The sequence below is a fragment of the Bradyrhizobium ingae genome (assembly GCF_055791185.1).
The window spans coordinates 1-55262 of sequence record NZ_JBVUBB010000004.1; the positions used below are offsets into that span (position 1 = coordinate 1).

At 63.0% G+C, this 55262-nt stretch carries 57 protein-coding genes and 1 tRNA gene (1 of these 58 running past the window's edge); 24 read left to right on the forward strand and 34 right to left on the reverse strand.

The features are described from left to right. The 4 genes from ACV1FX_RS07145 to ACV1FX_RS07160 form a co-directional block, all read right to left on the reverse strand. A partial coding sequence (locus ACV1FX_RS07145; protein WP_473116844.1) for a hypothetical protein occupies nucleotides 1-181 on the reverse strand: 181 nt, incomplete at its 3' end. Nucleotides 182-212: 31 nt separating this feature from the next. Next, the gene (locus tag ACV1FX_RS07150) at nucleotides 213-1040 is read right to left on the reverse strand and encodes a hypothetical protein (protein WP_473116845.1); all 828 of its coding nucleotides are present in this window, start codon (nucleotides 1038-1040) and stop codon (nucleotides 213-215) included. Next, nucleotides 1037-1408, reverse strand: a complete 372-nt coding sequence (locus ACV1FX_RS07155) for a hypothetical protein (protein WP_473116846.1) — start codon at nucleotides 1406-1408, stop codon at nucleotides 1037-1039. The genes ACV1FX_RS07150 and ACV1FX_RS07155 overlap by 4 nt, the downstream gene beginning before the upstream one ends. Nucleotides 1409-1410: 2 nt before the next feature. Then, nucleotides 1411-1608 (reverse strand): helix-turn-helix domain-containing protein, encoded by a 198-nt coding sequence (locus tag ACV1FX_RS07160; RefSeq protein ID WP_473116847.1) that lies wholly within the window; start codon nucleotides 1606-1608, stop codon nucleotides 1411-1413. Between the two features lie 253 nt (nucleotides 1609-1861). Between ACV1FX_RS07160 and ACV1FX_RS07165 the strand changes: the two genes are divergently transcribed. The 3 genes from ACV1FX_RS07165 (at nucleotide 1862) to ACV1FX_RS07175 (ending at nucleotide 3413) form a co-directional block, all read left to right on the forward strand. Next, nucleotides 1862-2065, forward strand: coding sequence for a hypothetical protein (locus ACV1FX_RS07165; RefSeq protein ID WP_473116848.1), 204 nt, complete (start codon nucleotides 1862-1864; stop codon nucleotides 2063-2065). After that, complete coding sequence (locus ACV1FX_RS07170) at nucleotides 2062-3255, forward strand: tyrosine-type recombinase/integrase (protein ID WP_473116849.1); 1194 nt, start codon at nucleotides 2062-2064, stop codon at nucleotides 3253-3255. The genes ACV1FX_RS07165 and ACV1FX_RS07170 overlap by 4 nt, the downstream gene beginning before the upstream one ends. Nucleotides 3256-3323: 68 nt before the next feature. Next, nucleotides 3324-3413, forward strand: a tRNA-Ser gene (locus tag ACV1FX_RS07175). Between the two features lie 125 nt (nucleotides 3414-3538). Here the strand turns inward: ACV1FX_RS07175 and ACV1FX_RS07180 are convergent. Next, nucleotides 3539-4402: an FkbM family methyltransferase gene (locus ACV1FX_RS07180; RefSeq protein ID WP_473116850.1), complete on the reverse strand. Its 864-nt coding sequence runs from the start codon at nucleotides 4400-4402 to the stop codon at nucleotides 3539-3541. Between the two features lie 336 nt (nucleotides 4403-4738). Between ACV1FX_RS07180 and ACV1FX_RS07185 the strand changes: the two genes are divergently transcribed. From ACV1FX_RS07185 to ACV1FX_RS07195, 3 genes are read left to right on the forward strand one after another with little or no spacing between them, the layout of a single operon-like run. After that, entirely contained in the window at nucleotides 4739-5053 is a 315-nt protein-coding gene (locus ACV1FX_RS07185) for a toxin-activating lysine-acyltransferase (RefSeq protein WP_473117211.1), read from the forward strand. Between the two features lie 53 nt (nucleotides 5054-5106). Continuing rightward, entirely contained in the window at nucleotides 5107-5820 is a 714-nt protein-coding gene (locus ACV1FX_RS07190) for a hypothetical protein (RefSeq protein ID WP_473116851.1), read from the forward strand. Between the two features lie 11 nt (nucleotides 5821-5831). Next, nucleotides 5832-6614 (forward strand): Tle-like phospholipase domain-containing protein, encoded by a 783-nt coding sequence (locus ACV1FX_RS07195; protein ID WP_473116852.1) that lies wholly within the window; start codon nucleotides 5832-5834, stop codon nucleotides 6612-6614. Nucleotides 6615-6787: 173 nt separating this feature from the next. On the opposite strand, the gene ACV1FX_RS07200 is transcribed toward ACV1FX_RS07195, so the two are convergent. Further along, nucleotides 6788-7309 carry a hypothetical protein gene (locus tag ACV1FX_RS07200; protein ID WP_473116853.1) on the reverse strand — a complete coding sequence of 174 codons (522 nt, stop codon included), beginning with the start codon at nucleotides 7307-7309 and terminating at the stop codon, nucleotides 6788-6790. Between the two features lie 311 nt (nucleotides 7310-7620). Between ACV1FX_RS07200 and ACV1FX_RS07205 the strand changes: the two genes are divergently transcribed. Further along, entirely contained in the window at nucleotides 7621-7806 is a 186-nt protein-coding gene (locus ACV1FX_RS07205) for a hypothetical protein (protein ID WP_473116854.1), read from the forward strand. A 77-nt stretch (nucleotides 7807-7883) separates the two neighbouring features. On the opposite strand, the gene ACV1FX_RS07210 is transcribed toward ACV1FX_RS07205, so the two are convergent. The 3 genes from ACV1FX_RS07210 to ACV1FX_RS07220 form a co-directional block, all read right to left on the reverse strand. Further along, a complete protein-coding gene (locus ACV1FX_RS07210) occupies nucleotides 7884-8426 on the reverse strand; it encodes a hypothetical protein (protein ID WP_473116855.1) in 543 nt (180 codons plus the stop codon). A gap of 155 nt (nucleotides 8427-8581) precedes the next feature. Then, the gene (locus ACV1FX_RS07215) at nucleotides 8582-9319 is read right to left on the reverse strand and encodes a lytic transglycosylase domain-containing protein (RefSeq protein ID WP_473116856.1); all 738 of its coding nucleotides are present in this window, start codon (nucleotides 9317-9319) and stop codon (nucleotides 8582-8584) included. A 23-nt stretch (nucleotides 9320-9342) separates the two neighbouring features. Further along, a complete protein-coding gene (locus ACV1FX_RS07220) occupies nucleotides 9343-9702 on the reverse strand; it encodes a hypothetical protein (protein WP_473116857.1) in 360 nt (119 codons plus the stop codon). A gap of 469 nt (nucleotides 9703-10171) precedes the next feature. On the opposite strand from ACV1FX_RS07220, the gene ACV1FX_RS07225 reads away from it, so the two are divergent. Next, nucleotides 10172-10405 carry a hypothetical protein gene (locus ACV1FX_RS07225; protein WP_473116858.1) on the forward strand — a complete coding sequence of 78 codons (234 nt, stop codon included), beginning with the start codon at nucleotides 10172-10174 and terminating at the stop codon, nucleotides 10403-10405. A 329-nt stretch (nucleotides 10406-10734) separates the two neighbouring features. Beyond that, nucleotides 10735-11226 carry a hypothetical protein gene (locus ACV1FX_RS07230; protein ID WP_473116859.1) on the forward strand — a complete coding sequence of 164 codons (492 nt, stop codon included), beginning with the start codon at nucleotides 10735-10737 and terminating at the stop codon, nucleotides 11224-11226. Nucleotides 11227-12713: 1487 nt separating this feature from the next. Here ACV1FX_RS07230 and ACV1FX_RS07235 read toward each other — a convergent pair. Both ACV1FX_RS07235 and ACV1FX_RS07240 read right to left on the reverse strand, forming a co-directional pair. Further along, nucleotides 12714-13220, reverse strand: coding sequence for a hypothetical protein (locus tag ACV1FX_RS07235; RefSeq protein WP_473116860.1), 507 nt, complete (start codon nucleotides 13218-13220; stop codon nucleotides 12714-12716). An 804-nt stretch (nucleotides 13221-14024) separates the two neighbouring features. Continuing rightward, nucleotides 14025-14192: a hypothetical protein gene (locus tag ACV1FX_RS07240; protein ID WP_473116861.1), complete on the reverse strand. Its 168-nt coding sequence runs from the start codon at nucleotides 14190-14192 to the stop codon at nucleotides 14025-14027. 210 nt (nucleotides 14193-14402) lie between these two features. On the opposite strand from ACV1FX_RS07240, the gene ACV1FX_RS07245 reads away from it, so the two are divergent. Further along, nucleotides 14403-14756: a hypothetical protein gene (locus ACV1FX_RS07245; RefSeq protein ID WP_473116862.1), complete on the forward strand. Its 354-nt coding sequence runs from the start codon at nucleotides 14403-14405 to the stop codon at nucleotides 14754-14756. A gap of 165 nt (nucleotides 14757-14921) precedes the next feature. On the opposite strand, the gene ACV1FX_RS07250 is transcribed toward ACV1FX_RS07245, so the two are convergent. Both ACV1FX_RS07250 and ACV1FX_RS07255 read right to left on the reverse strand, forming a co-directional pair. Then, nucleotides 14922-15200, reverse strand: coding sequence for a DUF3551 domain-containing protein (locus ACV1FX_RS07250; protein WP_473116863.1), 279 nt, complete (start codon nucleotides 15198-15200; stop codon nucleotides 14922-14924). A gap of 287 nt (nucleotides 15201-15487) precedes the next feature. Beyond that, a complete protein-coding gene (locus ACV1FX_RS07255; RefSeq protein WP_473116864.1) occupies nucleotides 15488-15727 on the reverse strand; it encodes a hypothetical protein in 240 nt (79 codons plus the stop codon). 234 nt (nucleotides 15728-15961) lie between these two features. Between ACV1FX_RS07255 and ACV1FX_RS07260 the strand changes: the two genes are divergently transcribed. Further along, entirely contained in the window at nucleotides 15962-16279 is a 318-nt protein-coding gene (locus tag ACV1FX_RS07260; RefSeq protein WP_473116865.1) for a DUF1476 domain-containing protein, read from the forward strand. On the opposite strand, the gene ACV1FX_RS07265 is transcribed toward ACV1FX_RS07260, so the two are convergent. Beyond that, the gene (locus tag ACV1FX_RS07265; protein WP_473116866.1) at nucleotides 16276-16860 is read right to left on the reverse strand and encodes a TIGR00645 family protein; all 585 of its coding nucleotides are present in this window, start codon (nucleotides 16858-16860) and stop codon (nucleotides 16276-16278) included. The two genes, ACV1FX_RS07260 and ACV1FX_RS07265, sit on opposite strands and share 4 nt — an antisense overlap. A gap of 197 nt (nucleotides 16861-17057) precedes the next feature. On the opposite strand from ACV1FX_RS07265, the gene ACV1FX_RS07270 reads away from it, so the two are divergent. Further along, nucleotides 17058-17279 (forward strand): hypothetical protein, encoded by a 222-nt coding sequence (locus ACV1FX_RS07270; RefSeq protein ID WP_473117212.1) that lies wholly within the window; start codon nucleotides 17058-17060, stop codon nucleotides 17277-17279. Nucleotides 17280-17306: 27 nt separating this feature from the next. On the opposite strand, the gene ACV1FX_RS07275 is transcribed toward ACV1FX_RS07270, so the two are convergent. Next, on the reverse strand, nucleotides 17307-17438 hold the full coding sequence (locus tag ACV1FX_RS07275) for a hypothetical protein (RefSeq protein ID WP_473116867.1): 132 nt from the start codon (nucleotides 17436-17438) through the stop codon (nucleotides 17307-17309). Nucleotides 17439-18272: 834 nt separating this feature from the next. Between ACV1FX_RS07275 and ACV1FX_RS07280 the strand changes: the two genes are divergently transcribed. Beyond that, nucleotides 18273-19172 (forward strand): septal ring lytic transglycosylase RlpA family protein, encoded by a 900-nt coding sequence (locus tag ACV1FX_RS07280; RefSeq protein WP_473116868.1) that lies wholly within the window; start codon nucleotides 18273-18275, stop codon nucleotides 19170-19172. Here the strand turns inward: ACV1FX_RS07280 and ACV1FX_RS07285 are convergent. Further along, nucleotides 19166-20122 carry an alpha/beta fold hydrolase gene (locus tag ACV1FX_RS07285; protein WP_473116869.1) on the reverse strand — a complete coding sequence of 319 codons (957 nt, stop codon included), beginning with the start codon at nucleotides 20120-20122 and terminating at the stop codon, nucleotides 19166-19168. The two genes, ACV1FX_RS07280 and ACV1FX_RS07285, sit on opposite strands and share 7 nt — an antisense overlap. A gap of 154 nt (nucleotides 20123-20276) precedes the next feature. Here ACV1FX_RS07285 and ACV1FX_RS07290 point away from each other — a divergent pair, with 154 nt between their 5' ends. From ACV1FX_RS07290 to ACV1FX_RS07315, 6 genes are all read left to right on the forward strand, one after another. Beyond that, complete coding sequence (locus tag ACV1FX_RS07290) at nucleotides 20277-21536, forward strand: D-alanyl-D-alanine carboxypeptidase family protein (RefSeq protein WP_473116870.1); 1260 nt, start codon at nucleotides 20277-20279, stop codon at nucleotides 21534-21536. Between the two features lie 2 nt (nucleotides 21537-21538). Continuing rightward, nucleotides 21539-22225: a dTMP kinase gene (gene tmk, locus ACV1FX_RS07295; RefSeq protein ID WP_473116871.1), complete on the forward strand. Its 687-nt coding sequence runs from the start codon at nucleotides 21539-21541 to the stop codon at nucleotides 22223-22225. Further along, complete coding sequence (locus ACV1FX_RS07300; protein WP_473116872.1) at nucleotides 22222-23268, forward strand: DNA polymerase III subunit delta'; 1047 nt, start codon at nucleotides 22222-22224, stop codon at nucleotides 23266-23268. The genes tmk and ACV1FX_RS07300 overlap by 4 nt, the downstream gene beginning before the upstream one ends. A 144-nt stretch (nucleotides 23269-23412) precedes the next feature. Continuing rightward, on the forward strand, nucleotides 23413-25413 hold the full coding sequence (metG, locus tag ACV1FX_RS07305; RefSeq protein ID WP_473116873.1) for a methionine--tRNA ligase: 2001 nt from the start codon (nucleotides 23413-23415) through the stop codon (nucleotides 25411-25413). Nucleotides 25414-25425: 12 nt separating this feature from the next. Further along, entirely contained in the window at nucleotides 25426-26202 is a 777-nt protein-coding gene (locus ACV1FX_RS07310; protein WP_473116874.1) for a TatD family hydrolase, read from the forward strand. Nucleotides 26203-26216: 14 nt separating this feature from the next. Next, a complete protein-coding gene (locus ACV1FX_RS07315; protein ID WP_473116875.1) occupies nucleotides 26217-27014 on the forward strand; it encodes an MBL fold metallo-hydrolase in 798 nt (265 codons plus the stop codon). Nucleotides 27015-27023: 9 nt separating this feature from the next. Here the strand turns inward: ACV1FX_RS07315 and ACV1FX_RS07320 are convergent, their stop codons facing one another. The 4 genes from ACV1FX_RS07320 to ACV1FX_RS07335 form a co-directional block, all read right to left on the reverse strand. Then, nucleotides 27024-28037: an autotransporter outer membrane beta-barrel domain-containing protein gene (locus ACV1FX_RS07320; RefSeq protein ID WP_473116876.1), complete on the reverse strand. Its 1014-nt coding sequence runs from the start codon at nucleotides 28035-28037 to the stop codon at nucleotides 27024-27026. Between the two features lie 575 nt (nucleotides 28038-28612). Beyond that, complete coding sequence (locus ACV1FX_RS07325; RefSeq protein WP_473116877.1) at nucleotides 28613-30262, reverse strand: acyl-CoA synthetase; 1650 nt, start codon at nucleotides 30260-30262, stop codon at nucleotides 28613-28615. Nucleotides 30263-30282: 20 nt separating this feature from the next. After that, the gene (locus tag ACV1FX_RS07330; RefSeq protein WP_473116878.1) at nucleotides 30283-32172 is read right to left on the reverse strand and encodes a TRAP transporter large permease; all 1890 of its coding nucleotides are present in this window, start codon (nucleotides 32170-32172) and stop codon (nucleotides 30283-30285) included. Between the two features lie 15 nt (nucleotides 32173-32187). Continuing rightward, on the reverse strand, nucleotides 32188-33207 hold the full coding sequence (locus ACV1FX_RS07335) for a TRAP transporter substrate-binding protein (RefSeq protein WP_473116879.1): 1020 nt from the start codon (nucleotides 33205-33207) through the stop codon (nucleotides 32188-32190). Nucleotides 33208-33677: 470 nt separating this feature from the next. Here ACV1FX_RS07335 and ACV1FX_RS07340 point away from each other — a divergent pair, with 470 nt between their 5' ends. Further along, the gene (locus ACV1FX_RS07340; protein ID WP_473116880.1) at nucleotides 33678-34874 is read left to right on the forward strand and encodes a M24 family metallopeptidase; all 1197 of its coding nucleotides are present in this window, start codon (nucleotides 33678-33680) and stop codon (nucleotides 34872-34874) included. On the opposite strand, the gene fsrB is transcribed toward ACV1FX_RS07340, so the two are convergent. The 6 genes from fsrB to ACV1FX_RS07370 form a co-directional block, all read right to left on the reverse strand. Beyond that, the gene (gene fsrB / locus ACV1FX_RS07345) at nucleotides 34817-36157 is read right to left on the reverse strand and encodes a siderophore utilization protein FsrB (protein WP_473116881.1); all 1341 of its coding nucleotides are present in this window, start codon (nucleotides 36155-36157) and stop codon (nucleotides 34817-34819) included. The two genes, ACV1FX_RS07340 and fsrB, sit on opposite strands and share 58 nt — an antisense overlap. A 57-nt stretch (nucleotides 36158-36214) precedes the next feature. Then, a complete protein-coding gene (locus tag ACV1FX_RS07350; RefSeq protein ID WP_473117213.1) occupies nucleotides 36215-38200 on the reverse strand; it encodes a TonB-dependent siderophore receptor in 1986 nt (661 codons plus the stop codon). Between the two features lie 516 nt (nucleotides 38201-38716). Continuing rightward, on the reverse strand, nucleotides 38717-39544 hold the full coding sequence (locus ACV1FX_RS07355) for a hypothetical protein (RefSeq protein WP_473116882.1): 828 nt from the start codon (nucleotides 39542-39544) through the stop codon (nucleotides 38717-38719). 96 nt (nucleotides 39545-39640) lie between these two features. After that, entirely contained in the window at nucleotides 39641-40315 is a 675-nt protein-coding gene (locus ACV1FX_RS07360; protein ID WP_473116883.1) for an HAD family hydrolase, read from the reverse strand. A 189-nt stretch (nucleotides 40316-40504) separates the two neighbouring features. Further along, nucleotides 40505-41170: a methionine ABC transporter permease gene (locus ACV1FX_RS07365; RefSeq protein ID WP_473116884.1), complete on the reverse strand. Its 666-nt coding sequence runs from the start codon at nucleotides 41168-41170 to the stop codon at nucleotides 40505-40507. Next, complete coding sequence (locus ACV1FX_RS07370; protein ID WP_473116885.1) at nucleotides 41160-42281, reverse strand: methionine ABC transporter ATP-binding protein; 1122 nt, start codon at nucleotides 42279-42281, stop codon at nucleotides 41160-41162. Before ACV1FX_RS07370 ends, ACV1FX_RS07365 begins: the two co-directional genes overlap by 11 nt. A 350-nt stretch (nucleotides 42282-42631) precedes the next feature. Here ACV1FX_RS07370 and nthA point away from each other — a divergent pair, with 350 nt between their 5' ends. From nthA to ACV1FX_RS07385, 3 genes are read left to right on the forward strand one after another with little or no spacing between them, the layout of a single operon-like run. Beyond that, nucleotides 42632-43255, forward strand: coding sequence for a nitrile hydratase subunit alpha (nthA, locus tag ACV1FX_RS07375; protein WP_473116886.1), 624 nt, complete (start codon nucleotides 42632-42634; stop codon nucleotides 43253-43255). Then, on the forward strand, nucleotides 43255-43914 hold the full coding sequence (gene nthB / locus ACV1FX_RS07380) for a nitrile hydratase subunit beta (protein WP_473116887.1): 660 nt from the start codon (nucleotides 43255-43257) through the stop codon (nucleotides 43912-43914). Before nthA ends, nthB begins: the two co-directional genes overlap by 1 nt. Next, nucleotides 43914-44297: a nitrile hydratase accessory protein gene (locus ACV1FX_RS07385; RefSeq protein WP_473116888.1), complete on the forward strand. Its 384-nt coding sequence runs from the start codon at nucleotides 43914-43916 to the stop codon at nucleotides 44295-44297. The genes nthB and ACV1FX_RS07385 overlap by 1 nt, the downstream gene beginning before the upstream one ends. A gap of 104 nt (nucleotides 44298-44401) precedes the next feature. On the opposite strand, the gene queC is transcribed toward ACV1FX_RS07385, so the two are convergent. Beyond that, nucleotides 44402-45115, reverse strand: a complete 714-nt coding sequence (gene queC / locus ACV1FX_RS07390) for a 7-cyano-7-deazaguanine synthase QueC (protein ID WP_473116889.1) — start codon at nucleotides 45113-45115, stop codon at nucleotides 44402-44404. 125 nt (nucleotides 45116-45240) lie between these two features. Here queC and mazG point away from each other — a divergent pair, with 125 nt between their 5' ends. Beyond that, on the forward strand, nucleotides 45241-46092 hold the full coding sequence (mazG, locus tag ACV1FX_RS07395; protein WP_473116890.1) for a nucleoside triphosphate pyrophosphohydrolase: 852 nt from the start codon (nucleotides 45241-45243) through the stop codon (nucleotides 46090-46092). A 48-nt stretch (nucleotides 46093-46140) separates the two neighbouring features. Here the strand turns inward: mazG and hflX are convergent, their stop codons facing one another. From hflX to dusB, 7 genes are all read right to left on the reverse strand, one after another. After that, nucleotides 46141-47523, reverse strand: coding sequence for a GTPase HflX (gene hflX / locus ACV1FX_RS07400; protein WP_473116891.1), 1383 nt, complete (start codon nucleotides 47521-47523; stop codon nucleotides 46141-46143). Nucleotides 47524-47534: 11 nt separating this feature from the next. Then, nucleotides 47535-47783, reverse strand: coding sequence for an RNA chaperone Hfq (gene hfq, locus ACV1FX_RS07405; RefSeq protein ID WP_007591126.1), 249 nt, complete (start codon nucleotides 47781-47783; stop codon nucleotides 47535-47537). A 255-nt stretch (nucleotides 47784-48038) separates the two neighbouring features. After that, nucleotides 48039-49409, reverse strand: a complete 1371-nt coding sequence (gene ntrX / locus ACV1FX_RS07410; protein ID WP_473116892.1) for a nitrogen assimilation response regulator NtrX — start codon at nucleotides 49407-49409, stop codon at nucleotides 48039-48041. A 17-nt stretch (nucleotides 49410-49426) separates the two neighbouring features. Further along, nucleotides 49427-51802 carry a sensor histidine kinase NtrY-like gene (locus ACV1FX_RS07415; RefSeq protein ID WP_473116893.1) on the reverse strand — a complete coding sequence of 792 codons (2376 nt, stop codon included), beginning with the start codon at nucleotides 51800-51802 and terminating at the stop codon, nucleotides 49427-49429. A 248-nt stretch (nucleotides 51803-52050) separates the two neighbouring features. Then, nucleotides 52051-53493, reverse strand: coding sequence for a nitrogen regulation protein NR(I) (gene ntrC, locus ACV1FX_RS07420; RefSeq protein WP_473116894.1), 1443 nt, complete (start codon nucleotides 53491-53493; stop codon nucleotides 52051-52053). Nucleotides 53494-53502: 9 nt separating this feature from the next. Next, entirely contained in the window at nucleotides 53503-54678 is a 1176-nt protein-coding gene (locus ACV1FX_RS07425; RefSeq protein ID WP_473116895.1) for a two-component system sensor histidine kinase NtrB, read from the reverse strand. Continuing rightward, a protein-coding gene (gene dusB / locus ACV1FX_RS07430) for a tRNA dihydrouridine synthase DusB (protein WP_473116896.1) crosses the window boundary here: on the reverse strand, nucleotides 54675-55262 show its 3' portion. It continues 414 nt past the right edge of the window; the window shows 588 of its 1002 coding nt (coding positions 415-1002); its start codon lies beyond the right edge, outside the window; its stop codon occupies nucleotides 54675-54677. The genes ACV1FX_RS07425 and dusB overlap by 4 nt, the downstream gene beginning before the upstream one ends.

Sequence of the window (55262 nt, forward strand, 5' to 3'; positions counted from 1 at the left end):
CCATGTCTGACAACATCGTGGTCACGGCGCGCGCAGCTGCCTCTCGCTCGGCCATCGCGCGATCGAAGGGCAGCAACGCTCGGCGGATCTCTTCCAAGCGATGCGCGATTTCCCGGCGCAGCTCGGGTGACGGCAGCGATTCGGCGACGGGATGACCATCGAGGTACTCGACGGAGTTCATGATCACAGAGATCGCATCATTAAACCGGCGGTCAGCCGGCCGGATTGGCGGTGAGTTCAAGGTCGAAGTCGGAACGGCTGGCGTTGTCATCGTGAAATTCCTGGGTGTTCGCGAATAGATTTTCAAATCCGACGGTACGTGACGGGTTTACCGACTGAACAGGCGCGGGCTGATCGGCCCATCGCTCTTGGTTCAGGAAGGTCTCGGGATTGAGCCAAGCGCGATCGGGGGGCTTGTTGCGGATGTACCGCTCAAGGCCGCCCAGCAGCTCTAACCAGGCAACGCCGCGCTTTCTGGCACCCTCCAGCTTTGCAAGGGCCTTCGGCTTGCCAACCTTGTTCGGGTACAGCTTCCAAAACCGATCGCGAAAATCAGACGGCCAGCCATCGTCGAGCGCGACAGCGCGTGTTTTTTTCTGATCTGTCTCTGCTTCTGTATCTGTCTCTGTCTCTGGTCGTTTGTCGCAAACGGTGACGTCACGTCGCTCGTCACGAGCGTCACACCGTGACGCGTCACGGCCGTCACGCTTGCGGTCCCTGTAATCCTTGGCTCTTTTCGCCGCGGTTGGGTCTTTTGCATCAGTCCTAAATTGCCTGCCGTCCCAATTGTGGGGAGCAAACGATCCATCGTCGCGCTTGTCGAGGAGACGCGCGCCGTGCAGTTCGGCGAGCGTAGCGGCGAGCTGCTGCGGTTTTAAACGCAGCATCAATGCCAAGTCGGCGATCGGCGGAAGCTTGCCGTCGTCATTCATTGACGTGGCGCAAAGGATCGCCACCCAACGCCATCTCATCGATTCCGAGAGGCGAAGCACCTTCGGATCATTGATGACGTTCCCATACATGCGAAACCACAGGCTCACTCTGCGCTAGCATCCTTCGGTGCGAGTGAGGACACGGCGCCGAGAAGGCCGGCGCCAGGCGTGGGCTTCCAGTCTGAGGACGCCGATTGAGGCTCTGCGGTGATGGGCGCCGGGTCATCGATCGAGATGCCTTGCTCGGCGCCGATGGCCTCGAGCTCGACCCCGAGCGTCTCTGCATAGCTCAACGCCGCGGCCAACTGAGCGCGCAATTCGGCGACGGGCAGACGATATTCCAGCACGCGCTTTTCCATCGCCGCGAGCTGGCCAAGCTGCGCTTCGGTGGTCCGCAGCGCTTGTTTCCGAAAGGGGACTACTTTCGGAGCCCCGTTGCCCTGGCAGGCAGCGGGGTTTTCCATATCTGAGGACATGGTTACGCCACCTCCAAGCCGAGCCGGCGGCGAAGAGGCGCAGTCGGCACCTTGAGCAATCGCCCCATCTTGATCGTGGGGAAGTCGCCGCGCTTCGCGGCCTCATAGCTAGCCGGCCGGCTTAGACCAAAGCATACGCGCCCGACGTCGGGCACTGATGCCGTAGGCTTCGAGAGAAGGCTTTGCAGTTCTTCGTTCATTTTGCAGCTCCGCTGAGACGAGTTGATCGGTGTGGTACAGTTTTGTACCGACCTCATCTCTAGCGGTGTCGCCCTAATTAAACGAGGTGGCCGAAGTGAATTCTGTGGACGAACGAGGTAATTTTTTGTACCTCAGCGTTCCGGGGGGCTCCATTTAGTGCTCTCTTGTACCGGTAAGGTCAGTCGTGGAATGGTCAAACTGCCTGAGATCTCGACGCCGCACCTTCGGGTGCGGATTGAACCGAAACTATTGTTGAAGCTGGAGAAGTCGCGCCAAAAGAATGGGCGCACTCTCACGGGCGAGATCGTTGCCAGGCTCGAGCAGTCGTTCAAACGCGACGACACGGAGGAGCTTGTCACCGAGGTCGGTAAAGAGGTCGCGGAACGAGTGCTGGACGTTTTGAGGAAAGCGACGGACCGCCTCAAGCTGCCGGACGAAAAGGACGGTTCGGAATGAAACGCTCGAATCGCAGACGGTCACCGGGGGAGGGGTCGATTCGGGAGCGATCGCCCGGCCATTGGGCTATCATCCTGGAGCAGCGCGACCCCGCCACCGGCAAGCGCAAACGCAAATGGCATAGCTTCAAGGGGGATCGGAAGGGCGCCCAGGAGGAGTGCCGGCGCCTCCTCAGTGAGATGAACGCGGGCAGCTACGTTGAGCCGGCCAAGACCACGTTGTCGCAATTCTTCGATCGCTGGCTGAGGCATATCAAGCCGAACGTCTCGCCGCGCACCCATGAGCGTTACGAGCAGATTGCTACAAAGAACATCGAGCCGTTGCTAGGGGCGAAGATCCTCTCGAAGCTTCAGCCCATTGAGATCAGCGAGGCGTACGCCAAGGCGCTGGAGAGCGGCCGGAGAGACGGGAGGGGCGGTTTGGCGCCGCGGACAGTCCATCACATGCACCGCGTCCTATCCTCGGCTTTGGATCAGGCAGAGCGCTGGAAACTCATTGTGCGCAATCCGGCCGCCCTCCTCGAAAAGCGAGATCGGCCGAAAGTCGAGCGGAAAGCGGTCAGAACGCTGGACGCTGCCACCACCGCTCGGGTGTTTGACGCCGCCAGAGAGCGCCGGCTTTTCATTCCGCTCGTGTTAGCTGCTCTCTGTGGCCTGCGTCGCGGCGAGATAACCGCGCTCCGATGGAAGCATGTTGACCTGGACGCGGGTCAACTGGCCGTTATCGCCAGCACCGAGCAGACAGACGCCGGCTCCATCAGGGAGAAGGAAGCCAAGAACGGCAAGGGCCGCCCGGTCGCGCTCCCGTTGATGGCGGTTGAGGAACTGCGCCGCTGGCATGTGGTGCAGGCCGAAGAGCTTCTAAAGCTCGGGGTTCGGGCTGATGAAGGCTGGCACGTCGTCACCCAGGCGGACGGCTCACCGCTCCAGCCGCGGAGCCTCACACACGTCGTTTCTGCCTTCCTGAAGGAATGGGGCGTGACGCTGCACGGGCTTCGGCACAGCCACGCAAGTCACATGCTGGCGGCGAACATACACCCCAAGATCGTGCAGGAGCGGCTCGGCCACTCTTCGATCGCCATCACCATGGATATTTACTCACACATGATGCCAAATATGCAGGGCGAGGCGGCGGCGGCAGTTGACGGAGCCGTGCGGGCAGCAATAAAGAAGCCGTCAGACGCTGGGTAGCAATTAGGTAGCAGTGGTCGCGATACGTTCTCTGCGACGGGCGAAAAAGCTGAGATATATCAACGCTTGGAAGGGTGGCCGAGTGGTTTAAGGCACCGGTCTTGAAAACCGGCGTGCCCGCAAGGGTACCGTGGGTTCGAATCCCACCCCTTCCGCCAGTATCGCCCAGGATCTGGAGTGTCTGGCGGCGCATCCGACGCGTCGAAAGGCCAGCAACCGGGAGGTCCAGCTATGAACAACGTGGTGGAATTCCGGCTGCCCGATCGTCCGTCTCGGCGGCGTTCTATTCTTTAACTAGGTCAAGGGACGCCATGTAATCGTGGATCGACCGGTCAGGGATCGCCTTGCGCGCAACAAGGTGGTGAATGCAGTTGGCGGCAAGGTCGAAGGAGCGGTAGCAATGATGAGCAATCATGGCGAGATGTTTCAGTTGCTCGACCGTCATGTCGGCTGGCCGCATGAAGTTTCGCACATAGACGATGTCCGCCTCCACCAACTGGTTCATGGCCGCATGGGGATTGGACGGGTCGCTCAGGGGAGCGATCATGCGCTGGTTGATGGCCGTAAAGGCGTGGGGAACGAACCCCTGTTTGCGCAATTCGCCATCAATGTCGCCAAATGTCGGCTGCTCCTTGTAGAGGCAAAGAAACGAGACCTCCGTTTGGATGGCGACCGCCTGCTTCAGCTTTTGCCGCCCGCTTCCGAAGACGGCTAGTTCAGAGCCCTGAACGTCGATTTTCAGGAAATCCAGATCGCGGATTTCGGCGATATCGTCGAGCCGGCGAGTCTGGACCGGATGTTCACTGACCACGGTGCCCCATTCGGCGAACTTCGCAAAATGCGAGAGCACATTCTGATCCGGGAGCAGCAGGCTTGACATTCCCGGTATTCCGCAGAGACGTAGCTTTGCCTTGTGCCCGTTTCCGACGACATAGTGATAGTAGCTCTCCAGGTCGCTCTTGCGGGCATTGAGCACGGCGAGGGCTTCGTCCTGTGGTTCAAAACCAACGACGGTGCAAAGCCTTCGTTGCAGCATCGCCCTGTAGGGCGGCTCACCATCAATCGGATTGGCCCCGACATCGACCACCGAGGTCAGCCTCGCCGGCTGGATGAGATCGTTCAGAAGGTCAGGTTCGTTGTTGCTCATGTGACCGCCGAGGCCGCTACGCCCAGAAATTTCTGCGTCATCCCAGTCCCTGGCTTTATGGAGCGATGAAACAACCATGGGGAGATGGGCGTGTCTAGCGGCTGCCGGGCGAGACCGGCACCTTGATGAGAACCCACCGGCTCGTTCGTTTCCGACAGCGCTGCCCGGGCTCAGCGCACTGGACCTATCCCGTCTTGCACGCTGCGTGGGAGCTTGAAGGTATCGCGCCAAGATTGTTGTGAAATAAAATACAAGTTATATTTGCGTTTGCGGCAAAGTGACGCTAGCGTTCGCGAGCTACGATCGGCAATTGTTCTTGAGTGTTTTTGGGGTGGTATGTCTTGCGCCTTGCCTTGCAAGCTTCGCCAAGCGCCGGCTGCAATGATCTGGGCATTCGTTTCTCAAGTGGTTGACCAGCGCCTTCGCGGGACAGAAGGTCGACGTCTCAGACTTCGGCCTGACGAGTGGAAGAGCGGTGACATCGCTTGGCTTGTTGATGCTGTTGGCGAGGGGCGGGCACTGGATGCCGCGCTGGATCGCCTTCTGGCGGGGCCATTTAGAAATGTCCGGCTGAATCTATGGTCACGCGACGAAAGTGGCGCCGTCACGCTCTCGACGCTTACGCAGCTTGTAAGTGAGCGCCAGGAATAGCTCGACATGATGCTCGCGAAACCTGCCACCATCTTGGGCAGCCCGATCGCTGCATGGCCGCAGTTTCTGAGGACCTTCCGATGAAAGGGTGTCTCGTCGTTTTCGGGGGGATTGTGGGCTTGGTGGTAGTCGCGATCGTCGGCTTCCTGATCATCTATCGCCCCATCCATGTTCGCTATCGACTTACTGTAGAAGTGATGGACGGTGACGCGGTCAGGTCGGGCTCTAGTGTCATCGACGTCGCGTACCAGATGGCGCCGGATGATTTCATCAACCTTGGCGGCCCGGACACTCATCCGACACGCGTCGGATACGCACCAACGGTCGATCTCGGCGCGAAGGGTTTGCTTTTTCTTACATTTGCCGATCCGACGCGAACGCCCGAGCAACATATTCAGTACAACAAGGAAATCCGATGTCCGCTAGACGACGTGGGATGCCTCGCGTTCGCCGCCTACACTCCTGGTGCAAATATCGGCATTGCCCTTAGCAAGCAAAGGGCTGCGCTCAACGAGGTGCTTCGCCAAAAGGGGCCGCGCGACGTTCCATTTTCGGTGCTGCCGAAGCTTGTCCGATTCCTGGACATCAACGATCCGAACACAATCGTACCTGTCTCCCCTTATGATCTGGCGTCGAGCTTTGGTTCAAGAGTCCAGCTCAAGCGCGTAAGTCTCGAGTTGACCGACTCTCCAGTAACGCCGCTACCAGACGTGTGGCCTGAATGGCTCAAGGCCAAGGATCGCAGATATTACGGTACTCTCTATTAGTGGATGCAACAATGACTGACGTTACGGCTGATACGGTTTTGGATGCTGTTTTTGCCATGGACGCCTATGAGCACAACGCTGGAGATGGGTCGTGGTCGAAGGACCTGAAGGATTTCTTTCCGCAACTCACCAACGGGCAATTGGGAAACTACACGCGGTTGGATGCCAGCAGCGTCGCGGAACAGCAGGGCGACAATTTTCTAGCGCTAGCCTATAGGTCCTCGTCCTCCAGTGGACGAATCATTTCTTACCGCGGCACAACAACAAAAATCTGGAAAGATGCTCGGAACGGTTATGGCGTTGGGGCGGGTTTACCTAGTGGTCCCGATGCGCGAGACGCCATTCAGTTTTATCAACAAGTGGCGGGGCCGGACTCCGGCTGGCAGGGCAATACGAACATCCAGGTTGTTGGCCACTCCCTCGGTGGCGGTCTCGCGGGCTTCGTTGGTGCAATCTATGGTCTGAAGGGCGTCCTTTTTGACAACATGACGTTCAATACCGCCGCTCAGGCGGTCTACAGAGATACGCTCGCCTCCTACAACGTCGGCGATACGGCTGATGAAACGTACCTGCCGGCTGATTCTGCCTTGGCGGCCCAGTTCTATGGCACCCAGACGCCTTATGCCAACAATCTATCCGGTCTGAGCGCCTACGCGACAACGGGCGAATTTCTGTCCGTCTTTCTTCCATTGCGGTTTTTCCAGACGCAGCAAGTGCAATGTCTCGATTCGAATGGCGGGCGCCGTGGGCTTGTCGATCTTCACAACATGTCGTTGTTGACGCTACTGGTCTGAGGGGCCGCAAATAACAAGACGGACTGGGCGAGCGTTGGAGTTTCGTTCGTAGATCGCCTTGCACGATAATCGGCGGGGAGCGGCAGTGCTTCGCTTCAGGCGTAATCATGCCAGCACAGAGCTAGCGCCGCCAATCACGTGATCCTCCCGCGAGGCGTCCGCGTTGGCGTTCGTCAGTCGCAACGCGGCTGCAGGTTGAGCTGGCGCAGAAGGGGAGCCAAGCCGTCTGACCTGCAATTTTTCACGTCACTTTCTTGCTTGGGCTTTTCGATCGAACTTGCCTGCTGCCTCCTCGCATCAGCGGCACTGCTTCTTTTGAACTTGTATTTGGAGGCAGACGGGTCGTGCCAGTGACGAGAAATGAACTCGGGCTGCGTTCGATCCGTCTTGGGCTGGATCTTGGGCTCGATCTTGGGCTCCACTTTGGGCTCGACTTTGCGTTCGACCTTGGGCTCGACCATTGGCGCAGCAACGGCGAGTTGGGGAGGCTGCGTGGGCGGCCGATCCTCTTCGACGGTGACCTTTGGCCCTGTTGGTTCGGCATGGATCGGAAGCCGATCGCCTTTGTTGCCGCTGACCGCCGGAAAGTTCGATGCCATGCCAATTTCGACCGCGGGTGCGGGCGCGCGGCTGGGGCCAAGCGGGGAAACCGCGCCAACCACGCATATCGCGCAAGCGGCAATAATCCTGAACATGCCGGTTGTTCCCGAGCGTCGCACGACTCAAGCGTTGCGTCGGAATCAGCCCAGAATAAGACTAAAGGCTCCTCGCAATGAGGCGGGCCCGATATTGCGGACGCGTCATCGCGGTGCCGAATTTGCTGGTGCGGCTCTTCTGAAATCTATCGAGTGTTGCAGCCGCGCAATTCCCAAAATCACATTATTGCCCCAATATCGACATTGGCCGGTCAGGGTTCGACCAGCGACGACTGGCTAGGCCCGGCACACGTTTCGGCGGGGGCAGTGTGCTGGGCCGCCGATTTGGGCACATTGTGGCAGGCAATTCGATGAAATCCATCGGTCGGCTTCGTTGGGCGGTAGATAACGACCGCAAGGATCTCGCGAACTATGACGCAGGCCAACGTTCGCATCGCGAGCGCGACGCCGAACAGGAGTCATTGGCCGAGCGCGTTCTGAAAAATCTCGCGCTGATCCGAGCGCATGAGGCCAAGACAGACCACAGGACAGACTAGAAGCGGCGGCCGCCAACTTCGCTGTCGATGAACCGCCGGGTGGCTATTGTCCGTCCTGGCGTTGACGAGCTGCGGCTTCAGACCGCGCTGGGGACGTCTTGCTTTTCCTCTCCCTGCGCGACCGCAAACGCGTGACTCGGCAACGACCAGTTTCGCCGAACAGCCCCCAACGGGATTTGCGTCAAGCTCTCTGTCAGTCGCCGCCACCAGCGCGGCCCTACGGTCGCCAGGGTTCCCTCAAGACGGGCGGCTTTCTCTCGGGCGGCCGTTGTTTCACTGTTTGCTTTCAGGAGTTCCGCCAGGAGCTTGCTGGTGCGATCGCACTCTCTTTCGAAATCCGCGCGGTGACCGCCGGCGATTGCCTTCATCTCCACGAGATCCGCCTGCAAAGTCGCAATGTGCTCCTTCAAGGCGCTGAGGACCTGGTGACCGGCAGGGGACTGGGATGCGCGCGTGATGGAAGAATGACTGATCTCGCTGAGGTCGATCTGGACCAGCGTCTTGCCGTCATTCGAACGGGAGCGGGGCAATCGATGTCGCTTGACGAGCGCTCTTGCTGCTTCCGGAGAAATCTTCAGCCTTTCGCCCAGCTCGGCGTAAGTAAGCATCTCGACGGGCATGGGTGTTTGCTCCCGTTTCCTTGACGGTCGCCACCCAGACAAGCCGAAGGTATCAACGATAGGTTAAGGGCTGGTTTACCATTCATTGCCGGCCTCGACGCCGCTCAGTTGCGGTGGAGGAGCCTTCTCCGCGGTCGTGAGACCGCTTCAGGCTCTCACAAGCGTCCGGGCGAATTGCCTGCCGCCATCTTGCGGTCCGCCCACCTTTTGAGGTCGGCAACCGTCAGCGTTTTGAGGAAGGGATTGGCGTTGACGAGCTTGTCGCGAGTGGTCCGACCCGTCGCGTCAGCGGCCGCCATAAGGGAAGCAGCATCGGCACTATCCGCGGCGGATAACAGCGCTACGGCGCCCGCCGGTCCGGCGAAATGGGCGAGGTAGAGAGAACCGGGTGTGACCGGCAGACCGCGCTTGTTGAGGATCGCGGCATATTCCTCGACCAGTCGCGTGGTGATCTCTCGCGCGAGCTCGGGATCTCGTCGCAGGCCCAACACTTCCTTATCGCTGCGCGCCTGGATCAGATCGCGCCGGTGCTTTCGAACCGCTTCGAGCCACGTGTCATCGAGAAACTGGGCCGCACCGGTGGCACTCGACCGCTTGTTCGTGGCATTTGAATCGCCATTGGACTCGGCGATGATAATGCGCTCGACCAACGTCCTTGCAGCCGTCTTGTCGATTGATTTCTCGTTCAGATGCGCGTCGCGAAACAGGATGAAACTTGCGACGAAGGACAGTCCGATCGCCACACCAAGAGCGCCGGTGATGAATTCCGCAGACAGCCAGTGCCGCTTGGTGACGACGTATGCGCGCTCGTCGGGGCGAGGGGGGCGGATTTCGCGGGGGCAGCGTGTTTGCTCTAACTCATGCCCGAGGCGTGGCGCATTGCCTGCGGACACCTCATTGCAGAGCAATCGTGGGGCTAGGTCTGGCATCGCGTTGGCAGCTTCAATATTTGCAGCAGGCCATCGAAGGCACCTGACGGACAGGACTTGACCTCCGCGACCGGTTTGCGATTCAGTTTCACGCTTGCCTTGGAAATTCGCTGCTCGGGTCGAGCTCTGGGTAGCATGACCACAGGTTTTCTCCCGCGTGCGCTCCGTTGCTCGACGATCTTCGAAGGTTCTTGCGCGGCATTTGAGGTTTGATCCGGCGGAGCGAACACTTCGCTCGACGGGATCGGCTGCGGTGGCGCTTCAAGCATGTGCGGGATTTCGAGACGGTCCGCCGTCGTCAGCGTGTCTGATGAGCCAGCGGCCGCCTGAGCGGGCGGATCGTTCACAGGCTTCGTCGTGCGCGGCGGAGTCTTGAGCTCCGTTACCGCGAGTGCACTGAGGCCCAAAAGGATGAGAGTCACTCTCATCTGATTTCACGCTGTCCGAGGAGGAAGCCTCGCTCAAAGCCCGCCGGAAATGAGCTCTCGAAAATCGGAGACGATTGCAGGGTTTCAATGAGGCGGCTTGGCGGCAGAAGCGAACTCGCCGGCGCGGATACGGAATAAGATCAGAGACAGGGTTAACGGCGGTATTGAAGAAAACACGCGGGGCGTTTCGCGATCGCGATAATTGCGTTCGCGCTGGCATCAGATTGAGCGCATGGACCGGGAAAGTTAGGTCGCGTCGACTACAGGGCGATCGGCTTGCGCGCAACTTTGGTGCCGGTCACCGGATGGTCACCAGGCGGCGACCACCCGGTGAGGGCGCACATGCTCAAAATCCGCAGGCCGCATATTGCTTTCTGACGAGCCGAAAGTGGGAGCCAGCCTGGACGAAGTCCACGTCGAGACATTGATTGCCTCGTCGGAAGTCACCATCGAGACCGTCGCATCGAAGGTATTCGAGATTGATGCGCCACCGGTGCTCGCTCGGCAGGTAGGTGGCGAAGTCGTGCTGGGCCCGAGGCGACCCTTTGCAGATTTCTCCGATGTAGTGACGAACATCGGCAGGCAAGACGTCGATATGCTCGTGATTCCAGGGATGGTCTGAATTAGAGCCGCTTCCCTTGGAAAACGACGGGCACACGCTCACCGGCAGAATGCAAAGAGCTATCAACAGGGGTCTGACTGTCATCTGCCCCTCCAGCTAAAACGGTGATGTTACGGCGATCGACTGACGTGGACCTGACACGGGTTCGGGCATCGGTTACGCGCACCAGCCTACCGCCGTGATCGGCGGGCGGCGTCAGGCGGCTGTCAGCCTGCCGTGCGATCTTGCGTCTCCGTCGATTCCCCCGCGGGGTCGGCGGCTGCGAGGTCCGGTTCGGATTTGCCTCCAATGCCGGACCTCGCTTTCCCGGAACAAAGCTTGCGGCACCCGTGGCGTCGGCGCGTCCCCTGGATGGGGCCGACGTCTTCCTGAGCAACTCGCGAATCATCGATTCCACGAGGCGCGATGGCCGCGAGTTCCTGTGGATCATCATGGGCAAAGGCTCGCGGGGAACTGGCTCCGATCAGGATCGAATTCGCCCGAACCAGGTTAACGACACCCGGAGTGAGGCAGCGGTAGGTTATTCTATGCTCGGATTGGCAATTCTGTTCGTGGCAGTCGGATTGGGTTTTGCCGTGGGCTACGGCACCCGAGAGGTCGTCTCACGCAGACGACACACCGAATATTTGGCGTATGCGCCATATCTCGAGCCTTCGCGGCCTGATGTTTCCCATACCAAGGATGACGGTCGGCTGGGGCAGCAGCCAACCACGCCGATGAAAAGCATCTTCGCCATGTTGGCCGATCGCCTCGGCTTCGCACTCGCCTTGGATTTTACCTTGGCGCTGCTGCTGATCCTGTTGTTGCCAAGGCCGTTTTGACGCTGCGGACGGTCGCAACGGAAACGGTCGGCGGTATTTCTTGCGGGGAACCTGGCATTTCTCAGCCGTCTCCTACGCGCCAATCGCCCCGCAAGCGCAACCGACGAAGGCCCCGTAAGGTCTGCTACCCCAGAGGAGACAAGTAGTCCTGGTGGAGGCAGGTTGGTCTTGCGCCGCCATCAAAGAGTACGGTGATGCCGGTGGTCCGAAGACTGACTTCGACGACCGTACCGGTCTTGTTGGCTAGGTCAGGGCACTGAAGGGCACCGAGCCGGCTTATCTTGACGCGGGTGCCGACTACAAACGTCGTCTGGGCAACCATGCTATTAATCCGAATTTATAAATATTCACGGTTTGAAACGCGGCAAAAATACATCGCATCGCTGAAATTTGCAACCTGCGGTAATTTCGGACAAGAGCGCACGTGCTACGACATGCTGCTCGCAACGCCGGCCGGACTGCCGGCAGCTCCAAAGCCGAGCTGCCTGGGGTTACTTCTTCAGGAGTAACCCCACCGCGCTGTACCGCGGCTATGACCGATCGCGATGCCTGGAAACCTGCCCTCCAAGATCCGGGAATAAGATGCAATGTCGCATGTTCCAGGTCACTTGCCCCCGGAATGGAACCGGAGCAGTACCAGGACCTGCATGCGGTCAACCCGGCTGAGGCCACCCTTTGTCATCGATACAAAGAGGCCGCCTCACGGGCGGCCCAAGCTCAAAAGCGCGCTGATCTAACTCAGTATTGAAATAAGCTCGCAGCCAACCCTTACGCTGCGACCAGCCCCGGGTACATCAGTATATCGGGAATTCAAACGTCTGCCCGGCGTGAGAAGACTACCAACGTCCGCCAACGCCGCCATAACAAATGCAAATGAGATCGGGATAAATTGGCAAATTCGAAATCCGCTCCTCTGCGCAAAATTGGACATTGCAAAAGTACCGGAGCGCTCTTGGCCCGCTCGGCCTTGTCGTCAATCGGGGCCGTCGTCAGAAGGCGGAGGCAGGGATCAACTTACAATCCATAGGGCTGCGGCCCACGAGACGCGTGCGAGAAAATAGATCCAAACGCTCGTCGTCGTCAGCAGGGAGGTCAGCAGCAAGAATCCGAGCATAGGATCCTCATGCAGGCTCTCCTGGACCTCATGAACGGATGCCTGCAGCGTGTCATCGAATATTGGCAACTGCGCGCTTTCTGGCATCACTCAACACTCCAACAAGCAAGGCTGGCCAACAAGCAAGGCTGGCCCCGATTGGAAAACGAAGCGCCGCAGCCATGCCAACGGCCGGCTCATCCGAACCGTCTGCACGTTCCACAGACCAGGCTGCTGTCGCTCAGCGGGCCTTAGTTTCAAAAAAATACGAAATGAAAAATCTCAGCCCTCGGAATTGCCTGATTTTCCCTAGGGCTGGGGTTCCGGCGAGCACATATGTGAATCGAGGCTCTAATTCGTTTGTAACGGCGTCCAATTTCCTGGAGCGGGCGAGTCAAAACACCCGGCCTTTCGGCTGTGCTGTCGCCACGTATTCGGCGCGCGGCTTGATCGGCATCAGTTCTCCGGATGCGGCGATGACGGCGGCTTCCTGACGGCGGCACCTCGGACAGACGAACGTCACCTCATGCGGTCGGCTCGACCACGTTGCGTGTTTGAGCTTGGCCGACATCGGCCAGGCGGCGCATTGTGGACAGGAGATCAGAAAGCGACCAGGGTCGAGCATTCCCATTCCAAAGCTCCAGGAGCCTGCCCGTAAGCTGAAATGCCAACATATGTAAAATAGTTCCGGGGCGGGCAGGGCGCCGATGCGCCGCCCGCCACGATCTTGATGCGCGTCGCAACGCGAGCACGGCGAACCGAGAACAATGGGTTTGGCCGAAGCGTCGATGCTCAGCTTCGCCTTTCTTTCGACCTCGATCTTATCGCCAGTTGCTGGCGAATGGTCTTTGCAAGAGGCCGCAACGCCGCGACGGCGAAGCTGCAAAAAAGCATGAGCCATGTCGCCAGGGCCGCGCACCACAAAAGGTCTTCCAGAATTTTGGGCATGACTTGCCCCCAAATGACTACCTGAAATGACGACAGTGTCCCTCAACCTCGGAGCGGCGACAAGGCGTCCTAAAAGTAGCAACGGAGCCACTGACATTCTGGACGCCGAGTGGGAATGCCGAACGGGAATAGAGGAATCACGATCGTCGTCGCGGAGCCGGACAAGCCCCTGAGCGCTGCGTTGCCGAGGGAGCGAGCAGTTGCCCAGATTTCCCAATCCGCGATTGCGAAATCGAGGATCGATTCTCGGGGCAGTCGGTTGGATGCGCATGTGCATCCGGGCGATGACACGGGCAGGTTTGCTGACACTTATCGGTGTGCTGGTCTCTGCCTGCGTGAATTCGGGGCCGACGGTTCGATCGGGCGCGTCATGGGCCCGCGACCTCAACGAGCCGCCCCCAAATCGAGAGCCCGTCAACGGAGCAGCGGTTCCAGGAATAAAGGCGGACCTGAATGCTGCGCGAGAGAAAGCGTCGCATTAGCGTGGAGACGTTAGTCGATGCCGCCTGACCACGGGTTGTTTCAATGCCGCAGAGGCACTAGCCGATTATCCTTTCAAGGGCGACGAGAGCCGTAAAGACAACCACGACGACTCCGACGAAGGTGATGCCAAGGAAGACGTTGTGCATGGGTGCCGCCTTTCCTTATTTGCCGCCGGCGCCCACATGCCGCCTGAGCTTCACTGGTCGTTCGCTTTCCAAGCGCGCATCTGTTGTCAACGCGGGCACGAGGTGATCTGCGCGCACAGCCTTCGTGGTCAATGGATTTTGATTTCCTTCAGGGGGAGCCGTAGCTCGGCGGCGCGTTCTTCGCGATCCTTCTTGCGAAATTCGATCTCTCGCCGCTCGAATTCAGTGAGTTCCTTTCGAGCCGCTTCCAAGATGCGATCACGCGGCGTCGTTCCTGGCTGCGTCCGTTCGGTCATCATTTACCCCAGTGTTTTGGAAGTGGCAGAGCGCCGTAAAATTGCGGATTTATGACGGCGGCGTGCCCAGCATTCTCGCGGTCGTGCCATGACAAGCCGCTTGGGCTGCAGGCCGGGAAACTCCCGCGCCGCCTACAGGGGTTCACCTCAATTCGGATTGCGGAACCTTAGGTTAGGATCGGCTTTCATCTGTCGCGGCTGGAGCAAAAGATGGAGGTGCTCATGTTCAAGAAGATGGCGATTGCGCTCGTGATCGTATCCCTCGGGGTCGCCCTGTCGTCCGGCACGGCCGCTGCGCGTGGTGGATTTGCTGTCGGTGGCTTCCATGGCGGCGGCTGGCGCGGTGGTGGTTTCGCCGGTCCCGGTTGGCGCGGTGGCGGCTGGCGTGGCGGTGGCTGGGGTTGGGGACCTGCTGTCGGTGTGGGTGTAGGTCTGGGTCTTGCCAGTGCAGCAGCCTGGGGCCCGGGATGGGGGCCCGGATGGGGCTGGGACAGTTGTACGCGGTGGCGCCGGGTCTGGACCGGCTGGGGTTGGCGCGTCGTCCCGGTCAACGTCTGCTGGTGATTTGCCCGACGTGTCGATTGCGGGCGTCGCCGAAGGAGGCCGTGTCGGCGATGCCCGTGCTACTTTGCAGGGGGTTGTTTTCGCGATTTTGGTCTGGCCGCGGCCAGTGCGGGCCACCCGGCTGTTTCAGGCGCCGATTTGATCCCCGTGCTTCGGGCGGAAGCGTCACTGCCTGCGGTACGTCCGGGGCAGCGGCCCGCCCGGCTGCTGCCCGGTCTGCTGTTGCCTGAACAGGACGCGCGGGTTCAGATCGCAATAGGTGTTCCAGCGCCCCGAAGCAGACGCCAGGCATTGCGCCCTGGTTTCATACGAGCAGTCGCCGGACCAGCCGAGCTGGCCGCCAAAGACGCACCAGGGGTACTCGTAGGAGACGGGAACGGCGGAGCCTGCGCGGGCGGCGGTCGCCGCGGCCAGCAGGACAAAGATGGCTAGCATTGTGCGCATGATCATATCTCCTGTCGTAAGGTCTTTGGCGGTGAAGGCCCCGAACCATCGCACACACCACCTCAACGCGTCAGGCGCATCGAGGGATTAGTACAATAGGCCATCGCTCCGCTCAGGCGCACTTTTTTCCGCCATATGTGAACTGCTTCACATCCGAAATTCCGATGGCCTGCTACACATGACGCATTGCTTTACTTATCCATTATTTAGAAACACACCCCCGGCAGTGACATGCCGGGGGTGTTTTTGCGTGGGTAACTTTCAGGCGAGCGTACGGGCGCTTTTATTCAGTGCCGGCCGGATAAGCGCGCGGGACTGAAGGATTGCTTCAGCGCAGCGATGAAGCCGGCGGTCGGGCGTGCGGGCGACTTGCTTCCCATCGATTTGGCTTCAATGGCTTCCGCCGCGACGCGACAATCAGCGGCAACCTTCAACAGGCCGATTCGTGCGAGGTCGAGGGTGGAGAGCTCCGCCTGCTCCAGACACACACGCTCCAAACGGCGGAATTCCCGCAGCTCTCTGTTCATGCGCCGTCTCCCGGTGGCTGGAGACAAGCCAACCGCGATTCTCCTTAATGAGTAGTAAATCAGGCGTGGCTGGTCTCAGGCTTGCCGCCGTGCCTGTGCTATAGTCCAAGGCGTGACCTGATCCCCAATCGCCCGCACCGGCTGTTCCACCGCTCGGCCGGCGACTCCACCAGGCAATTTGAGGCCGAAGGCAAAGCGACCACGGAGACGATCGTAACGGGAGGGAGCCTGACCATGACCACGTTCGACAAGCGCGAGCAGGGCTTTGAGGCCAAATTCGTTCACGACGAGGAGCTCATGTTCAGAGCCACGGCCCGATCCAACAAGCTGCTCGGCATGTGGGCTGCGGAACAGCTCGGGCTGAGCGGCGATGCCGCAACCGGCTACTCGACGGAGCTTGTGACCGCCAATCTGGACAATAAGACGGTTGATGATGTCCTGGCAAAAGTCTCCGGCGACCTCGCCAGCAAGGGGATCACGCCCGAGCAGGTTGCACAGAAGCTCCAGGAATTCCTGCACCAGGCCGTGCAGCAGCTCAAGGGCCCCGACTAAGATTGCTCCTGATTGCGCGTGGCGGTGTCGCTCAGGCGATCGACAAAGGCAATCCCGATCGCCGACGCCACGAAGGTGATGTGGATCAGGACCTGCCACATCACGCCCTGCTCGGTAAAGCTGGCGCGCCCCGAGCCGAGATTGCCGGCCTCGATGAAGGTACGCAGCAGCGCGATCGAGGAGATGCCGATGATGGCCATCGCAAGCTTGATCTTCAGCACGCTTGCATTGACGTGGCCCAGCCATTCCGGCTCGTCCGGATGTCCCTGGAGATCGAGCCGCGAGACGAAGGTCTCGTAGCCGCCGACAATCACCATCACTAGCAGGTTGGAGATCATCACGACGTCGATCAGCGCCAGCACGCTCATCATGATCTGCTGCTCGCTCAGATCGAGCGCGTGCCAGGACAGATGCCAGAGCTCCTTGACGAACAGCGCGATGTAGACGCATTGCGCGACGATCAGCCCGAGATAGAGCGGCAGTTGCAGCCAGCGCGAGCCGAAGATGACCATCGGCAGCGCGCGCAGGCGCGGCGAGGCCGGAAGGCGGGGCTGGCTCGTCGTCTCAGGCTCGCTCGACATTTTCAGGCAATTCCTAGCTTCCGTTGCACAGTAACCAGATGTAGCCCGACATGATGGCCTGCGGAAGACGCGACGTCATGCACTGCCTTCGGCATGATGCTATCCTGACCTCCAGGCAGCGCTGATTTTCAGCTGAGATCATTGGAGACATCGTGCGGGCGATTGCGGCTGTTGCAACCATCTTGCTCTGCGGGGCTATGATCACCGAGGCGGCAGCGCTGCCGCTGACGCCATTTCGCTACGCGGACCAGGCACAGCGTTATTGTCCGACGGATAAGGTGGTGTGGCTGGATTTCAGGAAGGGCCGCTACTACGCCAAGGGGCAGAAGCTCTACGGGCAGGGGGTTGATGGCAGCTTCGTCTGCCTGAACGAAGCCAGGAGCAGCGGCTACCGCCGCTCAGTGCTGGGCGTGCGCTGAGCTGCCCCAGGCCGCCTGCGTCGCCGGCTATTTGCTCTCGCTCGGCAGCTTGACCGGGACGTGCGGAGAGCTGCTGACGACGCGGGGGCTTCCGTCAGGATAGGTGCGGCTCGACCGGATCAGTGTTTCCAGAACCAGGAAGAATTTCTCGGCAAGCATGTCTTCACCCTCGTTGGTGATGGCCTCTTCAAATTTGAGTCGAGGCGCGAGGGACGGAAATTCAATCAACTAAAAGGGAGGCGGTGGCCCGAAAAACAACTGGATACGCCGACCGGCAGGCTAGTGCGCCGCAACATCGCGGCAGATGGATCAGGGAAAGCTTGGCGTACCTCAGGCGAATGCCAAGGCCATCAGACTCGAGCAGAGCAGAACCAAGCCGCCTGCGGTCAACGCCAGAAAGCCGTCGGACACCAGATCATGGTTGCGCATATGACACCTGCCGCTCTCGTACTCGATGCTCGACCGGATTGATTAAAAGTTTCCGAACGCGCTGAACTGAAAGAGGTGATGCTTCCGCGCGAGGCATTATGCCCTCGTGCGGTATCCTTCGAACGCATGGGCCAGGAAAATTCCCGCGCTTACCAGACCCATCAGTGCTGAAACCGTCTCAATCATCGCAAACTTCCGTTGCGCCCCTCGCACACGCGACAAAACGCGTACCGCCTTGCACAGTCAAAAGGATTCCAATGTGCGCAATTGCAATCGAATAGCAGTGAGGATTCGGCGCAACAGTTTGTCCAGGACTGGGACGGGAAGAGGGGGCCTTGCGCGCCGTTGCTCCGTAGATCAACGGAGAGAATGCCAATCTCTCGTTTACCATCTCGGCGCGAGAGCCGCGCGCTCCCCATTTCCGCCGTGATCGCATTGCGATATTGTCACCACTTCCGAACCGGTGGTGGGCCGTTTCGGGCAAAGTCCGGCAGAAGGCCTCGTTGTGGGCACGCGTCCGGCGAGATGGTATTGGGGCGAATGGGGATCCGACGGTCAGATTCGATGGTGCGGGCCGCGCGTGGTGTCGCGGCGGCCGCGACCTGCCTCGTGCTCGCCAACTGTGCCTCCTCAGGCAAATTCGCCAGCCGCGTCGATCCGAAATACGGCGTGTCCTCCAGCCCACGTGTGGTGGCCTGGGGCGATCCCGTGCCCAAGGGCGGCGGCACCTACCGCGTCGGCAAGCCCTATGTGGTCGCCGGCAAGACGTATGTGCCGGAGGAGGACGCCAACTACCGCGCCGAGGGCCTGGCGTCCTGGTACGGCGACGACTTCCACGGCCGCCTGACGGCCAACGGCGAAATCTTCGACATGGGCTCGCTCACCGCGGCGCACCCGACCTTGCCGATGCCGTGCTACGCACGGGTAACCAACCTTTCCAACGGCAAGTCGCTGATCGTCCGGGTGAATGACCGTGGCCCGTATCACGGCAACCGCCTCATCGACGTCTCGAACAAGGCCGCTGAGCTGCTTGAATTCAAGGGCAACGGTGTCGCCAAGGTCCGCGTCGAATATGTCGGCCGGGCGCCCCTTGAGGGCTCCGACGACCGGCAGCTGATGGCCACCTTGCGCACTGGCGTTCCGGCACCGACTCCCTCGATGGTTCGCGTCGCCTCGGCCAGGCCGTTCGTTCCGGAGCTGTCGGCCTCCAGCCATGGCACGATCCGCGGTGAGGTCCCGTTGCCGGAAGGACGGCCCTACAGCCTCGGCAATACGTCGGCCGACGTTGCCTCGATCAACGCGACCTCGGAGATGTCGGCTTCGAGCCGCAGCCGCGGCCGGGCGCTCCAGAACGCGCGCGCTGTGTCCTATGACCAGAACGGCAGGGATACGTCGGACGCCTATGTCACCGACGACGGCGCGGCAGAGGCGCGCAACATCCTGAGCGGCCGCGGGCTCTACTGAGCCGCGCTTTCCTTCAGGAAATTCACCAGGGCCGCGTTGACCTCGTCGGGCCGCTCCTGCTGCACCCAGTGGCCGGCGCCGTCGACGATCAGCTTGCGCTTCAGGTTGGGCAGCACGCGCTCCAGCTCGCTGACACGCTTGGAGCCGATCAGACCGGTGATCACGGCATCCTTGGAGCCCGCGATGAACAGTGAGGGCTGATGGATCTGCGCATCCTGCCAGGGCGCCGTCAGCTCCCAGTTGCGGTCGATGTTGCGGTACCAATTGAGACCGCCGCGGAAGCCGGACTTGCGATAGGTTTCGGTGAAATAGGCGAGGTCCGTCTCCGTCAGCCAGCTCGGCAGCGGTTCCGAGCCGCTGGCGTGGCCGAGGAAGCCCTTATCGTCCTGAACGAACATCGCCGCCGTCGGATCGGACAGCCCGCGCCCGCCCAGCACGATGCGCATGGTGTGGGCGACGTCGCGCTCGAGCTCCGCCTCGGCGACGCCGGGCGTCTGAAAGTACTGCCAGTAGAAATTGGTGATGCCGTTCTCACGCAACAGGTCGAGCGGCTTGCCGCGACCACGGAAAGGCGGCGGAACGCTCAAGCCTGCCACCGCCGTGAACATGTCCGGGCGGAACAGCGCCGCATGCCAGGCCACCGGCGCGCCCCAGTCGTGACCGATGACCATGGCCTTGGTCTCGCCAAGCGCCTGCACCAGGCCGACGACATCACCGACGGTGTCGAAGATGGAGTAGGCGGCGACATCCGATGGTGCCGTGGTTCGGCCGTAGCCCCGCATATCCGGGGCCACGACACGAAAGCCGGCCGCCGCGAGTGCCGGAATCTGATGACGCCAGGAGTAGGACAGTTCCGGCCAACCATGGCAGAGGACGACGAGTGGCCCCTGGCCCTGTTCTCGGACGAAAAGATCGATCCCATTGGCTAAGATCACGCGGGAGGAGGACATCGCTTTTCCGCCTTCTTTCAGAGCTTTGGTCGGAAATCGTGAAGCGCCACGATAGGGACGTCGGCCCACCTGTGCAATCTTCGGGTGATGAACCGGTTCCGTGTGTTGTTTGCACAGGGGCCAACTGTTAGAACGCCGCTCTCAGGGCTTCGCCATGGCATTTCGCTTTCCTCCGACCCGCACATCCCGGTTCGCCGCCGGGTGGCTCGCGCGCGGCCTCATTGCGGCCGGCGTGGCGCTCGGCCTCGGCTGGGGCGGCATGCTCTATGCTGCCAATCAGAGCGTGCAGGGCGCCAAGAAGGAGGAGGCCGGTTTTGACGGCGACGCGCCCACCGCGATCCTGATCGAGGCGTCGAGCGGTAGCGTCCTCTTTGAGAAGAACGCCGACGAACTGCGTGCCCCCTCCAGCATGATGAAGCTGATGACCGCGGAGGTCGTCTTCAATGCGGTCAAGAAGGGCGACATCAAGCTGACCGACGAATACCGGATCAGTGAGAATGCCTGGCGGAAGGGCGGAGCGCCCTCCGGCAGCTCGACCATGTTCGCTGCGATCAACAGCAAGGTGTCGGTCGACGATCTCCTGCATGGCGCGATCATCCAGAGCGGCAACGATGCCTGCATTGCGCTTGCCGAAGGGATTGCGGGCAACGAGCGCCTTTTCGCCAGCGATTTCATGACCAAGCGCGCGCGCGAGCTCGGCCTCACCAAATCGACCTTCGCCAATTCGAACGGGCTGCCCGATCCCGGCAACAAGATGACGGTGCGCGAGCTCGGCATCCTCGCGCGCCACATCATCCTGGACTATCCGGAGTTCTACAAGCTGTTCGGCGAGAAGGAGTTCACCTGGAATAAGATCCGCCAGCCCAACCGCAACCCGCTGCTGAGCGCCATGGAAGGCGCCGACGGTTTGAAGACCGGCTTCACCAAGGAGGGCGGCTACGGCATGGTCGGCTCGGCCGTGCAGAACGGCACGCGGCTGATCGTCGTCGTCAACGGCCTGGAAGACTCCGAGGATCGCGCCACCGAAGCCAAGAAGATGCTGGAATGGGGTTTTCGCAACTTCGAGACCCGGACGCTGATCGCAGCCGATCAGCCGGTCGGCTACGCAAAGGTGTTCGGTGGCGATAGCCGCTCAGTCAAGCTCATCGCCAAGACGCCGGTCAACGTGATGGTGCACAAGAACGGCGGCGACAAGCTGATCGCGCGCATCGTCTATAGCGGACCGGTGCGGGCGCCGGTTCAGGAGGGGCAACCGGTTGGCGTGGTTCGGGTCTGGCGCAGCGGCCAAATCGCGGTGGAGACCCCGGTCTATGCGGCGGAGGCGATCGGTACCGGCTCAACCATGCGGCGCGCGATTGACGGCGCGAGCGAGCTCGTGATCGGTATGTTCCGCGCGGGCGCCGAGAAGCTCTGACCATGAGCGAGATTGCAGTGAAGCCGCCGTCCGGGCGCGGGCGATTCATCACCTTTGAAGGCGGCGAGGGCTCGGGCAAGTCGACCCAGATCAAGCGCCTCGCCGACCGGCTCGACGCCAGCAAGCTGAAGACCATCGTGACCCGCGAGCCTGGCGGCTCGCCAGGTGCGGAGATCATGCGCCATCTCGTGCTATCCGGGATGGGCAAGCTGCTCGGGCCGGATGCCGAGACGCTGTTGTTCGCCGCTGCGCGCGACGACCATGTCCGCACGGTGATCGAGCCGGCACTCAACCAGGGCACGTGGGTCCTGTGCGACCGCTTCGCCGACTCGACGCGGGCCTATCAGGGCAGCCTCGGCAGCGTGCCCGAAGGCGTCATCAACGCGATGCAACGGGTCACGATTGGTGATCTCAAGCCGGACGTCACGATCATCCTCGATCTGCCGGTCGAGATCGGTCTGCAGCGCGCGGCCGCGCGGCGTGGCAGCGGCACGCCGGATCGCTTCGAGGGCGAGAGCCTCAAATTCCACCAGGATCTGCGCGAAGCCTATCGCAAGATCGCGGCCGGCGATCCCGGGCGCTGCGTGCTGATCGACGCCAGCGGCGATGCGGACGCGGTCGCCGCGCGGATCTGGGCGGCGTTGCGCGATCGCGTATTCAGCGCGCCGACGAAGGCGGCGTCCGCATGAGCCCTCGCCAGACCGAGCGCGAGACCGCGATCCCGCATCCGCGCGAGACCACCCGCCTGTTCGGCCATCGCGAAGCCGAAGCGGCGCTGCTCACCGCCTATCGCAGCGGGCGCATTCCGCATGCCTGGCTGATCGGCGGCCCACAAGGCATCGGCAAGGCGACGCTGGCGTACCGGATAGCGCGCTTCGTCCTCGCGCATGGCCATCCGCTCGCGCCTGGCGTGCAGCGGGCTGAGGACCTGTCGATCGATCCGAACGACCCCATCGCGCGCCAGGTCGCCGCCGGCTCGCATGGCGGGCTGCTGACGTTGGAGCGCACGGCGAACGATCGCGGCGTGATGCGCACGGTCATCACCGTCGACGAGACGCGCGAGACGATCGCGTTCTTTGGCTCGACGGCGGCGGCTGAAGGCTGGCGCGTCTGCATCGTCGACACGGTCGACGAGCTCAATCCGAACGCGGCGAACGCGTTGTTGAAGATCCTCGAGGAGCCGCCGCAGCAATCGCTGTTCCTGCTGGTAAGTCACGCGCCGGCTCGGGTGCTGGCGACGATCCAGTCGCGCTGCCGCAAGCTGCGGCTGCGTTCGCTTGCGACCGACGACGTGATCGGCGCTGCCGCGATTGCCGCCGATATCGATCAGGCCGATCCGGCGCTGCGCGAGGCCGCAGACGCTGCCGAGGGCAGTGTCTCGCGCGCGCTGACGCTGCTCGGCGGTGATGCGCTGAAGCTCCAGCAGCGGACTGCGGCGCTGCTCGCGCGCCTGCCGCAGGTCGATCCAAAGGAATTGCACACGCTTGGCGATTCGCTCGGCACCAGCGACCGCGTGGCACTCGCTGCCTTCATCGACGGCATCGACCGCTGGATCGCCGATCGGCTGCATGCCGATGAGGCCAGCGCCAACCAGAACCTGCCGCGCCTTGCACGGCTTGCGGAGGTATGGGAAAAGATCGTCCGCGCCGCGCGCGACACCGAAACCTACAATCTGGAGCGAAAGCCCTTGGTTTTCTCGGTGTTTGGCTGGCTGGCGGACGCAACGCGCTAGAGCATGATCCGGAAAAGTGCAGAGCGGTTTTCCGAAAAGATCATGCTCAAACAAGAACCTAAAGCGCGATGATGATTCATCCCCGTCATCATCGCGCTTTAGGCGCAGGTTTCCATTTTTGTGAGAGCCGTAAAGGAATTCGTGGTGGCAACGCGAGCTAAGAAAACCGTCAAACGCAAGAGCGGCAAAAAGGCTGCGAAAAAGGCCGCCAAGAAGACGGCAAAGAAGGCAGCCAAGAAAACAGCCAAGAAGGCCGCGAAGCGGTCGACCAAGTCGCCTGCGCGCAAGACAGCCAGGAAGACCGGCAAGGAGGTTGCTGCCAAGTCCGCGAAGAAATCCAAATCGCAGGCCAAGTCGCGCGTGACCAAGGCGGCGAAGAACGCCGGCAAAACGAGCGCGAAGAAGCAGGTCGTTGCCAAGAAGGGCGCCGGAAAACCGGCCAAGGCGGTGGCCAAGGCCGTGAAGACGACGGTGGTGGCTGCGCCGCCCGCGGCGCCGGCTACCGTCGTGACGCTTCCAAAAGTTTCAAAGCCGAAGGCGCCGCGCGCGCCCGCCAAGAAATTAGTTGCTCCACAGGCCGCCGCGCCAGCGGCGGCACCGTCGCGCGAAAACGCCTTCTACATCACGACCGCGATCGCCTACCCCAATGGCCAGCCCCATATCGGCCACGCCTACGAGGCGATCTCGGCTGACGTGCTCGCGCGTTTTGCGCGGCTCGATGGCAAGGACGTGTTCTTCCTGACCGGCACCGACGAGCACGGGCTGAAGATGGTCCAGACCGCGCAGAACGAGGGGCTGACGCCGTCGGCGCTCGCAACCCGCAACGCCAACCGATTCAAGGAGATGGATGAACGGTTCGATGTGTCGTTCGATCGCTTCATCCGCACCACCGAGGAGCAGCACCATCGTTCCAGCCAGGAGATATGGCGGCGGATGGCCGCGAACGGCGATATCTATGCCGACACCTATGCCGGCTGGTACTCGGTCCGCGACGAAGCGTATTACGCCGAGGACGAGACGCGCCTCAACGATGACGGCGTGCGGCTCGGCCCGCAGGGCACGCCGGTCGAATGGGTGGAGGAGAAGAGCTATTTTTTCAGGCTGTCTGCCTATCAGGACAAGCTCCTGAAGCTCTATGAGGACAATCCCGAATTCATCGGTCCTGATGCGCGCAAGAACGAGGTGGTGAGCTTCGTCAGAAGCGGCCTGCGCGATCTGTCGATCTCGCGCACCACCTTCGACTGGGGCGTGAAAGTGCCCGGTGACGAAGAGCATGTGATGTATGTCTGGGTCGATGCGCTGACCAACTACATCACCGGCGTCGGCTTTCCCGACGAGAGCGATGGCAAATGGCGCTACTGGCCGGCCGATGTGCACATCATCGGCAAGGACATCATCCGCTTCCATGCCGTCTACTGGCCTGCGTTCCTGATGTCGGCCGGCATTCCCGTGCCGAAGCGGGTCTATGCCCACGGCTTCCTGTTCAACAGGGGCGAGAAGATGTCGAAGTCGGTCGGCAATGTCGTCGATCCCTTCAATCTCGCGGACCAGTATGGCGTCGATCAGATGCGGTATTTCTTCCTGCGCGAGGTGCCATACGGCCAGGACGGCAACTACAACCACGAAGCCATCGTCGCGCGCATCAATGCCGATCTCGCCAATGATCTCGGCAATCTCGCGCAGCGCTCGCTGTCGATGATCGCAAAGCAGCTCGGCGGCGTGTTGCCGGAGCCGGGCGAGTTCAGCGACAACGACAAGGCGATCCTGGCGCAAGCTGACGGCATGATCGCACTCGCGCGCGAAGCGATGGCGACACAGCAGGTCCATCAATGGCTCAACGCGGTGTGGGCCGTGGTCGCCGAAGCTAACCGCTATTTCGCGGGTGAGGCGCCCTGGGCGCTGGCGAAGACAGATCCGGCACGGCAGAAGACCGTCCTGTACGTGACCGCCGAGGTCGTGCGCCAGATCGCGATCCTGACCCAGCCGGCGATGCCGAGCGCCTCGGCCAAGCTGCTCGACAGCCTCGGCATCCCCGAAGCCGAGCGTGGCTTTGCGACGCTCGCCGGCGAGAAGCGGATCGCGCCGGGCTCGACGCTGCCTGCGCCGACGCCGGCGTTCCCGCGCTACATCGAACCGGCGGCCTAAAGGCGTAGGACGATGCTGGTCGACAGTCACTGCCATCTGGATTTTCCGGATTTCTCGGACGATCTCGACGGGATCGTGTCGCGTGCGGCGGCCGCAGGTGTCGGCCGCATGGTCACGATCTCGACACGGGTGCGCAAGCTCGACCAGCTCATCGCGATCGCCGAGCGCTACGACAACGTCTATTGTTCCGTCGGCACTCATCCGCACAACGCGGATGAGGAGGACGGCATTTCCGCGGATGAGCTGATCGCACTGACGAAGCATCCCAAGGTCGTTGCGCTCGGAGAAGCGGGGCTCGATTATTTCTACGATAACGGCTCGCCGGCGGCGCAGGCGAGGGGCTTTCGCGCCCATATCGCGGCAGCGCGCGCAACCGGCCTGCCGCTCGTGATCCATACCCGCGAGGCGGACGAGGATTGCGGACGAATCCTGGAAGAGGAAGTCGCGAAAGGATCATTTGCCGCCGTGCTGCATTGTTACACGGGCGGACGGGAGCTTGCGCTGAAGGCGATCTCGCTTGGTCTCTACATCGGCTTCACGGGAATCCTGACCTTCAAGAAGTCGGAAGCCTTGCGCGCGCTGGCGGCCGAGTTGCCGGCCGACCGCATTCTCGTGGAGACGGATTCGCCCTATCTGGCGCCAGGCAAATTCCGGGGCAAGCGCAACGAGCCGGCCTATGTGGTGGAGGTGGCGAAGGTGCTGGCCGAGACGCGCGGCGTATCGCTTCCGGATATCTCGCGTCAGACCACCGAAAACTTCTTCCGCCTGTTCTCCAGGGTAAAGACCTGAACCAGGGGCGCTGCATGACACTAACGCTGACGATTATGGGCTGTGGTTCATCGGCCGGCGTGCCGCGCCCGGCGCTCGGCTGGGGCGCCTGCGATCCCAACAATCCAAAGAATCGCCGCCGCCGCTGCTCGCTGCTGGTCGAGCAGGCCGGCGAGCACGGCACCACGCGCATCGTCGTCGATACCTCGCCCGACCTACGCGAGCAGCTCATCGACGCCAATGTCGACCATATCGATGCCGTGTTCCTGACCCACGAGCATGCCGACCAGACCCACGGCATGGACGATCTGCGCTCGGTCGTTCTGCACATGCGCAAGCGCATTCCGACCTATTTCAACCAGTCGACCGCCAAGGACATCATGGCGCGGTTCTCCTATTGCTTCATCTCGCCGGAGGGCAGCGACTATCCGCCGATCCTGACGCGGCATTCCATCGAGGCGGGCGAGAGCCAGACCATTTTGGGGAAGGGCGGTGCGGTGAAGATGACGGCCTTCCTGGTGCAGCACGGCCAGATCCCCGCGCTCGGCTATCGCATTGGCGACGCCGCCTACACGCCCGATCTCAACGACATTCCGCGCGAGAGCTGGGGTGCGCTGGAAAATCTCGATCTCTGGATCGTCGACGGCCTGCGCTACACCGGGCACGTCAGCCATTTCAGCATCAACGACGCGCTGTCCTGGATCGAGCGGTTCAAGCCGAAGCGCGCCGTGATCACCAACATGACCGCGGACGTCGACTACGAGGTGGTGAGGCAGTCGCTGCCAGCGGGCGTCGTACCGGCCTATGACGGTATGCGGCTGGAAACGCGGTGAGCGCGCGTCCTACCAGGCGTAGCGCATGACCGCCTTGCCGGTATAGGACCGCACCTGGCTGGCGAATTCGCCGTCGAAGCTTGCGGCGGCAGCCCAGCCGTTCAGCCATTTCAATTCGATCGACCCGCCCGCAAGCGCCGAGTTCGGAGCCAGCGCCGCGCCGCTGGGGATGTAGCCGAGCCCGGGCAGCGCCTGGAAGGCCGGCGCGATCGTGCTTGCTGCGCTGAAATCATGCGCCCAGGCGAGGTGCGTGCGTAAGTTCAGCGCACCACCCTGGAGCGCGAAGGACGCGTTGGTGCGCAAGCCCAGTTCGCTGCGACTGTCGGTGACACGATCGCTGCCGAAGGCCGCTACAAAGGCGTTCGTGGCAAAGGCCGGTTGTGTTGCATTGGCCGGCATGCTGAAGGCCATGTACTGTCCGGCGGCGTAGGCGGTCACGCCGAGCCAGGGCGTGACGAAGCGGTAACCGCTTTCGATACGGCCGGAATAGGCATTGGCATTGAAGGCAGCGTTGAGCTGATCGATGCCGGGATGATCGCTGGTGATCGCCTGCCAGCCATAGGCGAGCGCCGTAGCGACGTACGCCTGCCCGACCGTATGCCTGACAAAGGTGCCGGCCTGAAACAGGTCGGAGCGGCCACTGCCGGCGCTGCCGGCGAAATTGGTGCCGCCGCCGGCCATCGCAAAACCAAGCCGCGTTTGCGGGGACAGGGAGTAATCGGCGCCAACCACGGTTGCAAAGATCCGGCTCGATGAACCGGCGCCCGGCGCGGCGTTGCTGCCCGCAACTTGCGAGCCGCCGATGCCCGAAGCCCAGACATTCCAGTGGGGCGCGTAAGATGAGCCGGTGAGGGGCATTTTGCCGTAGACGGCCTGATAAACCTCGCGGCCGACACCGCCCCGCATTCGATCTGACGGAATCGCCGCGTAGGCCGCAAGCGTCTCGTCGACGCGCGCAGGCGAGGCGTCCGCTGCGCGGCCGTCGATGGCGGGATCCAACAGCGTCTGTGTGAACTGCGTCATCGCTAGGAAAGTCGCTTGGGCCGTCTCGGCCTGCGACAGCGCCATTGGGCCTGACGGCGATGCTGGGCTGAAGCCGGCGTTCGTTCCCGTCGCTAGCGCCATGGTCGCAGAAGCAAGGCTCGGCTGACTGGTCAGATTGCCACCGGCGGGAGGCGAGGTCGTGGCGCTGGTGGTTGGAGATGAAGTCGTCGCCGCTGCGCTGCCAACACTTGAGGGCGCTGGCGGTGCCGGGCCTGCGGGCGTTTGAGTTGCTTGCGGGTTAGGCGTGACAGCGACGGTCTTTTCGGGCGCGGGCGCGCTGGCTTCCGGCAAGCCTTGCGCATGCGCAGTGCCTGGCAGAAATCCGATCGTCAATAGCAGCGCCAGACGCAAAGATGCGTCTGTGCGCAAGACAAATCGCATGAAGCGCCCCACCGGGTCGGTCGCCCGCCGCGTCAATCGCGCAGCGCCTCGTTCGGGAATCAGCGAATCCGACCTTGTGGAACCGTAGGCGGGCCGGGATTTTTTTCAAATCTTTTCCGACCGTTTCCGGACTTTCACGGGAAGCCGAGCCTTGATCGCAGACAAGGCGCGAATTACGCCGATATCGCCTTCGCCGAATCCACCTGGTTGCGCAGCAGGAATTTCTGGATCTTGCCCGTGGACGTCTTTGGAATTGGCCCGAACACCACCGCTTTCGGCGTCTTGAAGCCGGACAAGTGGCTGCGGCAGAAGGCGATGATGTCGGCTTCGCTCGCGCTCGCGCCGTCCTTCAGCTCGACGAAGGCGCAGGGCACCTCGCCCCATTTCGGGTCGGGTTTTGCCACCACGGCTGCGAACAGCACGGCCGGGTGCTTGTAGAGGATGTCCTCGACCTCGACGGAGGAGATGTTTTCGCCGCCGGAGATGATGATGTCCTTGGAGCGGTCCTTGATGATGACGTAGCCGTGTTCGTCGAGCACGCCCAGATCGCCCGTATGAAACCAGCCGCCTTCGAAAGCTTCTCTGGTCGCCTTGTCGTTCTTCAGATAGCCCTTCATCACGATGTTGCCGCGGAACATGACCTCGCCGATGGTCTCGCCGTCGCGCGGCACCTCCTGCATGGTCTGCGGATTGATGACGGTCACGCCTTCCTCCAGCGGGTAGGGCACGCCCTGCCGCCGCTTCATCCGCGCGCGCTCGGGCGCGGACAGTTCGTCCCAGCCCGGCTGTTCGGCGCAGACGGAGGCCGGGCCATAGACCTCGGTGAGTCCATAAACGTGCGTGAGCTTGATGCCGATGCTCTCGGCGCCTTCGAGCACCGCAACCGGCGGAGCGGCGCCGGCGATCAGGCCGACGACGCGCCGCGCGGCCGTGCCCTTGGGCGCATCGGGTGCGTTGATCAGCGTGTTGTAGACGATCGGCGCGCCGCACATGTGGGTGACGTCGTGCTGCTTGATCAACTCGAAAATCTTCGTCGGCTCGACCTTGCGCAGGCAGACATTGATGCCGGCCGATGCGGCAATGGTCCAGGGGAAGCACCAGCCGTTGCAATGAAACATCGGCAGCGTCCAGAGATAGACCGGGTGCTGGCCGAGATTGCCGGCGAGGATGTTGCTGACCGCGTTCAGATACGCGCCGCGGTGATGGGTGACGACGCCCTTGGGATTGCCCGTGGTGCCCGAGGTGTAGCTCAGCGCGATCGCGTCCCACTCGTCCTGCGGCGGGATCGCATTGAAGGCGGGATCGCCCTGCGCGACCGCGGCTTCATATTCGATTTCGCCGATGCGCTTGCCGCCCTTGAACGCGGCGTCGTCGACGTCGATCACGAACGGTCTTGGCCCCTTCATCTGCGCCATCGCATCGGTGATGACGCCGGCAAACTCGGGATCGACCAGGATGATCCTGGCCCCGCCATGATCGAGCTGGAACGCGATCGAGGGGGCGTCGAGGCGGATGTTCAAAGCATTGAGCACCGCGCCGGTCATGGGGACCGCGAAGTGCACCTCGTTCATCGCCGGCACATTCGGCAGCATGGCTGCCACGGTGTCACCGATGCCGATGCTCTTGCCTGCCAGATATGATGCAAAGCGGCGGCACCGTTCATGGGTCTCGGCCCAGGTGAAGCTGCGGCCTTCATAGACGGTGCTGACATGGTCTGGGTAAACGGCGCCGCTGCGCGCGAGGAAGCTCAGCGGGCTCAAGGGCACGTAGTTGGCGGGCGTCTTGTCCAGGCCGATATTGTAGTGGTTCTGTCTCTCACCCATCGGCACACTCCTTCAACGCTTCAAAGGAATCCGATCGAAATCCACGGGAAGATCGCAACGATAATCAATCCTACGAGCAATGCCAGCAGATAGCCCCAGATTGGCCTGATGCCCTCGGCGGGGTCAACGCGTCCAATCGCGCAGGCAGCATAATAGCCGACGCCGAAAGGCGGGGCGAACAGGCCGATGCCCATGGCGAGGATGATGACCATGGCATAGTGCACCTCGTGCACCCCGACGGCGCGCGCGATCGGAAACAGAAGCGGTCCGAACAGCACGATGGCGGGAATGCCTTCCAACACGCTGCCGAGGATGGTGAAGGCCAGGATCGAGACCGCGATGAAGGAGGCGGAGCCGCCGGGCAGGCCGGTCATGGCCGATGCAAGCGAGCGCGAGAAGCCGGATTGCGTCAGGCCCCAGGCCATGCCCGTGGCGGTGCCGATGATCAGCAGGATCGCCCCTGACAGCGCGGCAGTCTCGACCAGCATCGGAAACAGCCGCCGCCAGTCGAAGCGGCGGTAGATCAAAAGGCCGACCAGCACGCCATAGACGATGCCGATCGTGGAGACCTCCGTGGCGGTGGCGATGCCTTCGACCACGGCGTAGCGGATCACAAAGGGCAGGGCGAGCGCGGGCAGGGCGATGACGAAAGTTTTGCCGATCTCGCCAGCCGTGGCGCGGCGGACATGGCTCATGTCCTCGTGGCGGTAGCGCCACCAGACCAGCAGGCAGAGCGTCAGTGCCAGCACCACGCCGGGCAGCAGGCCGCCGGTGAAGAGGGCCGCGATCGAGACGCCCGTGACCGAGCCTATGGTGATCAGTACCAGACTAGGCGGAATGGTTTCGGTCTGCGCTCCGGTGGCCGCGAGCAGGGCGACGAGATCGCCGGGCTTGGCGCCGCGCTGCTTCATCTCGGGGAACAGCACTGGTGCGACCGCAGCCATGTCGGCCGCCTTGGCGCCGGAGATGCCGGAGACCAAGTACATGGCGCCGACCAGCACGTAATGCAGCCCACCGCGGACATGGCCGAGCAGGCTCGCCAGGAACGCCACCATGGCCCGCGCCATGCCGGTCATCTCGATCAAAAGCCCCAGGAACACGAACAGGGGCACCGAGAGCAGGATCAGATGACTCATGCCCTCGTCCATCCGTCCGACCAGCACCATCACCGGCGTTCGCGTGGTCAGCACGAGATAGCCGAAGATCGCAAGACCAAAGCCGAACGCAATGGGAACGCCGGCAAAGACGCAGAAACCGGCGACGCCGACGAAGAAGATCACCAGGTTGAGATTGCCGAGCGGCCGCAAGTACGGCTGGGCGAGCCAGGACAAACCGACGACGACGGCGACCGTCACGGCGGCCGCCAGCACGGTGCGATAGTTGGCGGCGCGCAGCAGGCGCAGCACCGCGAACGCCGCCATCAGGCAGATGCCGACCGGCAGCGCGGCGGCGCGCCACATGTTCGAGATCTGCAGCGCCGGCGTCGTGATGAAGCTTTCCTCATAGGCGTAATCGTAGGATGGCCAGACGATCATCACGAGAAACGCCAGTGCGGCGCAGACCGCCACGAGATCGAGCCAGGCGCGCATCGCAGGGCTCGCGCTCGCGACGATTGCCGTCATGCGCATATGCTCGGAGCGGCGGAACGCCACTGCCGCGCCCAGCATGGCCAGCCACAGGAACAAAATGGATGCGAGCTCGTCCGACCAGATCAGCGGCCGGTGAAAGCCGTAGCGTGCCACGACGCCGGCGAACAGAATCACGATCTCGGCGATGACCAGGATCGCCGCCGGGATCTCGACGAGGAAGCCGAGCACGCGCTCCAGCGAAGCCAGAAACGAAGGTCGGCGAGGGGACTGCACGGTCACCTCGCCCACCACCTCGGTCACCTGAACCTCGATATGAGCCATGACGGCCTTGATGCGTTATGACAGCTTGCCGACGGCCTTTTCCAGGAGATCCCAGGCCTGATCGCCGTACTTGCTCTTCCACTCGGCATAGAAGCCGGCGCTCCGCAGCTTGTCGCGGAACGGCGCAACCGCAGGCTGGTTGAAGGTCAGGCCCTTGCCCGCCAGCTCCTGCTGGAGATTGGCGTTGAGCTTGGCGGTATCCTCACGCTCCTTGATGGCGGCGGCGTTGATGTTCTTGGCGACGATGGCGCGGACGTCCTGTGGGAGCTTTTCCCAGGCACGGCGGTTCGCCAGGAACCAGAACCCGTCCCACATGTGATTGGTCAGCGAGCAATACTTCTGCACCTCGTAGAGCTTGGCGGTCGAGATGATCGCCAGCGGGTTCTCCTGGCCTTCGACGACCTTGGTCTGCAGCGCCGAATAAACCTCGCTGAAATTGATCGAGGCGGGTGCCGCATCGAACGCCTTGAACATCGAGGTCCACAAGGGCGACACCGGAACGCGGATCTTGAAGCCCTTCAGATCGTCCGGGCCGTTGATCGGCCTGGTCGAGGACGTGGTCTGGCGGAAGCCGTTGTCCCAGATCTTGTCCATGACCTCGAGGCCGGCCTTCTTGATCTCGCCGCGGACGTGGGCGCCGAGGTCGCCGTCCATGGCCTTCCAGACCGTGTCGTAGTCCGGGAACGCAAAGCCGATGCCGTTGATCGAGGCCGCCGGCACCAGCGTCGCCAGGATCAGACCCGAAAGCGTGAAGAACTCGACGCCGCCGGAGCGGATCTGGCTCAGCATGTCGGTGTCCGAGCCGAGCTGGTTGTTCGGGAAGATCTGGAGGTCGAACTTGCCGTCTGTCTCGGCTTTGATCGCCGCAGCCATCTCCTTGGCGCGGACGTTCAGCGGATGGGTGTCCGGCAGGTTGTTGGCGTATTTGTACGAAAACTCGGCCGTCTGGGCGCGCGCCACATGGGGCGCTCCGATACCGCCAAAAACCGCGGTCGCGGCGGAGGCCTTGAGAAGCGTGCGTCGGGAAAAGCTCATCGGGGTTTGCTCCCAAAAGGTTTGTTGTTGTTCTGAGATGCAAACCTATACGGACGGACGCCTTAAGGTCATCTGCGATCTCGCGAGGTGTCGCTTATTGCAGCGGAGTCGAGCCGCGGCAATATCGGCTTTCGGAGGTGCAAGCGCACGACCAAAACCTGCAAAACAATCCATGCAAGGTAGCGCCTGATGGCTCATAGCGAGATCGAGGGTCCGAGGATTTGGAAGCGCGACCGAATGCAGGCTGCGAGGAGTTCAGCCTAAATAACTGATCTAATTAGATATAAAAATATTCCATAATATACCTTATGCGAATTACGGATATGAACTTGCAGATCAGTCCGGACAATTCCACAGCTATCCGGAACCCCGCTCCCGGCTCACAATCGCTTGGCAAACCAAGCTCAAAGCCAAGAAGCCCAAAGCCAATCAGACGGGCGGCGAAGACCGCTACTCATGGGAGGATCGTCATGCAGGAGAACGTCGCCCGCGCGCCTCAGGCTCGCGCCATTCCATTCGATGCCGCCAAGCTCGACGCGCTGATGGAGACCGCAGGTCTCGACGTCCTGATCGCGACCTCCAAGCACAATGTGCAGTACCTGCTGGGCGCCGAGCGCGCGATCTTCTTCGACTACATGGATGCGATGGGCGTCAGCCGGTACCTGCCGGTTCTGGTTTATCCCAAGGGCGCGCCCGGCAAGGCCATCTACATCGGCCATCGGCTGGAGACCCATCAGCGCGCCGTGGCGCCGCCCTGGGTGGCGCAGGTCCGGACCGAGTCCAGCGGCTCGGTCGATGCCGTCAAGCGGGCCGTTAACGTCCTGAAGGACGGAGGTGTGCCGATGAAGCGGGTCGGGGTCGAGATGGCATTCCTGCCGATGGACGCAGGCAAGGCGCTGGTCGACGCCCTGCCCGGTGCCGAGCTCAAGGACGCGCTTTTCGTGCTGGAACGCCTGCGCGCGGTCAAGTCGGCGGCTGAGCTCGCCAAGCTCAAGACAGCCTCGGAGCTCGTGATTGCGTCCATGCTGGAGGTGATTTCAAAGCACGGGCCGGGCACGACCAAGCAGCAGCTCTCCGACGCCTTGCGCATTGCGGAGGCGCAGCGCGGGCTGACGTTCGAATATTGCTTGCTGGCTTGTGGCAACAGCCACAACCGGGCGCCGTCGCCGCAGCGCTGGGAGCAAGGCGATGTGCTCTCGCTCGACTCCGGCGGCAACTATCACGGCTATATCGGCGACCTCGCCCGCATGGCCGTGCTGGGCGAGCCGGACGGCGAATTGAAGGATCTGCTGGCCGAGATCGAGGCTGTCCAACGTGCGGCCTTTGCGGCCGTCCGGCCGGGCGCCCTTGGCGGTGCGATCTATGCCGCAGCCGAGCAGGAGCTGGCGAAAATCAGCCAGCGCGACTGCACGGATTTCCTGGCTCACGGCATGGGTCTCGTCAGTCACGAGGCCCCTCGCCTGACCGCCAAGGGTCCGGTTCCCTATGACGACCCGGATGCGCGCCTGCCGCTGGAGCCCGGAATGGTGGTGTCGATCGAGACCACGATGAAGCATCCCAAGCGCGGCTTCATCAAGCTCGAGGATACCGTCGCGGTAACGCCGACCGGCTACGAGATTTTCGGCGAGGGCGGCCGGGGCTGGAATCTCGGCGGCGGCGGGCTCTGAGCGGCCCCTATTCGGCTGGCTGTCGTTCCAAGCGGGGTCTCGCGCACGCGGACACGCGCGCGGCGCTTGCGCCACCAGATCACGACGCCGGTGACCGAGAGCGTCGCCACGACGAGCCCCATGATCGAGATCAGGATGCGGCCGAACAATCCGACGATGCGACCCGAATGCAGCGGAAACTGCGCCTGCACGAAGATATCGGCGGCAGTGCCGACCCAGGGCAGCCGCTCGCCGAGCGGACGGCCGTCCTCGCTGTCGTAATAGAGCTGCGCCGGGCCGACGCCGCCGGCACCGTGATCGTCGCCCGGATGAAAGAAGGCGGCGGCATAGACCCCATGGGCCGGGCCGTAGCTGAGCGTGCCGACTGGCGTGGTCCACCCTCGCCCCTTGCCGTCGGCCGCCGCGCGCGCAGCGATTTCCGCAAACGTAACCTTGGGCTCGATGGGACTATCGAGATCTCGGTAAGGCCTCTGCTCATACGGGGTCGGCGTATAGTTCGACACCGTCTTCATCAGCGGAGAGAAAACCTCGAAATAGAGGTTCAGCGAGAATGCCGTGAAGGCGATGACGAATAGCAGAGCCCAGGTCCAGAGGCTGAAGGCCCGGTGGATGTCGAAATTGATCCGATAGGAGCTGCCACTCGTTTTGATCGTCCAGGCCGGTGCCCAGCGCGCCCAGAATCCGCGCTCGAGCTGGCGCGTGACTTGGAGCGCCCGCGCCGCCTTGGCGCGCCGCCGGGCGGGCAGCGTGAGGTAGAAGCCGACGAAGCAATCGATGGTCCAGATGATGGCGATGACGCCGAGCAGGCGCATGCCCCAGCGGTCACTGCCCCAGAATTCCGGGATGTGCATCGTGTAGTGCAGCTTGTAGAGGAACGAGACGACGTTCTCGCGCGTCACCGGCCACACCGCGCCCCAGTAGCGCCGGCCCAGCTCCGCGCCGGTATTGGGATCGAGGAAGACCTGATTGTAGTCGAGCGCGTAGCGCTTGCCGGTCGCGGGATCGATCCGCGGCATCACGAAGAACCACAGCGAGTGCCCCTGCTCCGGCGTCATGAAGAGGTAGACAACGCGCGCGCGGGGATCGCGTTGCTCGATCAGCCCAGCGAGCTCGATCGAGGGAATGGCCGGGCCTTTGCTGGTGACGTCGAACAGGTGGCTGTTCAGGACGTCGTCGATTTCATGGTCCCAGGAGATGATCGCGCCAGTGATGCCGGAGAAGAAAAGGAATCCGGCCGTGAGCAGACCGGCCCAGCGATGCAACCTGCCGAATATCGCTCTCATCGTCGTCTCTCATCGAACGGGTCCGGCAGCTGTTGCCGGACCGTCTTCAGGTTGAATTCACCAGCGGTAGGTCAGCTTGCCGATCGCCTTGCGTCCCTCCGCATAGAAGCAGCCCGACAGGCCGTAGCAGGCGGCGACATAGCGCGTGTCGGCCAGGTTGGTGACGTTGAGTGACAGGCGCCAATTGTCCCTGGTGTAAGCGAGGAGCGCGTCCAGCACGGTCGAGGATCCGACCTTGAACGTATTGGCGTCGTCGCCCCAGGTCGCCCCGACGTAGCGGATGCCGCCGCCGAACTGGACGCCGGCGAGCGGCCCGCTCTGAAGCGTGTAGTCACTCCACAGCGAGGCACGATTGAGTGGCACCGTCGGCGGTGCCTTGCCGACATTGACCGGATCCTGCGACAGCATCGCGTCGACATAGGCGTAGGCAGCGCGCAGGTTCCAGCCGTCGGCGAGCGACATGCTGCCTTCGAGCTCGATGCCGCGCGATTTCACCTGGCCGATCTGCTCGGCAAGATAGAGCGGCGGCGGATAGGTGACGACGTTGTCGCGCGTCAGGTCGAAGGCGGCAATCGTGAACAGGGCATTCCAGCCGAGCGGCTGGTACTTGACGCCGACCTCGTACTGGACGCCGGTCTCGGGATTGAGCAGTTGGCCGTTGGCTGTCGCGAGCACCGGCAGGAACGATTCCGAGTAGCTGACATAGGGCGCGATGCCGTTGTCGAAATTGTACATCACGGCGGCGCGGCCGGTGAACGCGGAAGCATCGGTCGAGGCGGACGTGTTGAAGAGATCGCTGTCGACCCGCGTCGTCACCAAATCCTGGCGGCCGCCGAGCTGGAACGAGAGCCGGCCGAGCTTGATCTGGTCCTGCACGTAGAGGCCGACCTGAGATTGCTTGACACCGGTATTGTCGTTCATGGCGCCGACGGTCCAGTCATAGCTGTAGACGGGATTGAAGACGTTGATCGCGGAGGCCGAGGTCGTGACGCTGTAGCCGGTGTCGCGGAACGAGGTGTTGCGATAATCGAGACCCACCAGGACGGTGTGGCGGAGAAAGCCCGTAGCAAACTTGCCCTGGAGCTGATTATCGACCGCGAAGGAATTGATGTAAGAGTTGCTGGTGTTGCCGACGCGCCCGAGCAGGCCGGCGGCCTCATCGGTGTAGCCCACGCCGTAGAATACCTTCTCCTCGTTGTGCTGATAGGCGTAGCGCAGGTTCTGCCGGAATGTGAGAGCTTCATTGAAGTCGTGCGAGAGCTGATAGCCGACGGTCGCAATTTCGGTGTTGAACGCATCGAAGCTGGGCACGCCGGCGAAGAACGAGACCGGGATGGTGCGGCCGTTGTTCGGCCACACCGTGCCCGAGGCCGGCAGGAACTGGAGGCCCCACCCTGCCCGATCCTTCTGGTAGTTCGCCAGGAAGGTGATGGTCGTCTCATCGTTCGGCTTGATGGTGACGGCGGGCGCGATGAAGACGCGGTTGTCCTTGGTGAAGTCAACCTGGGTCTCGCCGTCGCGGACGACGCCGGTGAGGCGCCACAGCACGGTGCCTTCCTTGTTGGCGGGACCGCCCATATCGAACTGGCCCTGATAGCGGTTGAAGCTGCCGCCGGAGACTGAGACTTCACCGAACTGCTGCGCCGTCGGCAGCTTGGTGACGTAGTTGAGAATGCCGCCGGTGCCGCTGCCGCCATACATCGCGGAGGACGGACCCTTGAGAACCTCGATGCGCTCGGCACCGTAGGGATCGAGGCCGTTGAAATGCGCGTAGTTGCTCGACGGAATCCGCAGGCCGTCGATGTAGAGCCCCGGCATGGTCATGTCGAAGCCGCGGATCTGAAGGCCGCCGAAGCGGGTGTCCGAACCGCCGTTGACGTCGCCGCTGACGCCGGCGGTGTAGCGCAAAGCCTCACCGATCGAGACCGCACCCTGGTTCTTCACCTGGTCGGTGGTGATGACCGAAACCGATTGCGGAGTTTCGATGAGCGGCGTGTCTGTCTTGCTTGCAGTGCCGCTCCGGGTCGCAACGAAACCGCGCACGGGACCGTTGGCGCGTTCGCTGGTGCCTGCATTCGATGCGCTCGGATTCGGCGCCGCTTGCTGCGCCGGAGATCGACGACTGGCGCGCGCCGTACGTGTCATCGTAGTCCGTCGCGACGAGGCGACTGTTGCGGAGCGGGCTCGCTGCTCTGGCGCATCTACCGTGACCGAGGGAAGTTGGGTCTGCGCCCGAACGGATTCAACAGAGATGACAAGAGCGAATGTACTTACGGCTCCGAGGATCATTTGAAGCTGTAGAGAACGCGCGTCAAAACGCGCGCGAAGCTGGAAGTCTGTCACGCTTGTGAGGCCCCACGGTCTGCCGGCTTTGCCGGTATGATTTTTGATGTCTCGCCCTACCGCAGGTCTTTTCCGAGTGCGATAGGCGCGGGGCTAGAATTCCTCCAGACATGTGCGACCAATTCGCCCAATCGCGACCGTTTGCCCGATGCGAGCTTCTTGTCGCTCCCGCTTCGGTGATGGCAGTAGTGAGTTGAATTTGAAGGACAGTGCTCGCTAGCGCAGCGGCAGTAGCTCGATCTGGCTCTGCGCCTTCTTGACGGCGGTTGCGAACCAGTTCTGGTTTGGCGCTGCCTTGGCGAAGCACGCCGTGTGTGCGGCCATTGCCTGATCCTCGCGGGCCATATCGCCCCGCGGGTCCTTCTTGTTGACGGGCTTTGCCATCATCTGTTTCCAGACCTGCTCGCAGGCCGGGATCTCGGCCGTCTTCACGGCGTCGCGGACGGCGACGAAATACACCTTGTCGCCCTGGATCACGACCACGTCGATCTCGCTCGGCGGCCCCTTGATGTCACCATTGCCGCGCAATCCCAGCACTGCGACCGCGACGCTCGCCGCTGCCGGCTTGGTGATCGGCAGCTCCGCATATTTGGCGAAAGCGGCGTCCTGAATGGCAGAGTAGTAAAACTTGTCTGACTTGAACGCCGCGCCAATGTCCTGCGGCATGCCGTCCTCGCGATGCTCACGCAGCCAGTGATCGAGCAGCGCCGTGGTCGTCACCACGGCCTCCGTCTTGTCGGCCTCGGAGTAGAAGGCCAGCCCGTCGAGATGGCCGAACCCCGAGTCTCCTTTGTAGAGCGTGTCGACATTGGACTGCGGGTCAGCGGGAAGCCCCTTGATCGTGATCGGCCCGATCAGATTGCGCAACACCCCTACGAGCTCCTTGAGCGCCGCATCGTGCTGCTTGTAGGTCTCGTCGTTCTCGGGGGCCTTGGTGAATTTTGCGATGTAGCGATCGCGCATCTCGAGGTAGCGCTGCTCGGGTGCGGCTGCGCTTGCACTGGTGACGCATGTGAGCAGGCAGAGCACGCTAAGCCATTTCATGGCGATCCCGCGGGGCTGAGAGCTGTCTTCAGTCTTTGTGCCCGGGTTCCGCGGGAAGGTTCATTCCGGAGTGGGCGTCCTCTCCTCGTGCAGGCGCTAGCGCCGGCCGCCGACCTCGTCGATCCGGCGCAGCATGTCCGCGGGGTCGTCATAGACGCGGAAGGCGCCGGATTGGCGCAGCTCGTCCGGCCCGTAGCCGCCGCTCAACAGGCCGACGCCCAGCGCGCGGCAGCGAACGGCCGCCATCATGTCCCAGACGCTGTCGCCGACCACGACGGCCGTCTCGATCGGCGCATTCAGCCGCGCGGCTGCGGCGAGAAACAGGTCGGGATCGGGCTTTGCATATTTGACCTGGTCGCGCGTCACCACGGGCGTGCGTTGCGGATCGACGCCGAGCGAGGCAAGATTCACGGCCGCGGTCTCCATGCGGCCGCTGGTGGCAATCGCCCACGGGATTTTCGCCTCCGACAGCCATTGCAGCAATTCACGCGCGCCCGGCAGCGGGCGGATCTGGCCTGCCTGCTGCTGGTAGGATGCCGCGTGCGCGCGGCGCAGCCGGTCGATGCGCTGCTCGCTGATCTCCACCCCGATCTCGCGCAGGAGCTGGTTGGTGAAGAGACCACCGCTCATGCCGATCTTGCGATGGATGCGCCAGACCGAGAGCTCGATGCCCTCGGCATCGAGCGCGTGCTTCCAGGCCAGCACATGCTGATAGACGCTGTCGACCAGCGTACCGTCGAGGTCAAACAGGAAGACCGGTTCGATTCGCATGCTAGCTCTCCATCACATGGTCGGTGGCAAGGCGCCCCTCCCCCACCGCGGCATGGAAGCATACGATCAAGACAATAGCTTGTTCCTATAAGCGCGATGGGATCGAATCATCCTCGCGCTTTCATGTTATTGTTTGAGCATGAGCTTTTCGGAAAACCGCTTCACACTTTTCCGGATCATGCTCAGACGTCAGCGATGCCGCAGCCGGCGATTGACCCGCCGCGCCAGATAGTCGCCGGCCGATTGCACCGCCTGTACCAGCGCGATGAGCACGACCACGACGGCGAGCATCATCTCCGGCATGAAGCGCTGGTAGCCGTAGCGGATGCCGAGATCGCCGAGCCCGCCTCCCCCGACAGCACCGACCATCGCGGAATAGCCGAGCAGGCTGACGACCGCGAGCGTGAGAGCGAGGACGAGACCAGGCAGCGCCTCCGGGATCAGGACCTTGAACACGATCTGGAGCGGCGAGGCGCCGAACGAGGACGCCGTCTCGATCAGCCCCGCATCGACCTCGCGGATCGCGGCTTCGACCAGTCGGGCGATGAAGGGCGTCGAGGCGATCGTCAGCGGTACGATCGCCGCCGTCGATCCGATCGACGTGCCCGCGATCAGCCGCGTGAACGGGATGATCGCGACCACCAGGATGATGAAGGGCGTCGAGCGCGTCGCGTTGACGACCATGCCGAGCACGGCATTGACCGCGGGCGCGGCGAACAGCTCGCTTTTCCGGCTGGTTGCCAGGAACACGCCGATCGGCAGCCCGAACACGGTGCCGAGCAGCGCGGCGATCGAGACCATGAACAGGCTTTCGCCGGTGGCCTGGACGATGAGATTGATCATTTCAGGCGACATGGCCGAGACGCTCCGAAGAGAATTGATGCTGGGCGAGCCAGGCCAGCACCTGTTGTGCGGCCCCCTCCCCGCCGGGAATCCCGATGGTCAGCGAGCCGACATGCTGGCCGCCGATCTCGTCGATGCGCGCGGCGAGCAGCGCCACGTCGATGCCAATTTCGCGCGCGAGCCGCGCGACGAGCGTGTCACCCGCGCCCGTGCCGCGCACCTGGACGCGGATCACGGCCCGCCCGCCCGCAACCGGCTGCGCGACGAGACGCGTGGCCAGCGACACCGGCAGGCTGTCGCCGACGACCTCGGCGATGAAGGATTGCGTGATGGGATGGGCAGGCTTGGTGAAGATGTCGGCGACGTGGCCGCGCTCGACGATGCGGCCCGCATCGATCACGACCACCTCCTTCGCAAGCTGCCGGACCACGGACATCTCATGCGTGATCAGAACGATGGTCACGCCGAGCTCGCGATTGATGCTTGCGAGCAGATCGAGAATCGCGCGCGTGGTCTGCGGATCGAGCGCCGAGGTCGCCTCGTCCGACAGCAAAACATCGGGACGCGTTGCCAGCGCCCGCGCAATGCCGACGCGCTGCTTCTGGCCGCCGGAGAGCTCCGAGGGATAACGATCGGCCTTGTCGGCGATGCCGACGAGCGCGAGCAGCTCGGCGACACGCGCCTTGATCTCGGCCTTCGGCCAGCCGGCGATTTCAAGCGGCAGCGCGATGTTGTCCGCGGCCGTGCGTGAGGACAGCAGGTTGAAGTGCTGGAAGATCATCCCGATCGAGCGCTGGGCCAGCCGTAAGTTCCGGCCGGCGAGCGCGGAGATGTCGCGCCCATCGACCACGACGCGGCCGCTGGTCGGCTTCTCCAGCCCGTTGATCAGGCGCACCAGGCTCGACTTGCCCGCGCCAGAGCGGCCGATCACGCCGGTGATCGATCCCCGCGCAATGGCAAAGTCGATGTCCTGCAAGGCATGGACGCCCGGCTTGTCGCGATAGGCCGGATAGATCTTCGAGATGCCTTCGAAGCGGACCATGGCGTCGGACGCATCGCCCGGCGAAATTGCTGCATGTGCCCCGATCGGTTCCCCGACCGCGAGCGCTTGGTGTGCATTCATTCGTAAAACTCTCATTTGCAAGACATCGCCAGCTCAAGCTGCCTGGCGAGGTGGCAGCGGCGAATAAGCGTCAGGCGAGCGGAATTGCCGGACTGCGCGCTGCGTTGCGGCATGCACAATCGCCCGATCCAGCATGTCTTGCAATCGCAGATATTCAGACCGCTTTGGACAAAGCTTTCCCCATTCAGCGCCGTTGGAGAAAATTCGTCCGTGTTCCAGGATCCTGTCTCCGACAATCCATACCGGTCGTTCCGAGGCCCGAACGGAGCGAGAGAGCGCGGAATCCATCGAACCGTAGAGCGCTTGGTGGGCCTCGACAGGCACGGACCGATGCGCCTATCTTGCCTCGCATGAGCAGCGATCATCACCATCATCATGACCATTCGGAACTCTCCGAAACCGAGCTGCGCGTGCGCGCGCTCGAGAGCATTTTGACCGAGAAGGGTTACGTCGATCCGGCCGCGCTGGACCTCCTGATCGAGACATACGAGACCAAGGTGGGCCCACGCAACGGTGCGCGCGTGGTTGCGTGGGCCTGGACCGACCCGGCCTATCGCGAACGATTGCTGAAGGACGGTACAAGTGCCGTCGCGGAGCTCGGCTTTGTCGGGCGCCAGGGCGAGCATCTCGTCGTCGTCGAAAATACGGCCGATCAGCATAACATGGTCGTCTGCACGCTGTGCTCCTGCTATCCGTGGCCGGTGCTGGGTCTGCCGCCGGTCTGGTACAAATCCGCGCCCTATCGCTCCAAGGCCGTAAAGGATCCGCGCGGCGTGCTGAAGGATTTCGGCTTCGAGCTGCCGCAGACGACGAAGATTCGCGTGTGGGACTCGACCGCGGAGATCCGTTACCTCGTGCTGCCGATGCGACCGGAGGACACTGAGGGCTGGAGCGAAGAGCGCCTCGCAGATCTCGTCACCCGCGACAGCATGATCGGCACGGGCCTGCCTAAGCAGCCGCGTGAGGTGGCGTGATGGATGGCGCGCATGACATGGGCGGCGTGCCCTGGTCGGGGCCCGTCATGCCCGAGCCGAATGAGCCTGTATTTCACGCCGAATGGGAGCGGCGTGCTTTCGCGCTGACGCTCGCGATGGCGAAGCCGGGCGGCTGGAACATCGACATGTCGCGCTTCGCGCGCGAGAACCGTCCGCCTGATGAATATCTCAGCAAGACCTACTACGAGATCTGGCTCGCTGGAATCGAACGGCTGATGCAGGAGCGCCGGCTCGTCGGGGCCGACGAACTCGCTGCCGGAAAGGTGCTGCACCCGGCCCGGCATGTCGACAATATCCTGAAGCTCGACGACGTTGCGGCCGTGCTTCGTCGCGGTGGTCCGACCGAGCGTGAGACCAAGCGCCCAGCGCTCTTTGCGGTCGGCGATCGCGTGCGCGCCAAGGATATTCACCCGGCAACTCACACCCGCCTGCCGCGCTATGTCCGCGGCCACGTCGGCCGCATCGAGCTCGTGCACGGCAGTCACGTGTTTCCCGACAGCAACGCGCAAGGAGCCGGCGAAGACCCGCAATGGCTCTACACGGTCGCATTCGCAGGGAACGACCTGTGGCCTGACGCGCCAGATCCGAACCTCAGCATTTCGGTCGACGCCTGGGAGCCCTACCTGGAGCGCGCGTGATGCAAGCCCAGTCGCAAGCCGCGCGCGACGCCGTGAGTGCGATTCCGAGCATTCCCCGCGATGACGACGGCCCGGTGTTCCGCGCGCCCTGGGAGGCGCAGGCTTTTGCCATGGCACTGACGCTGCATGAGCGCGGCCTCTTCACCTGGAGTGAATGGGCCTTGGCGCTCGCCGAGGAGATCAAGCGCGCGCAAGAAGCCGGCGATCCCGACACCGGCGAGACCTACTATCTGCACTGGCTCGCCACCCTGGAAAAACTCGTCGCCAGCAAAGGCGTCACCTCCGCGGAGACGCTGCACCGTTACCGCGACGCCTGGGATCACGCAGCCGACCGCACCCCGCACGGCCAGCCGATCGTGCTGCGAGCCGAGGATTTCGGCTAGTCGTCCCAGCCCACACTGTCGTTCCCAGCGACCCGGCTACGCCAAGGCTTCGCCGGGGCGCGGGCGATGACAGTGCGGAGATGGTAATGACGGCGTCGTGACGGCTACTTGCGCGCCACATACTCCGTCCATCCCTTCGCCCGCAGGCTGCACGCGGGACACTCGCCGCAACCATAACCCCAGTCATGCTGCGCGCCGCGTTCGCCGAGATAGCAGGTGTGGGACTGCGCGCGGATCAGGTCGACGAGACCATCCCCGCCCAACTCATGCGCGAGTTGCCAGGTCGCGGCCTTGTCGATCCACATCAGTGGCGTATGGAGCTCGAATGCCCGCGCCATGCCGAGCGAGAGCGCGCCCTGCATCGCGCGAATGGTCTCGTCGCGGCAGTCGGGATAGCCGGAGTAGTCGGTCTCGCACATGCCGCCGACGATATGAGAAATGCCGCGCCGGTAAGCGAGCGCGGCGGCAAAGGTCAGGAATACCAGGTTGCGGCCGGGTACGAACGTGTTGGGCAGGCCATCGGCGCCCATCGCGATTTCGACATCGCGCGTCAGCGCCGTCTCCGACACTGCGGCCAGCGTCGGGATCGAGAGCGTGTGGCTCTCCCCTAACCTGGCCGCCCAATCGGGGCGCAAGCGCTTGAGGCCCTCGACGAGGTGCTCGCGACAGGCGAGTTCGACCGCATGGCGCTGGCCGTAGTCGAAGCCAAGCGTCTCCACGCGCGCAAAGCGGCTCAGGGCCCAGGCGAGGCAGGTGGTGGAATCCTGGCCGCCAGAGAACAGCACCAGGGCGGTTTCGGACGAAAATCGTTCGCTCATGGGCGCGATTTAGCACCGTGTGCGAGCGTCGCCAATCGGTGGAAATCGGCTCATTTCACGGCGTTGTGCTGGGAACGCCGGGCCGCTTGCGGCATAAAGCCGACATTGAGGAGAATTGGCCCGCAATGACCCCTTCCCGCGACATTTCACGCCTGATCGAGATCATGGCGACGCTGCGCACGCCGGTCACCGGCTGCCCCTGGGATCTCGAGCAGAATTTTGCGACGATCGCGCCCTACACGATCGAGGAGGCCTATGAGGTCGCCGACGCGATCGCGCGCGGCGATTTCGACGACCTTCGCGAGGAGCTCGGCGATCTCCTGCTCCAGGTCGTGTATCACGCGCGCATGGCGGAGGAGGAGAACGCCTTTGCGTTCGGCGATGTGGTCGAGGCGATCACGCGGAAGATGATCCGCCGCCACCCGCACGTGTTTGCCGACAAGGACGGCAACATCCAGCCCGCGGGCGTCAAGAGCGCGTGGGAGCGCATCAAGGCCGAGGAAAAGGCCGAGCGCGCCGCGCGCAGACCGCCGGAGGAGACGTTGCATAAATCACTACTGGCGAGCGTCAAGGCCGGCCTGCCTGCGCTCTCGCGCGCAATGGCCTTGCAGCGCAAAGCCTCCACCGTCGGCTTCGACTGGAACGATCCGCGCGCCGTGCTGAAGAAAATCCGCGAGGAAGCCGACGAGATCGAAGCCGCGCTCGATCGCTCCGACAAAGAGGAGCTGGCTGAGGAAACCGGCGACCTGCTGTTCGCCCTCGTCAACCTCGCCCGTCATGTCGACGCCGATCCGGAAACCGCGCTGCGCGCGACCAACGCAAAATTCGAGCGCCGCTTCGCTTACATCGAGCGGACGCTGGAAGCGAAGGGGCGCACGTTGGAGCAGGCCTCTCTGGAGGAGATGGACGCGCTGTGGAATGCGGCGAAGGTGGAGGAGAAGTCTGCAGTCGATCGACGCAAGGAAGCCGACCGCTAACTCGATCGTCGTCCTGGCTTTCGCCAGGACGACACTTGTTATCTGGCGTTACGCAGCCTGATGCGGCACGGCGTCGAAGCGGTTCACGACGATATCCCGCTTGGTCTCATCCACGCGCACGGTCATGTCGAAGCGGCCGTCGTGCAACTCTTTCGCCAGCACTTCGGAATTGCGATGCAGCCACGAGATGCCGGCGCCGTCGGCGGCATCGATGGAGAGATCGAGCGTGGTGCGCTTTGCCGCCAGCCGCTCCTCGATTGCGGTGAGGAGTGCGTCAATCCCCTCGCCTGACACGGCCGAGACCAGCATCGCCGGATGATCCGATGGCCGGCGCGCAGCGATGTTCAGGAGCTCCTCGCGCTGCTCGGAATCGAAGCGGTCGACCTTGTTCCAGACTTCAATGATGCGGCCGGAGTCGTCGGGATTGATGCCGAGCTGGCGCAGCACGGCGTCGACGTCGCTCTGCTGCGCCTCGGCATCCTCATGGGAGATGTCGCGAACGTGCAGGATGACGTCAGCCTCCAGCACCTCCTCCAGCGTGGCGCGGAACGCCGCAACCAGCTGGGTGGGGAGATTGGAGATGAATCCGACGGTGTCGGACAGCATCGCCTTGCCGCCGTGCGGCAGGTTGAGCGCGCGCAGGGTTGGATCGAGGGTGGCAAACAGCATGTCGGCGGCCTGCACGTCGGCGCGTGTCAGACGGTTGAACAGGGTCGACTTGCCGGCATTGGTGTATCCGACCAGCGCGACGACGCGATACGGCACGCGCTGGCGGCCGGCGCGATGCAGACGCCGCGTGGCCTGGACTTTTTTCAGCTCACTCTCGAGCTTGGAGATGCGTTCCTGGATCAGCCGCCGGTCGGCTTCGATCTGCGTCTCGCCCGGACCGCCCATGAAACCGAAGCCGCCGCGCTGGCGCTCCAGATGGGTCCAGGAACGTACCAGGCGCGAGCGCTGGTAGTTGAGATGCGCGAGCTCGACCTGGAGCGCGCCCTCCTTGGTCTTGGCGCGACGGCCGAAGATTTCCAGAATCAGGCCGGTGCGATCGAGCACCTTGGCGTTCCAGGCTTTCTCGAGATTGCGCTGCTGGATCGGCGAGAGCGCACAGTCCATCACCACGAGCTCGGCCTCGAGGCTCTTGATCAGCCCGGTGATCTCCTCGACCTTGCCCTTGCCGAGATAGGTCGCGGGGCGGATCTGGCTGATCGGCGCGACCAGCGCGTCGGCGATCACGAGGTCGATGGCGCGCGCAAGGCCTGTGGCCTCTTCGAGGCGCGCCTCGGCATTGCGCAGGACATGGGCTTCCGATTGCGCGTCGGCTCCGCCGGCGCGCACGCGCATGTAAGGGCCAACGACGATCACCCGCCCTGTCTGTCCAGCCCCTGCCGACCGCGGACGGTCAGCACCCCCGTCGAAATTCCGGGGTTCCAATCAGATCACTCTCAAGCCGGCTGATCCTCGCCGCCTTCGAACAGCTGGATCGGGGCACCCGGCATGATGGTCGAGATCGCATGCTTGTAGACGAGCTGCGAGTGACCGTCGCGCCGAAGCAGCAGACAGAAATTGTCGAACCAGGTCACAATTCCCTGCAGCTTTACTCCGTTGACCAGAAAGATCGTCAGTGGCGTCTTGGTTTTACGAACGTGATTGAGGAAGGTGTCTTGTAGGTTTTGTGCGCGGTCTGCCGCCATTGTTGTTATCTCGCTTTGAGTTTCTTGTTGTTTGGATAGTCCGACCGGTCGCGGCCTTCTTCTGTGATGTGGGCCACTCCCGGTTGCCTTCCCTCATGAGATCCCCCTCGGAGGGTCGGCGGAACGATTAGAGGACAGGTACGCTTATTAGGCAAGCCGCTTCGCGCGGCAGCCCGCACCCAAATCCTCCGAAAAAATACGGAAATCGATGATTTTTCTCAGATATTGAGATCGTGTGGCAGGCCCGGCGCGGCGCTAGCCGACGCCGAGCGCCTTCAACTTACGGTGTAGTGCCGAACGTTCCATGCCAACGAACTCGGCCGTGCGAGAAATATTTCCTGAAAAACGACTGATCTGGGCAATCAAATAGTCGCGCTCGAACACTTCCCGTGCCTCGCGCAGCGGCAGGCCCATGATGTGCTCGCCATTGTTGCTGGTCGGCATCGCCGGGACCATCGAACCGACGTCCTGCGGCAGCATGTCGGCGGTAATGATCACCTCGGGCCCGCCGGCGGCGAGAATCATGACCCTCTCGACGTTGTTGCGGAGCTGACGGACGTTGCCGGGCCAGACGTGGGACTGGAGCACGGCCATGGCGTCCTGGCCGATCTGGCGCTTGGGCAGCCCCGTGGCCGCCGATATCTGGTCCATGAAATAGTCGATCAGCTCCGGAATGTCCTCGCGCCGCTCGGAGAGCGCGGGCACGCGAATCGGGACCACCGAGAGGCGGTGATAGAGATCCTCGCGGAAAGTGCCGGCTGCGATTTCCTCTTCGAGATTGCGGGCAGTCGAGGAGATGATGCGCACGTCGACCTGCACCTTGCCCGTGCCGCCGACCCGCTGGAACGACTGCTCGACCAGCACGCGCAGAATCTTGTTCTGGGTCTCACGCGGCATGTCGGCGATCTCGTCGATGAACAGCGTGCCGCCATGGGCCTCTTCGAGCGCGCCAGGCTTGCGCGGCTGCTCGCCATTGGACTGCTCGACCCCGAACAGCTCGTGCTCCATCCGCTCCGGCGTGATCGCAGCAGCGTTGATGACGACGAAGGGGCCGTCGGCGCGGCCCGAGGCCGCGTGGAGCGTACGTGCGGTCAATTCCTTGCCGGCGCCGGCGGGACCGACGATCAGGATGCGGCTGTTGGCCTTGGCCGCGCGCTCGATGGTCTGGCGGAGCTGGTTCATGCTGGGCGAGCGGCCGGCGAGCTGGCTCGCCGTCGGGGCGAGCTGCTTGAGCTCCCTCACCTCGCGTTTGAGCCGCGAGTTCTCCAGCGCCCGCGTCGCCACCAGGATCAGGCGGTCCGCCTTGAACGGTTTCTCGATGAAGTCGTAGGCGCCACGCTTGATCGCAGCGACCGCGGTCTCGATGTTGCCGTGACCGGAGATCATGACGACCGGCAGGTCGGCATTGTCCTTCTTGACCTGCTCGAGCAATTGCAGGCCGTCGAGCTTGGAGCCCTGCAGCCAGATGTCGAGGAACACCAGGTGCGGCCTGCGGTTGGCGATCTCGGTCAGCGCCGAATCGCTGTCGCGGGCAGTTCTGGTGACAAACCCCTCATCTTCCAAAATGCCCGCGACGAGATCCCGAATATCGGCCTCGTCATCGACAATCAGAATTTCATTTGCCATGGGTCGCGCCCGCTCTGTCAGTTGCCTGTTGAGGCTTCGATTCTTGTTGCATCATTAGTCGTTTCTGCCGGCTCTTTGGTTTCAGCGGCCGGCATGTTTGTGTCCGGTACTTTGGCAGTTTCCCGGGCTCTCTGGGCCGCATCCTTCACATCGACGGTGTTGGCATGGCCCGAGATCGCAAAACGCATTCGCATCCAGGCGCCGCGCTGGCCTTCCCGGAAGTCGGAGGCATCCTTCAATTCGATGCGCCCGCCATGGTCTTCCAGGACGCGGCCGACGATCGCAAGGCCGAGGCCGGTGCCCTTGGCGCGAGTTGTCACATACGGCTCAAGGAGCCGCGAGCGCGCGACCTTGGGCAGGCCGATACCGTTGTCGACGACGTCGATCAGCACGTCCTCGGCCTCGCGCGAGACCACCACATCGATGCGGCCCTTTCCGCCATCCTTGCCGAGTTCCTCCGGCGGCACCTGCTCGATCGCCTCCGTCGCGTTCTTGACGATGTTGGTGACGGCCTGCGAGATCAGCCGGCGATCGAACTGCGCGCGCAGCGGGTCGTCCTTGAACGTGGTCTCGATGTCGAGCTCGGGATGCGCGACCTTCATCAAAAATACCGCCTGCCGCACGGTGTCGACGACGTCCTCGCCTTCCATCACCGGTTTTGGCATGCGTGCAAAGCGCGAGAACTCGTCGACCATACGTCTGATGTCGTCGACCTGGCGCACGATCGTGTCAGTGCACTGGTCGAAGATCGATTTGTCCTTCTCCTCGGTGATGGTCTTGCCGAATTTGCGGCGAATGCGCTCGGCAGAGAGCTGGATCGGTGTCAGCGGGTTCTTGATCTCGTGCGCGATGCGGCGCGCCACGTCGCCCCAGGCCGAAGTGCGCTGCGCCGACACCAGCTCGGTGATGTCGTCGAGCGTGATGATGTAGCTGTCGCGCGGCTGGCTGGTCTTTTCAGCGCTGACGCGGACCGACAGGTTGCGCTCCTGTCCGTCACGCATGATGGTGATCTGGCCCTGCACCAGCCGCTGCGTCCCTTCCCGTGCGGTCTTCATCATGTCGTCGAGCTCGGGCAGCACCTCGGACAAGGGATGGCCCAGCGTCTCGGACTCGGCGTGACCGATCAGCTTCTCCGCGGAGCGGTTGAGGATGCCGACACTGCCGGAGGCATCGACGCCGATGATGCCGGCGCTCGCCGAGGACAGCACGGCCTCGATGAAGCGGCGGCGGCTGTCGATCAGGTCGCTGGCGCTGACGAGCTCGTCGCGCTGGCTGCGCAGCTCCTGGGTCATCTTGTTGAAGGTCTCGCCGAGCTGGGCGAGATCGCCTTCGGATTTGTGCACGGGGACTTGGACGTGGAGGTCGCCGGTCGAAACCGTATGGGCTGCGTTCATCAACCGCCTGATCGGCGCCACCAGCCAGTTGGCGAAGTTGAGGCCAATCAGCACCGAAGCCATCAGGATGGTCAGCGCGATCACCGCGAACATCAGCGCGAACGCGACCTGGATGCCGAGCCGGCGCGACTCGATCTGCGCATATTCGGCGACGCCGAGCTGAGTCTGCTTGACCTGCGCCACGACGCGAGGGTCGAGCTGACGCGCAACATAGAGGAAGGTGTCGCTGAAGGCGCGGAGCCGGATCACGGCCGCCACGTAGTTGTTTTCGGGCAGGACGGCGATTTCCGGCTCGCTCTCGCCGACATTGCTGAGGAAGTCTGGCGCCGGAGGGGAATAGGCGAGCCGGATGCCCGTATCCGCCGATTCCAGGATGTTGGTATCCTTGTCGATGATCATTGCGCCCGGCAGGTTCCGGGAGCTCGCGCTCGCCGTCAGCAGCTCGCGAAACGACCGCCGGTCCTGGTCATAGAGCGGTCGGGCGTGCGCAATATCGTTGGCCATTCCCAAGATGTCGCCGCGAATAAGCTGCGCGTGATCCTGCATATAGGCGAGAGCGATCGTCAGCGAGTTCTGGATCACCTCCTTGGTCGGGCCCGAGAACAGCCGGTCGAGACCGCGCTCGATAGTGACATTGGCGACGATCGCGACCAGCACCGCGGGCAACACCGCGATCACCGAAAACAGTCCCACGATCTGGAAATGCAGCCGCGCCGCCGCCCGCCCCCGCCGGCGCGCCTGGATCATCTGCCAGATTTCGTGGACGATGATGCCGACCAGAAGCAGGATGGTGCCGGCGTTGATCATCAGGAACGACCTGACGACGTCAGGCGTCGGCTCGATGCGGGTCAGTCCGGTCAGGACGACGAAGGTCAGGAAGGCCGAGAGCAGCGCCAGCACCACGGCGAACGCCGCCAGCCAGCGGCGCGGCGACCAGCGCCGGGCTTCTGAAGCTGGAGACGTATCAAAGGCTGCGGCCGAGGTATCTGCGCTGGTCATTCCGGCAATGGTGATGCTGAAAAACGGGATCCGTGGGTCACGGATACTGATGCATTCATATCACATTGTTGCCGAATTGCGACAATTCCGCGGCGCGTTAACCCCGATGGATGACCGCATCCACAGGGCTGCGCGGTCATTCCGGGGCGGTCCGCCAGGACCGAGCCCGGAATTTCGAGATTCTCAGGTGAGCGATTGCGCACCATGGTTCGATGCCAACGCATCGTCCCGGAATGACGTCGGAAGGACTAGCCCCCGCTCCGATACACCTGGATATCCAGATCCCGGATCTTCTTGCGCAGCGTGTTGCGGTTGAGGCCGAGCAGGTCGGCGGCGCGGATCTGGTTGCCGCGGGTCGCGGCGAGCGCGGCCGTGAGCAGCGGGACCTCTATCTCCTTGAGGATGCGGTGATAGAGGCCCGGCGGCGGCATGCCGTTGGGGAAGCCCTGGAAGTGCGTGGACAGATACGCCTCGACGGCCCCGCCGAGATTGTCGACGCCCTGCTGGACCGCCGCGCCCGGGCTGACCGTGGGTGGTGCGAGCTCGCCGTCGATGACCGAGCCGGTGATCACGTCCTGCGGATAGAGCGCTGCGAGGCGGCGGGCGAGGTTTTCGAGCTCGCGCACGTTGCCGGGCCAACGGTGCTGCTTCATCCGCTCCAGTGCCAGCGCATCCAGCTTTTTCGGCGGCAGGCCGTCCTTCTCGGCGAGTGCAAAGAAGTGGCGTACCAGATCAGGCAGGTCCTCGATGCGTTCGCGCAAGGGCGGCAGCCGCAGTGGCACGACGTTGAGGCGGAAGAACAGGTCCTCGCGGAACAGCCCCTGCTGGATCAGGACGCGCAGGTCCTTGTTGCTGGCCGCGACGATGCGCACATCGGTCTTGATCGGGGTGCGGCCGCCGACGGTGGTGTATTCGCCCTGCTGGAGCACGCGCAACAGACGCGTCTGCGCCTCCATCGGCATGTCGCCGATCTCGTCGAGGAAGAGGGTGCCGCCCTCGGCCTGCTCGAAGCGGCCGGACGCACGAGTGTTGGCGCCGGTGAATGCGCCGCGCTCATGGCCGAACAGCTCGGATTCAATGAGGTCGCGCGGGATCGCGGCCATGTTGACGGCGACGAACGGACCGTTACGGCGCTTGCCGTAGTCGTGCAGCGCGCGTGCCACCAGCTCCTTGCCGGTGCCGGACTCGCCCGTGATCATCACGGTCAGATCGGTCTGCATGAGCCGCGCCAGCACGCGGTAGATCTCCTGCATCGCCGGCGAGCGGCCGACGAGCGGGATCGCTTCCATCTCGGCATCTTCGTCGGGGCTCGACGTCCGCTCCTTCGGCTCGGCCAGCGCGCGGCCGACGATCGCGATCAGCTCCTTCAGGTCGAAGGGCTTTGGCAGATATTCGTAAGCCCCGCGCTCGGAGGCCCGGATCGCCGTCATGAACGTGTTCTGCGCGCTCATCACGATGACCGGCAGGTTCGGCCGCATCTTCTTGATGCGCGGCAACAGGTCGAAGGCGTTTTCATCCGGCATCACCACGTCGGTGATGACGAGATCGCCCTCGCCCTGGCTGACCCAGCGCCACAGCGTGGCAGCGTTGCCGGTCAGCCTGACTTCGTACCCTGCCCGGGACAGAGCCTGATTAAGAACCGTGCGGATGGCGGTATCGTCATCAGCAACGAGAATGCTACCTGCGGGCATATTCAATCCTCATTTTGCCCCCTGTGACGCAGGCGACGGCTTCCCGGCAGAGTCGGCGCGACTGCTTTGATCGGCGTGTTTGATGGAGGTCGAGTACATCGGCATCAGCACGCGGAAGGTGGTCTTGCGCGGCTGAGACTCGCATTCGATGATGCCCCCGTGATCTCCGACGATTTTTGCGACCAGCGCCAAACCGAGACCGCTGCCGGTCTGCTTGGTGGTCACGAAGGGATCGAACAGGTTGGGCAGAAGATCGTCCGGCACGCCCGGTCCATTGTCCTTGACGCAGAATTCGAGCGGCAGTGATACCCGGGATTTTTGACCGGGCACTGACAGGCGCACGCCGGGACGGAAGGCGGTGGTGAGCTGGATCTCGGCGTCGGGCACGTCGATCAGGGCTTCCGCGGCGTTCTTCACGAGATTGAGGAACACCTGGATGAGCTGGTCCTGGTTCGCGAGCACCGGCGGCAGCGAGGGGTCGTAGTCCTCGACGAAGCGGATGTTGCGGGCAAAGCCGGATTGGGCGAGCCGCTTCACGTGATCGAGCACGGAATGGATGTTGACCGGACCGCGCACCACGGGCCGTTCGTCGCCGAACACCTCCATGCGGTCGACCAGCGTCACGATGCGGTCGGCCTCGTCGCAGATCAGGCGCGTCAGCATGCGATCTTCCGAGGAGGCCTGCTGCTCGAGGAGCTGGGCGGCACCGCGGATGCCGGAGAGCGGATTCTTGATCTCATGCGCGAGCATCGCGGCCAGCGCGATCACCGAGCGCGCGGCGCTGCGATGGGTGAGCTGCCGGTCCATCTTGTCGGCGATGGTGCGCTCCTGGAGCATCACCACGATGTGGCCCGGCCGCTCGGTGAGCGGGGCGACGTGCAGGTCGACCTGGCGGTCACCACCCATGCGCGGCGTGCCGAGATCGACCTTGTATTCGTTGACCGGCGCATTCAGCGAGCGCACCTGGTCGATCAAGGCCAGCAAGGGACTGCCGAACGGCACCAGCTCCTTGAGGGACTGGCGCTTCAGGAACTGCGTCGATATCTCGAAGAACGCTTCGGTCGCGATATTGGCGCCGACGATCTTGCCATCCGGCCCGATCAGCAGCACGGGATTGGGAAGTGCGTCCAGAATCGCATCGGCGTCGGACGGAAGCGGCCGACGATGTTCAGCGGCTGAGCTCATGCAGCAGCGCTCCATGCGAAGTCGTCGAAGGCATCTTGCAGCGAACGATGAACGGCCCGCGGATCCTCGGATGTGAGGATGTTCTGGCGCCAGGCCTTCAGCTTCTCGGTCGGCGCGCGGCTGAGATGTGCGGCGACGTCGAGCGCCCAGCCGAGATGCTTGCGCGCATGCCTGAGGCCGATGCGCAAACCGTAGAGATCGCAGACGCCCTCATAGAGCGTGCGGACATAATGGAGTTGATCGCCGAGCGAAGGTGCGGCTTCCTCCGCCCCACCCTGAAGGCGCCGGCCGATCTGGCCGGGCAGCCAGGGCTGACCCTGCGCGCCGCGGCCGATCATGACGGCGTCGGCGCCGGAGGCCTCCAGCGCTGCCACGGCCTTGTCGTAATTGGTGATGTCGCCGTTGACGACCAGCGGAACCGAAATCGCTGCGCGAACGTCGCGCACGGCGTCCCAATCGGCCTCGCCCTTGTAGAACTGGCAGCGCGTGCGGCCATGCACGGTGATCAGTTTGACGCCCGCGGCCTCCGCCCGCCGCGCCAGCTCCGGCGCATTGCGGGTTCGGTCGTCCCAACCGAGTCGCAT

Excerpts from the sequence above, each read along its gene's own strand:
- ACV1FX_RS07330 (WP_473116878.1), bottom strand. The coding sequence starts at position 32,172 with ATGGCTCATATCGAGGTTCAGGTGACCGAGGTGGTGGGCGAGGTGACC.
- ACV1FX_RS07200 (WP_473116853.1), bottom strand. The coding sequence starts at position 7,309 with ATGTTCAGGATTATTGCCGCTTGCGCGATATGCGTGGTTGGCGCGGTT.
- ACV1FX_RS07195 (WP_473116852.1), top strand. The coding sequence starts at position 5,832 with ATGACTGACGTTACGGCTGATACGGTTTTGGATGCTGTTTTTGCCATG.
- ntrX (WP_473116892.1), bottom strand. The coding sequence starts at position 49,409 with ATGGCAAATGAAATTCTGATTGTCGATGACGAGGCCGATATTCGGGAT.
- ACV1FX_RS07320 (WP_473116876.1), bottom strand. The coding sequence starts at position 28,037 with ATGACGCAGTTCACACAGACGCTGTTGGATCCCGCCATCGACGGCCGC.
- ACV1FX_RS07340 (WP_473116880.1), top strand. The coding sequence starts at position 33,678 with ATGCAGGAGAACGTCGCCCGCGCGCCTCAGGCTCGCGCCATTCCATTC.
- ACV1FX_RS07155 (WP_473116846.1), bottom strand. The coding sequence starts at position 1,408 with ATGTCCTCAGATATGGAAAACCCCGCTGCCTGCCAGGGCAACGGGGCT.
- ACV1FX_RS07250 (WP_473116863.1), bottom strand. The coding sequence starts at position 15,200 with ATGCGCACAATGCTAGCCATCTTTGTCCTGCTGGCCGCGGCGACCGCC.
- tmk (WP_473116871.1), top strand. The coding sequence starts at position 21,539 with ATGAGCGAGATTGCAGTGAAGCCGCCGTCCGGGCGCGGGCGATTCATC.
- ACV1FX_RS07255 (WP_473116864.1), bottom strand. The coding sequence starts at position 15,727 with ATGAACAGAGAGCTGCGGGAATTCCGCCGTTTGGAGCGTGTGTGTCTG.
- ACV1FX_RS07425 (WP_473116895.1), bottom strand. The coding sequence starts at position 54,678 with ATGAGCTCAGCCGCTGAACATCGTCGGCCGCTTCCGTCCGACGCCGAT.
- ACV1FX_RS07240 (WP_473116861.1), bottom strand. The coding sequence starts at position 14,192 with ATGACCGAACGGACGCAGCCAGGAACGACGCCGCGTGATCGCATCTTG.
- ACV1FX_RS07245 (WP_473116862.1), top strand. The coding sequence starts at position 14,403 with ATGGAGGTGCTCATGTTCAAGAAGATGGCGATTGCGCTCGTGATCGTA.
- ACV1FX_RS07235 (WP_473116860.1), bottom strand. The coding sequence starts at position 13,220 with ATGGCTCATGCTTTTTTGCAGCTTCGCCGTCGCGGCGTTGCGGCCTCT.
- mazG (WP_473116890.1), top strand. The coding sequence starts at position 45,241 with ATGACCCCTTCCCGCGACATTTCACGCCTGATCGAGATCATGGCGACG.
- ACV1FX_RS07370 (WP_473116885.1), bottom strand. The coding sequence starts at position 42,281 with ATGAATGCACACCAAGCGCTCGCGGTCGGGGAACCGATCGGGGCACAT.
- nthB (WP_473116887.1), top strand. The coding sequence starts at position 43,255 with ATGGATGGCGCGCATGACATGGGCGGCGTGCCCTGGTCGGGGCCCGTC.
- queC (WP_473116889.1), bottom strand. The coding sequence starts at position 45,115 with ATGAGCGAACGATTTTCGTCCGAAACCGCCCTGGTGCTGTTCTCTGGC.
- ACV1FX_RS07300 (WP_473116872.1), top strand. The coding sequence starts at position 22,222 with ATGAGCCCTCGCCAGACCGAGCGCGAGACCGCGATCCCGCATCCGCGC.
- ACV1FX_RS07265 (WP_473116866.1), bottom strand. The coding sequence starts at position 16,860 with ATGTCGAGCGAGCCTGAGACGACGAGCCAGCCCCGCCTTCCGGCCTCG.
- ACV1FX_RS07180 (WP_473116850.1), bottom strand. The coding sequence starts at position 4,402 with ATGAGCAACAACGAACCTGACCTTCTGAACGATCTCATCCAGCCGGCG.
- ACV1FX_RS07160 (WP_473116847.1), bottom strand. The coding sequence starts at position 1,608 with ATGAACGAAGAACTGCAAAGCCTTCTCTCGAAGCCTACGGCATCAGTG.
- ntrC (WP_473116894.1), bottom strand. The coding sequence starts at position 53,493 with ATGCCCGCAGGTAGCATTCTCGTTGCTGATGACGATACCGCCATCCGC.
- ACV1FX_RS07170 (WP_473116849.1), top strand. The coding sequence starts at position 2,062 with ATGAAACGCTCGAATCGCAGACGGTCACCGGGGGAGGGGTCGATTCGG.
- ACV1FX_RS07415 (WP_473116893.1), bottom strand. The coding sequence starts at position 51,802 with ATGACCAGCGCAGATACCTCGGCCGCAGCCTTTGATACGTCTCCAGCT.
- ACV1FX_RS07315 (WP_473116875.1), top strand. The coding sequence starts at position 26,217 with ATGACACTAACGCTGACGATTATGGGCTGTGGTTCATCGGCCGGCGTG.
- ACV1FX_RS07290 (WP_473116870.1), top strand. The coding sequence starts at position 20,277 with ATGGCATTTCGCTTTCCTCCGACCCGCACATCCCGGTTCGCCGCCGGG.
- ACV1FX_RS07210 (WP_473116855.1), bottom strand. The coding sequence starts at position 8,426 with ATGCCCGTCGAGATGCTTACTTACGCCGAGCTGGGCGAAAGGCTGAAG.
- ACV1FX_RS07310 (WP_473116874.1), top strand. The coding sequence starts at position 25,426 with ATGCTGGTCGACAGTCACTGCCATCTGGATTTTCCGGATTTCTCGGAC.
- ACV1FX_RS07325 (WP_473116877.1), bottom strand. The coding sequence starts at position 30,262 with ATGGGTGAGAGACAGAACCACTACAATATCGGCCTGGACAAGACGCCC.
- ACV1FX_RS07355 (WP_473116882.1), bottom strand. The coding sequence starts at position 39,544 with ATGAAATGGCTTAGCGTGCTCTGCCTGCTCACATGCGTCACCAGTGCA.
- hfq (WP_007591126.1), bottom strand. The coding sequence starts at position 47,783 with ATGGCGGCAGACCGCGCACAAAACCTACAAGACACCTTCCTCAATCAC.
- ACV1FX_RS07205 (WP_473116854.1), top strand. The coding sequence starts at position 7,621 with ATGAAATCCATCGGTCGGCTTCGTTGGGCGGTAGATAACGACCGCAAG.
- ACV1FX_RS07335 (WP_473116879.1), bottom strand. The coding sequence starts at position 33,207 with ATGAGCTTTTCCCGACGCACGCTTCTCAAGGCCTCCGCCGCGACCGCG.
- ACV1FX_RS07190 (WP_473116851.1), top strand. The coding sequence starts at position 5,107 with ATGGCCGCAGTTTCTGAGGACCTTCCGATGAAAGGGTGTCTCGTCGTT.
- ACV1FX_RS07280 (WP_473116868.1), top strand. The coding sequence starts at position 18,273 with ATGGTGCGGGCCGCGCGTGGTGTCGCGGCGGCCGCGACCTGCCTCGTG.
- ACV1FX_RS07260 (WP_473116865.1), top strand. The coding sequence starts at position 15,962 with ATGACCACGTTCGACAAGCGCGAGCAGGGCTTTGAGGCCAAATTCGTT.
- ACV1FX_RS07365 (WP_473116884.1), bottom strand. The coding sequence starts at position 41,170 with ATGTCGCCTGAAATGATCAATCTCATCGTCCAGGCCACCGGCGAAAGC.
- ACV1FX_RS07275 (WP_473116867.1), bottom strand. The coding sequence starts at position 17,438 with ATGCTTGCCGAGAAATTCTTCCTGGTTCTGGAAACACTGATCCGGTCG.
- nthA (WP_473116886.1), top strand. The coding sequence starts at position 42,632 with ATGAGCAGCGATCATCACCATCATCATGACCATTCGGAACTCTCCGAA.
- ACV1FX_RS07360 (WP_473116883.1), bottom strand. The coding sequence starts at position 40,315 with ATGCGAATCGAACCGGTCTTCCTGTTTGACCTCGACGGTACGCTGGTC.
- ACV1FX_RS07385 (WP_473116888.1), top strand. The coding sequence starts at position 43,914 with ATGCAAGCCCAGTCGCAAGCCGCGCGCGACGCCGTGAGTGCGATTCCG.
- ACV1FX_RS07270 (WP_473117212.1), top strand. The coding sequence starts at position 17,058 with ATGATCACCGAGGCGGCAGCGCTGCCGCTGACGCCATTTCGCTACGCG.
- ACV1FX_RS07285 (WP_473116869.1), bottom strand. The coding sequence starts at position 20,122 with ATGTCCTCCTCCCGCGTGATCTTAGCCAATGGGATCGATCTTTTCGTC.
- fsrB (WP_473116881.1), bottom strand. The coding sequence starts at position 36,157 with ATGAGAGCGATATTCGGCAGGTTGCATCGCTGGGCCGGTCTGCTCACG.
- ACV1FX_RS07185 (WP_473117211.1), top strand. The coding sequence starts at position 4,739 with ATGTCTTGCGCCTTGCCTTGCAAGCTTCGCCAAGCGCCGGCTGCAATG.